Below are 54,865 nucleotides of genomic sequence, written 5' to 3' on the forward strand. Positions count from 1 at the left end.
CCGAGGAGCCGCTCCTGGAGGGCGCGGACCTCCGGCCCGCGATCTCCCGGCCGCAGGGTCCCGGAGGCGCCGTTCCCGGGCGTCACGGCCGGCGGCCGGCTCGGCGACGACGTGGCGGTGGGCGCCCCCTCCCGGCCCGGTGAGGAGGACGGCTTCTCGGCTCCCCGGCCGGCCGCCTCCGACGCCGAGGCGGACGCCGACCGCAGGCCGGGGCTCGCGGGCAGGGGCGCGGACGGTGCGGGCCCGGCTCCGTCCGTCCCGGCGTCCGGGCTGCGGGCCGGAAGCACCGGTACGGACAGCCCGGAGGGTGGGGCGACCCGCGGGGGCTCGGGGTCGGGCCCGGCCGTCAGGTACACCACGCCACCCGCCGCGGCGAGCCCGAGCAGCACCAGGACCACCAGCGGCACCCGGCTCGCCCGCTCCCGCCCGAGGGGTGCCGGCGGGGGTGTCGGTACGACGTGGGCCGACGGCTCGGGGGCGTGCGGACCGGCCGCGGGCGGGTCCTGCCCGTGCCACGCGGTCCGCCGGCCCGAGGCCGACTCGTTGCCGGGCCAGGCGTCGGCGGTGGGGTCCGTGCGCGGTCGGCCGGGACCCGTCGAAGGGGACGGACGCCGCGCCGCGGCGACGTACGGGCGTACCAGCAGGCGGTCGTCGGACACGGAGCCGCTCTCATCGGTGGGGTGGGACACGGTGTTCTCCCGGCGGGTGCGGAGGTCGACTCGGTGGTGCGGCGCCGACCCCTCCTCGGCCGGTCAGGCCCCGCGCCGCCGGACGACCGGGCCCGCGCCCGCGTCGACGCCGGGGACGGCGGAGGCCGTGCGGGCGCGCGGTGGGGCGCCGAGCACGTCGGGGGCGGGCGAACCGGCGGAGACGGCCGAGTCGAGCGGACAGCGGACGGGCATGGGGACGGACGTGGGAACGGACGTGGGAACGGACGTGGACATGTGTGGCATCTCCGAAGTACGGCTCAGACCGTGGTTCTTGATCGGGCGCACTCTTCCCCGCGGGATCCCCACGGTCAAGCCGGTTGTCCGATCCGTCCGATCCGTCCCCGGAGGAGGGGCCGTTGGTCCCGGCCCGGGTTCCACCCGGGCCGGGGCCCTCACATCGGCGGACCGCCCCCGGAGCGTCCCCGCCCCGGCGGCCGACGCTCCGCGGACGGGGAGCACTCCGGGCCCTCCCGGGCCAACCGGCCCGAGTCCCCCGCCCCGTGGCCCGCCGACCCGTGGTCCGGGATCAGGACGTCGGGGCGCGGCGCCCGGCGGGTCGAGGCCGCCCACGCGATGCCGGCGGCCGCCGCCATCAGGACGGCTCCGGTCAGCGGGGCGGCGGGCGCCGAGATCCCGTCCACCGCCGGCCCCCCGACGAGGGCGCCGGCCGCGATCGCGAAGTTGAACGTGGCCACCATCAGCGATGAGGCCGCCTCGGCCGCCACCGGCGCCGCCTTGATCATCCAACGCTGCAGGCTGACGGACACCCCGCCGTACGCGAGACCCCACACCAGCGGCAGCGCGGTCCCCGCCGCCGCGCCCGGCAGGACGGCGATCAGCGCCGGCACCGCGGCGAGGGTGGTGCTGACCACGAGGAGCGTGCGGTGGGCGTCGCGTGCCCCGGCGAGGAAGTTCCCCATCACCCCGGCCACCCCGTACCCGAGGAGCAGGGTGCTGACGAAGCCGGCGTCGATCCCCGAGACGTCCCGCAGGATCGGCCGCACGAAGGTGTAGGCGGCGAACTGCCCCGTCACCACGAGGAAGGTCACGATCAACCCGGCCCGAACCGCGCGGTTGTGGCGCAGCAGGGCGGGGAGTTCGGGAAGGGCGACGCGGCGGGTCGCCGGAAGGGCGGGCAGCAGCAGGAGCAGCGCGGCGAGCGTGAGCAGGCCGAGCGCGCCGACCGCCGCGAAGGCGGCGCGCCGGCCGCCGAGTTCACCGAGCAGGGTTCCGGCGGGCACGCCGAGCACGGAGGCCGTGGGGACGCCGCCGAAGACCACGGCCGTGGCCCGCCCGACGTGGCGTTCGGGGACGAGGCGCACGGCGAGTCCGCCCGCGACGCCCAGAAGGCGCCGACGCTGACGCCGACGAGGAGCCGGGACGCGAGGAGCGCGCCGAAGCCGGGGGCGAGCGCGGCGGCGAGGTTGGCGACGGCCATGAGGGCGATGAGCAGGCAGAGCACGATCCGTCGATCGAGCCGGGCGGCGCCGACGGTCACCAGGGGCGCGCAGAGGCCGGCGATCAGCCCGGGGACCGTGACCATCAGGCCGGCAGCGCCGTCGGACACGCCGAGGGCGGCGCCGACGGGGGCGAGCAGGCCGACGGGCAGCAGCTCGGGGATCCGGGGGGCGCGCCTCCCCCGTCGTCCGTACCGCGGGCCCATTGTGCGACCGGGTGGGGCGTTCCGGGCCTCCCTGTGGCGAATCGATTCGGCAACGGGCCCGTCCACCGCCGCCCGCCCCGCCGCGCGTCCCTCGCCCGCCCCGCCCCGCGCCCCGCTCCGCAGACACGCCGTCACCCGGACGCGTGAGCGGCGGAATGCGGCGCTCCCGGGGTACGGCATGGTGGACGCATGCAGTTACGCCGGGCCGCCCTGCCCCTCTCCCTCCTCGCGCTCCTCGCGACCGCCGGCTGTGTCTCCGTCGGCCCGGACTCCGCTCCCACGGGCCCGGGGCGGGGCTCCGCGCCGCCCGTCGACGCACCGGACGCCGCGGCCGACCGGGGCGCGTCCGACACCCCGCCGGCCCTGTCGCTCTCCCGTGCCCTGCCGCTCGGCCCGTTGCCGGACCGTACGGACGAACCGGCCCCGGACACGGACACGGGCGCGGCTCCGGACGCCGGCGAGGCGCTGCCGGCGCGCGCGGCCCGCCCACCCGCCGCGCCGCCCGCGCGACCCGCCATGCCCCGGCGCGCACGGACGCCCAAGGCCGCCTCGCCGCACGTCCCGCGCCGGTCCGCGCCCCGGACTCCGCGCGCCGACGAACTGTGCGCGGCCGCGGAGGGCGCCGTGCCGCCGTCCGTCGTGGACCTCTGCGTGCGCCAGTACGGCCGCTGACCGGCCCGGACTCCCCTTCACCGGCCCCGACCGCCCTCGCCGCGCCGGGGGCGGACCCGGTCGTGCTTGACTCTCCCCCCGTGTCAGGGCGTGCACTGGGAGGCGTCATGTTCACCATCGGAGACTTCGCCGAACACGGCCGGGTGTCGGTCCGCATGCTGCGTCACTACGACGCGCTCGGACTGCCGCGCCCCGCCCCGCGCGGGTCGACCCCACGATCGGCTACCGCTTCCACGAGGCCGAGCAACTCGCCCGCCTCGACCGTGTCATCGCGCTCAAGGACCTCGGCTTCAGCCGGGAACAGGTCGGGGCGATCCTCAACGAGCGGTGGGGCGCGGACGAGCTGCGCGGCATGCTGCGGTTGCGGCGGGCGGACCGGAGAGCGCCATGGCCGCCGCGGCGGCCCGGCTGCACCAGGTCGAGACGAGGCTCCGGACCATCGGGAGCGAGGGAACCATGCCCACCGACGAGATCGTCGTGAAGAGCCTCCCGCCCGTCCGGCTCGCCGAACTGACCGGCGTCGCGGCGAGCTACGCCCCGCAGGACATCGGGCCGGTCATCGGGCCGCTGTACGACGACCTGTGCCGGCGGATCGAGGCCGCCGGAGTGGCCCGACCGGCCCCGGCCTCGCCCGCTACGAGGCCGCTCCGGACGGCGGCCCCGGATCGGTCCTGGTGCACGCGGGACTACCCGTCGCGGCCGCCGTGCGCGCCGAGGACCTCGGGGGCGCCGTACGGATCGTCGAGCTGCCCGGTGTGGAACGCGCGGCGACCGTCGTGCACCGGGGCGCCGTGGACGACGTGTTGCCGACGGCGCAGGCGTTGGCGCGCTGGATCGACGCGCACGGTCACCGCTCGGCCGGGTACGCGCGCGAGCTGAACCTGGACTGCCCCGAGGACCGCGAGCAGTGGGTCACGGAACTCCAGGAGCCCTTGGCCGACTGACCCCGGCCCCGGCCCCCGGCCCCCGGCCCGCGCCCACTCGCCCCCCGCCCCCTCGCCCGCCGGCCTCTGGTCCACCGGCCCCTGGCTCACCGAGCGCGGACGGCTTACGCTCCGCTGGTGCAGCGCGTACTCGTCGTCGGCATCAGCGGAGCCGGCAAGTCCACCCTGGCCCGGGCGTTGGGCCGGCGGCTCGGGCTGCCGTACCACGAGGTGGACGCGCTCCACTTCGGCGGCCCGGGGTGGGCGGTCAGCGAGACGTACGTCGCCGACATGGAACGGATCGCCGCGACCGGGCTCTGGGTACTCGACTCGTCCGGTCCGCCGGCGGTCCGCGACCTGCTGTGGGCGCGGGCCGACACGGTGGTCTGGCTGGATCACCGGCGGTCCGTGGTCATGCGGAGGGTGGTGCTGCGGTCGTTGCGCCGGAGCCTGTCGCGCGAGCGGCTGTTCAACGGGAACCGGGAGGCCTGGCGGGAGTGGTTGCGGGCCGACCATCCCGTGTGGTGGGCCTGGTCCCGGTACGCCGGCCGGCGGGCCGAGATCGGTGGCCGGGCCGCCGACCCCCGGTTCGCCCCGTTGCGCGTGGTCCGCCTGCGCAAGCCCGCGGAAGCCGACGCCTGGCTCCGGACGCGGCGGACGCGGCGGGCGGACTAGGTTCTGCCCGGTTGCCCGCGGTGGCGGTCGGTCGCGCCCGGTCAGCCGCGGTCGGGCAGCCGTCGTCCGCAGGCCTGTGCGCAGCGCCGGGCCGTGTGGGCCGTGCCGCGGCGGGCGGAGCGCAGCCGGGTCATCGCGTCGTGCCCGCGGCGGCCCCACTCGGCGCGGGGCAGACCCGCGCGCCGGCCGCCACCCGCGATCAGGGCGTTGACCGGGGTGGAGGGGTCGACTGCCATCGCCTTTGCGAGCAGTACGCCGACCACGAGCGGTACGAGCGCCACGGCCAGCGCCGAACCGGCGGTGGTCACGTGCCGCATGCGCGGGTGGTGCGCGCTCTGCGCGGCCTCTGAAGTCATGTCCCCATTCGACCACCGGGAGCACGGCGGGGAATCGGGGCGGATACTCAGGCCGTTGGGCACGAGGTACTCAGACGAGGGGGTGTGCGGTGACGGAAGGACCGGGCGATCGGGGCTTCGAGCCCGCGACCGGCGACGAGGTGGCGGCGGCATCGGCGGCGGTGTCCGAGACCGCGTCGGCATCCGCGTCGGGGGCAGGCGGGGCAGGCGGGGGCGCGGGACCCGCCGCCGCCCGGGCCGCGGAGCTGCGCACGGCGTACGAGGGGATGTTGCAGATCCGCCGACTGGTGAACGGGACGGGCGACGCCTCGGTTCCCGCCCCTTGGGAGCTGCGCCGCATGTCGCGCGCGGTGGCCCTGGCCCTGGAGGCGGCGGGCATCGCGGCGTCGGCGGTGGACGAGCGGGGCCGCCGGACCCGCACGGGATACCGGGTGGCCGCCGGCGCCGAAGTGGGGCGGGTGGAGGTGACCTGGCCGGGCCCTGCCGGCGGCGGGGCCGCGGAGGAGGAGCAGGAGCGGCTGACGGCCTGCTCGGCAGTGCTGGAGGCGCTGGGATGGGTGTGCCTGCTCTACCGGGGGCCGCGCCGGCGCCGCTTCCTGGAGGTGGAGCCGCCGCGCCGGACCTGACGGACCTGACGGAGCGGACGGGAGCCGCGGGCCGCCGGTCGGCGCGCCGGCGCGGTTCACCCGTACAGGTCCGCCAGCGCGGTCGCCGCCTCGGCGAGGGCGCGGCGCAGTTCGGGCGGACCGAGCACCTCGATCTCGGCCCCGAGGCCCAGCAGGTCGCCGACCGCGACGGAGGTCGTCTCGACGGTCAGTTCGACCCGTGCCCAGCCGTCCGCCTCGACGCCCTCCCCCGTCGCGTCGGCGGCGGCGAGGGCCCGCGTCCCCGCCGCCCCGAACCGCATGGGCAGCAGGCTCCGGCCGCGCGGCGAGACGCGCAGCCGGGCGGTCCGCGCGTTCAGCGCGGCCCGCAGCCGGCCGGAGGACTCGGCCCAGTGGGCGGCGAGCACGAAGTCGTCGGGCCGCTCGAAGGTGTCGGCGAGGACGTCCACGGCGAGGAACCGACCCACGCGGTAGGTCCGCAGCGCCTCGCCGGCCCGTGCGACGAGGTACCAGATGCCGCCCTTGAGGACGAGGCCGAGCGGATGCAGTTCGCGCCGGACCGGGCCGGCGGGTCGGTCGTAGTGGGCGTTCAGGACGTTCTGGTCCCACACCGCGCGGGCGATCCGCCCGAGGTGCGGGACGGGGTCCGCGTCACGGAACCAGGCCGGGGCGTCGAGGTGGAAACGGGCCCGGATCCGCTCGGCGCGGACGGCGAGTTCGGCGGGCAGCGCCGCCCGCAGCTTGAGCTGCGCGGCGGCCAGGTCGGCGCCGAGTCCCAGTTCCGCGGCGGGTCCCGGGGCGCCGGCGAGGAAGAGCGAACCGGCCTGGGCGTCGGTGAGTCCGGTCAGCCGGGTGCGGTAGCCGTCCATCAGCCGGTATCCCCCGGCGGGCCCCCGGTCGGCCAGCACGGGCACCCCGGAGGCGCCGAGGGCCTCGACGTCCCGGTAGACCGTGCGGATCGAGACCTCCAGTTCCGCGGCGAGCTCGGGCGCGGTCATCCGGCCGCGGTTCTGGAGCAGGAGCAGCAGGGAGAGGAGGCGGTCGGCGCGCATGGCGCCATTGTCGCGGCATACCTGACGCGAGGTGTCAGGTATGCCGTCGATGCTGCTCACACGTCGGGCGGAGGTCCTGCCCGACGGCAGAGAGTCGGGAGCATTCGCATGCCCACGTCCACGACCGGCACCTTCTCCTTCTCCGACTGGAAGGAACTCCCGATCGGCTCGGCCGACGCGACCCCGCGCCTGGCCCACGCCACCGTCACCAACGCCTTCTCCGGTGGCGTGGAGGCCGCCGCGACGACCTGCGACTACACGGTGGCGTACACGTCGCCGACCACGGGAGGCTTCGCCGGGATGGAGTTGGTGGCGGGCCGGGTGGACGGGCGCCCGGGCACGTTCGTGCTGGAGGAGCGCGGCACCTTCGAGGCCGACGGCACCACGCGCTGCGCGTTCTCGGTGGTCCCGGGCAGCGCCACGGGAGAGTTGGCGGGGCTCTCGGGTTCGGGTTCCTTCACCGCCCGCCACGGCGAGGGGTCCGTCGCGTACGCGTTCACGTACGACCTGGGCTAGCGACGGGCCCGGGACGGCTCTCGGCGCCGCCGTGCGGAAGGGCGCGGACCGGGTCGGTCCGCGCCCCCCACCGGGTCCCGCTATCGGATCACGGGGCGCCGAAGGTCAGCGTCAGTCGCGGCGTGCCCTCGTTGGCGGCGGCCTCCGAGGACCACAGCCACAGCGCGTCGGTGCCCGCGCCGGTCAGGGCCAGGCCGTAGGAACCGCCGAGCTCTCCCGCGATGGTGGCCGTGTTCAACGCGGTGCTGTGCACCGCCGAACCGTCGGGGACGCCCGCGAAGCTGCCGAGCGCCGGGGATCCGAGGGTCGGGCGGTTGGCGTGGGTGGTCCCGGCCTCCGTCCACGCGCCGGTGATCGGGACCACCGAAACGGTGTCGGTGGTGCCGGCTCCGCTCATCGTGCTCGTCTTGATGCCGAGCGTGGCCGACTTGAGCACCGTGCCCGCGGGTGCGGCGGGCAGGGTGAAGCGCAGGTAACTCGCGTACAGGGAGGTGCCGCGTACGGCGAGGGAGCCCGAGGTGCCGTAGTTGGTGCCCGGGGCGCCGGCGTTGGCGTAGGTGTCCTCGGCCGCCGTGACCTCGACGACCGAGTCGGCGGGCGCGGAGGCGAGGGTGTGGTGGTTCTGCACCTGCGCCGCGCTGAGCACGGTCGGGTACACGGCGCTCTCGTCGAGTTGGCCCGCCCAGAAGTCGCTCGTCGGGCGGTCGGGCCAGCCGTTCAGGTTGTCCGCGCCGGCGTGCCAGAAGCCGGTGTAGTTCTCGTGGGTGGTGACGTTGAGGGTTCCCCGCTGGACGCCGTCCACGTACAGGGTCATGCCGCCGGGGCCCTGGGTGGCGACGACGTGGTGCCACTGGTTGTCGTTGTAGCCGCCCGGGGTCGTGATGGTGCGGGTGGCGCCGGTGTAGACGCCGTAGACGAGCCGACCGTCATTGGTCATGTAGATGTGCTTGTCGTACTGACTGCTGTTGCGGTCCTGGTTGTTCCCGAACCCGAAGAGCTTGCCGCCGCGGGTGGTGTTGGTCCTGAACCAGGTCTCGATCGAGTAGTTGGCGCCGACGCTCTGCCGCTTGTCCCCGTGGACCTGGTTGTCGGTCCCGTTGAATCCGATGGCCGTACTCGCGCCGGTGACCGCGCCGGGCGTCTGGCGCAGGGCGGGGCCGTTGAGGTGGATGCCGCTCTGGTTCCCTCCGTCGGAGGAGTCCGCGACGAACGGCGCGGCCGATTCGTCGTAGCGCCAGTACTGCTGGGCGCCGTCGGTGCGCACCGCGTTCGGGTACGCGTCCACGGACGTCGGCACCGTCACGGTCGAGGCCCCGGACGGGGCGCCGACGTTGCCGGCGGCGTCCGTTGCCGTCACCCGGTACGTGTACGACTGGCCGGGCGAGACCGTGGTGTCCGTCCAGGACGCCTGCGGCCGCCGGAAGAACAGCGAATCGGCGGTGACCGTGCCGATGGGACTGGCCGCCCCGTTGCGGTAGATCTTGTAGGTCAGCGCGCTGTCGTCGAGGTCGAGGCTGGTGCGCCAGCGCACCTGGACCTCGCCCGGCCGGAAACTGACGGCGCTCGCCACCGGGACGGTGGGCGCCCCGGTGTCCCCGGTGGAGGAGAACCGCGTCAGGCTCTGCTGCGCGGCCTCGTTGACGGTCGTGAACTCACCGCCCACCCACAGGTACTGGGACCCGCCCTTCGAGCCGACCGTCATCACCCGCGGGCCGATGCCCTCGCCGATGCCGTCGTTGGTGTCGGGGGCCCAGCCCAGCTTGCCCACGCCCGCCGTCGGCTGGGCGAGGAGGTGGTGGCGCCGGCCGTCGGGGAACTCCCCGACGCTGGAGCAGTCGTGCGCGTGCGAGGCGCTGTACAGGACGCTCTGGTAGGGCAGTACGGCCTGGGTGGCGCCGAGGCAGGTGTCGCGCCACCGCTGGTTCAGGTCGCCGAGGTCGACGGCGATCCGGCCGTCGAAGACACCGCCGCCCGTGCCCTCGTTGGCGGTGTAGAAGCCGGTGGCGTCGGTGGCGATGTCCTTGACCACCGAGTTGGTTTCGATGAAGCCCGGATACGCCTTGGTGAGCGCGCCGCTCGTGGCGTCGACCACCGCGAGGGCGTGGCTGTTCGCGCCGTTGACGGTGAAGAAGTCCCCGCCGAGCAGGACGTTCTGCCCGTCGGGGGTCACCTCGACGGCGCGGCCCGGATCGTCCGCGTTGGCGGTGAAGGGGCGCAGCGCGCCGTCGGCCGTGGCCACGGCGGCGAACCGTTGGCGCGGTTGGCCGGCGACGGTGAGGAAGTCGCCGCCCGCGTAGACGGTGTCGCCGGTGACGGCGAGGGCGCGCACGGTGGCGGCGAAGGCCGGCCGGAAGGAGGTCTTCACCGAGCAGGTCGCCACGTCGATGGCGGCGAGGCTGGAGACCGGTGTGCCGTTGACGGCGCCGAAGTAGCCGCCCGCGTACAGGGTCTTCTTGTCCGGGGAGAGGGTGAGCGCGCGGACGGTCGCGGTGCCGCCGCCGACGGTGAAGTCCAGCTCGCAGGAGGTCGGGGCGCCGGTCGCGGCGTCGAGCGCCACGAAGTTCACGGCGGACTGCTCGCTGCCGCCGCCGCCCGAGGGGGGACGTACGGCCGAGAAGGTGCCGCCGACGAAGACCTGGCTGCCGGTCTCGGCGAGGGCCCAGACGACGCCGTTGGGCTGCCAGGTGGCCAGCGCGTCGGCGGTGAAGGCCACGGGCGGGGTGACGGCCGCCGCCTGTGGGACGAGGCCGAGGCCGATGGCCGTGCCGGTGCCGGCCAGGGACAGGGCGAGAGCGATCGCCGTCCCTCTGGATCTACGCATGAACCCCCCAGTTCGGTGTGCGATATGCGAAGTGGCCGAAAACAGCTGTCGAGCCGGCCTCGGCCGTGCGTACTGGCGCACCCTAGGGCGATTCTCCGGGCCGGTCATCACACTTGACGTATCGGATGCCGAACCGGACCGGGGCCATCGGCCCGCAGCCGCGGGCAGTGGGCGGCTCCGCCACGCCCGGCGTGCGGGGTCACCGAGCGAACCGCGCGACCGTTCTCGCAGGTCAGCGGCCTGATCCCGGCGGCCCCGCGAGCCGTCTCCGCCATGCCCACGGACCGGGGCGCGCGCCCTGCTGGCAGCCGAGGGCGTGTAGCACCATGGGGGCATGAACAGACGTACGAGCAAGCGCCTTTCCAGGCAGCTGGTCGAGGCCGCCGGGTACGGCTCGGCGGCACGGGTGGTGGAGCTGATCCGCGCGGGGGCGGACCCCGGAGGCCGAAACGCGGACGGGACCACCGCCCTGTACGCGGCCTCGGTCCAGGGAAACCCGGACGGCGTCCGGGCGCTGCTCGGTCACGGCGCCGATCCGAACGCGCACAGCGGCGGCCCCACGGACGGAACGCCGCTGTGCGCGGCGGCGTGCTGGGGCCACGTGGAGACGGTGCGCGCGCTGCTCGCGGGCGGCGCCGATCCGGGTCTGCGCGAGGACGACGGGCAGGGGCCCTCGCCACTGGAGTGGGCGGTCCGCGAGGAGCACGAGGACGTCGCCCGCCTGCTGCGGGAGGCGTTGTCGACGACGGCGGTGGGCGGCGCGTGATCGACGGGGGCGGCTCGTCGCCGGAGCGCCGGGACGGAGCCGCGGCCGAGGCGCGGATGACGGGGCCCCGGTCGCTCACCTTCTCGGCGTGGCGCCCCGGTCCGCCGCCGACCTACGTCTCGGCGGCGGAGATGCTGGTGCGGCTCGGGAGCTTCGGACTGGAGTTGACCTGGCGGGTCCGGATCCACGAGCGCGGCGTCCACCCGGAGCTGGAGGCGCTGATCGAGGGGCCCCGGGTCGAGACCCTGCCGTTGCTGGCCCTGTTGGCGCCGCGCCGGCAACTGATCGACGCCGACTTCGACGGGTACGCCGCGGACGGCGCGCTCGTGGTGGAGTTGCAGGAGTTCGACAGCTCCGCCTGGGACGTCCGCACCCGCGATCCGTGGCTGCTGGACGCCCTGCCCCGATGGTTCCCGGACGCCGCGCCGAGCCCGCCGTCCGCCTGGGGCGCCGGCGCCGGCGAGTCCTGGCCACGCTGAACCCATCCGGCCGGGGGCGGCAGAGCAGGGCCGCGGGGCCCTGACGGGCGGCGGCGCGGGTGGGGAAGGCGATGCCCGCCGCGCACTCGGTCGGCAGGCACCGGCCCTTGAGGTGACCCTGACGTAGTCCGCCGCCCGGTTCGCCGGAGGCCGGGCGGCGTGCGCCGGTCGAACCGACCTCCCGGTCGGCCCCGGCCGGGAGGGCCTCACGGGCGGGCGCGCACAGGCCGGCCGGTGGAGGTACGGGCCGGGCGGCGTGCGCCGGTGGGACAGGGGCCGGGCGGGGAGGCCGGCGGAAGGCAGTACGTACGGTCGTCGGTTCGTTTCGTTCGGTCATGTCCGGTTCCTGTCAACCGGCGGCGCCCCGCGCCACTCGTTTACGCACGCCCACCCCCGCGAAACCGCCCCGCGCCGGGCCGCGCGCCTCTACCGTGCCCTGAGGGGTTGGGCACGACACCGGAGGGTGGGGCGCGGATGGACGACGAAGAAGACATGCGGCTGGCGAGGATGACCCCGGAGATCTCCCGCCGCACCCTCGCGATGCTGCGCGGGCTCGCGGGCCTGGAGCCGCCGGAACAGGTACCGGAGGACGCCATGCTCGTCGCGGACGCGATCCTCGCCGAACACGGCACGGACGGCCTGCGGGTGCTGGTGATGACCCTGGCCGCCTGGGCGACGGCGCAGATCGAGAACGTGGCGGAACTGAGCGAGCGCAGTCACGAGGCGGTACTGGACGCGATGGAGCTGGCCTGCCTGGAAGCCAATGCCGAGGAGTGAGCCCCGCGCCGCGGCGTGGGACCGGAACCGCCGGAATGGTTTCTTCCGCCGTCGATCGGTCAACGCTGCCAACAGTGCGCCGACGCCGCCGGCCCTGACGAAAGGGGACAGAACGGTCACCCTCGGTGATCGCCGTGCGACAGATCGCCCCAGCCGCGGGCCCCTCGGCGGGTCCGCCGGGCCCTGATGCGCCGCGCGCGACGGTCACACCCTGGATCGGCGGAAGTCGGCGACACTGGGGGGAACAGGAGCGTAGTGGGGGGTCGTGATCGGAGGCCGTCGTGAGCACACCTTCCCCCATCCGGATCGCCGCAGTCCTGTCCACCGAGCACCGTGGACGGCTGATGTCGCACGCCCGCGAGGTCAATTTCCCCGAGAACGCGCGGATCTTCGACGAAGGCACCCGGGCGGACTCGTTCTGGATCGTGCGCTCCGGCACGGTGACGCTGGAGATCCCCGTCCCCGGCCGCAGGCCCACGCCCGTGCAGAGCCTCGGTCCCGGTGAGTTGGTCGGTTGGTCCTGGCTGTTCCCCCCGTACACCTGGCAGCTCAGCGCCGAGGCGATGACCCCGGTGCGGGCGTACGAGTTCGACGCGACGACCGTACGCATGCTGATGGACGTCGATCCCGCGTTCGGATCCGCGGTCGGGCACTGGGTCGGTCGGGTCCTCGCGGTCCGCTTGCAACAGACCCGCACCCGGCTCATCGACCTGTACGCCCCGCGCACGGGCGCCACGCGCTGAGGGTCGGGCCCGCAGCCGGGGGACGGGCCCGACCCCGTCCTCGCCGCGCAACCCGGGATCTGGCGCGTCGTTCCGGCGGTAGCCGCTGTGGCGAGCGACGGCAACTGCTGCGAGGCGGACACGTACCCGGATCCCGCCCGCACCCGGGCGGTGGCCCTGTCGCCCGCCGCGGCGACGTCACCGGGCCGCGAACGAACCCTGGCCCGCGCCGAGGTGTGGTGCGCGGACCGGACCGGTTGCCCGCCACGGCCCGGCGGCCAGACGAGCTGCTGGGCTCGGCGAGCTGCACGGCTCGGCGCTGGGGGTGGAGGACCGCCGGGCCGTCGCACGCGGCGGCCGGCACCGGGTCGACGCCTGCCGAACCGGCCTCGGCGCGTGTGTTTCGGGAGTGTTTCAGGGGTGTCTTCGGCCGATTCGGCGGCTCGCTCCCCCACAGGTCAACACCCCGACACCGCTGCGGACTGCACTCATGCGATCACGATCAGTGACGTGAAACTGCGGTACGAACGGGCGTTCCCGTCCCTCATGGGCAAGACTCACGTCCGCTATCCGAAGCAACCACCCGAGGAGTGTTCGAAATGCGGTCCATCACCAGGAATCTGGGACTGGCCACCGGCGCCATGGCGCTCACCGCCCTCACCGCACTGGTCGGCTCGGGAGCCGCCGACGCGGCCCCCGCCGGCACGGAGAGCATGTACGCGCCCTCCGCGCTCGTGGTCACCGTCACCGCCGGCGAGGACGCCGACGCGGGTACGGCGCTGCGCGCGGTGACGCTGGTGTGCGCCCCGCGGCCGAGCGGTACGCACCCGGACCCGGTCGCCGCCTGCGCCGAGTTACGGGCGAACGGGCGCGCGCTGGACGCACTCGCCGAACCGCGCGCGGACGCCGCGTGCACCAGGGAGTGGAACCCGATGACGGTCACCGCCGACGGGGTCTGGGAGGGGCGCCGGCTCAGCTACACGTACACGTTCGGCAACCCGTGCGGTCTGCGGAACAGCACCGGCGTCCTGTTCGGCATCTGAGCCCCGGTGCCGGGTCCGGGCGGCGTCGTGCGACCGCCGCCCGGCTCACAGGGGGCTCGTGCCGTCCATGTTGAAGGCGTGCCCGGCACGGAACATCCGCTTCGCGAAGAAGTGACCGTGCTCGGCGGCCATCCGGAACCACGGTTCGGCCTCCGGGAGTCCGTCCCGGAGGTCGACGAGCCGCCCCATGTCCCACATGGCCTCCACGTCGCCCAGGACGATCGCCGCGCGGAGCAGCCGCTCCGCCTCGGCGTAGTCCTCGCCCAGCTTGTGGATCGAGGCGAGGGCGCGCATCGCCCGGGGGTCTCCCGCCTCGGCGGCGGCCCGCGCGTGCTCCACGGACGCGAACTTCCGGCGGTTGCGGCGCCATCGCAGGATGAGCAGGAGGATGCCGATCGCCCAGACCACCCAACCCGCCGTGCTCAGAGCGTCGTTGTCGTTGATCCAGCCGAGGATGCTCAGCACGGCGGCGACGAGCAGGAGCAGAAACGACACGGTGTCTCCCTCGGACTGCGCTCTGCGGACCCGCGCAGACTAGGCGAACTCCCCTTCGCTGTCAGCCCAGTTCGAGACTCGCGACGCCGTACAGTCCCGGCAGGTCGACCGTGGGCGCCGGCCCCGTGTACATCCGGGCGGCCTCGAAGGTCGGGACCAGCCCCAGTTCGGCCATCAGGGCGGTGGCCGTCGGGTTCGCGTCGGGCACGTCCACGGCGATCTCCCCGCCGGGGGCGTGTTCCGCGAGCCGCCGCACCAGGGTCGCGGCCACCTCGGGCGTGGCCGCGTACAGAGGGCCTACGCGGGAGGGTCCGCTGCACGGCCGGACCACGCCGAGTCCCTCGATCCGGCCGTCCCGGACGGCGGCGAGGGCCGTACGGCCCGGCAACCCCGTCCACGCGGAGAGGAACGCGTCGCGTGGCGCGGGAAAGAACCTCCGGTCGTAGGCGGCGAGTTGGGCGAAGGGCAGGGTGCCGGCGTCCACGACACGCATCACACCGTCGTCCACGACACGCGTCGCACCGGCGTCCCCGCCTCGCGGGGCGCCCTCGTGGCGGACGTTGTTCCAGGCCGGACGAAACCCGGATCTGCGGTAGTTGTCCTGCTGCTCGACCACTCCGTCCAATCCCACGAGACGGCCGTCGAGTCGACTCATCGCGGCCTTCCACAGCCGGATGCCGTATCCCTGCCCGCGCCACCGGGGGCGGGCGATGTAGAACCCGATGAAGCCGAAGCCCGTGCCGTAGCGGACGGCGGAGACGCAGGCCACCGGTTCTCCGTGGAGCCGGCCGACGAGGAAGCCGTCGGGATCGGCGACCGCGAAGGCGAAGCGGTCGGTGTCACCCGGATTCCAGCCCTCCTCGTCGGCCCATGCGCGGATCATTTCCATGTCGGCGGCGCTCGCGCCGCCGATCTCGAATCCCGTCATGCCCGGTGTTGTACCAGACGCGCGCGTGCGGGTGTCAGCCCGCGCAGATCACGTCGTCGAGGTGGATCGGCTGGGAGTCGAGCCGTACGTACGCGGTGAAGGTGTCGGTGTGTTCGGTGCCCCAGCCGGTGGTGACGGTGGCCCAGCCGACCCCCGCGGACGCCGCGACCGTGACCGGTCCGACGGCGATGCTGTGGGGTTGCCCCTGCGCGCAGAGCAGCACGTCGCTCTGCGGGTTGTCCCGCTGCTTGTCCTTCAGCACCTGCGAGACGCGACGCTCCCGGCCGTACCGGGAGGGGCCGTGCTTGCCGTAGAAGACGGTGAGGAAGCGGCTGATCTCGGCGGCCGAGTGCCGGTGCGGGCCCGCGGCGACGGCGGGGCCGGGGGCCGGAGCCGGCGCGGGCGCGGCGAGGGCCGGGGCCGGCAGCGCGAGCAGGGAGAGCAGGAGGGCGCCGGTGAGGCGGGGGGTGAGCGTCATGTCCGGTTTGTAGCCGCCCGTCCGTGCCGACGCGGAGGGGCGCGGCCGGGCCTCACCCCAGTGGGGGCCGGATTCGGCCGAGAACCGCCCCTTTCGGCGCAGGCCGGACCCCTGCGGCCCGCCGCCTCGCCGGCCGGGACGGCCGCGGAGGCGGGGGCCCGCCCGATCACCGTGAACACCCGGGGGGACCCCTTACGGCTCCCTCGCCGACGAGGTGATCCGCGAACCGATCGGGACCGCCCTGCCGGCGCTCCTGACTCGGATCGCGGTCTGGGGTCCGTCGCCGCGCACCGCTTCTACACCGCGTCGGCCGCCCGCCGCATCTCCGCGACGTCGAGCTTCTTCATCCGGAGCATGGCGGCACTGGCCCGGGCGGCCCGGCCCGGGTCGGGGTCGCTGATCAAGGCGATGGCCTCGGTGGGGGTGACCTGCCAGGACAGGCCGAACTTGTCCTTGACCCACCCGCAGGCGGACTCCTGGCCGCCGTCCCTCGTCAGGGCCTCGTAGTAGTAGTCCGCCTCCGCCTCGTCGGCGCAGGGGATCTGGAAGGAGACGGCCTCCGTGAAGGGGAACTGCGGGCCGCCGTTGAGGCCGATGAACCGCTGGCCGTTGATCTCGAACTCGATCACCATCACCTCGCCCACCGGCCCGGGTCCGGCGTCGGTGTAACGGCCGATCCGGCCGATCCGGCCGTCCTTGAAGACGGACAGGTAGAAGTCGGCGGCCTCCTCGGCCCGGCCGTCGAACCACAGGCACGTGGTGAAGGGATTGCTGGTCATGACTGCCTCCGGAGTCGTGCGGTGAGGGATCGCGGTGAGGGAAACGCTCCCGCACGTACAGACCGGCCCCGCGCCCGAAACTCATCGGTGGGCGCAGGACGGGTTCCCGTCGCTCCGGATCCCAGCCCCGTGGGTCACGTCTCGCCGGGGCGGACGGCAACACGTCGCACCGTCCGCCACCGCGGCGTTCCCGGGACGAAGGCCGTCAGATCTCCAGGTCGGCTTCGATCTTCTTCAGTTGGTGCCGGGCCATGGCGAGGTTCGCCCGACCGCGATCGAGCGCGAGGTAGAGGAAGAACCCGCTGGACCCCCGCGCCTTCATGAGTCGGATCAGGTGGTACTGACCTCCGAGGGTGATGAGGATGTCCTCGATCTCGTCCTGGAGTCCGAGCATCTCCATCGTGCGCACCTTGGCACGCACCACGTCGGTGTTGCCCGCCGCGGCGACGGCCAGGTCGAGGTCCTTGCCCCCGCCGATGGTGCCGAGCGCCATGCCGCTGCCGTAGTCGACCAGTGCCGCTCCGAGCGCGCCGTCGATGACGGTGGTGGCTTCCTTGAGGGCGGTTTCCACAGTGGCCATGAGAGGTTCCTCTTTCTTCGGTGACTGTCCGGGGTTCTGCCGGGTTCTGTTCGTCTTGTCAGTGGTCGGTGGGGTGTGCGGCTCGGGTCGGCGGAGCCTGGGTGGGCATCGGAGGCGCCACCGGGCCTCGCCGACCGAGGCTGTGCTCGATGAGCTCGGTGATGCGCAGGCTGGATCGGCGGGCCTCCAGGTGGAGCCGGCCGACATTGACGCGCGGCTCGGCGATCAGCGTGAGGACGGCCGCCTCGCCCGCCGCGTAGGTCGCGATGTAGCCGGATTCGCCGCGCACCAGCAGCTCGCGGAAGCCGCCTTGGCCGGTGCTGTCGCTCAGTCGCCGGGCGACACCGAGGGCGGCCGCGGTCAGGGCCGCGACGGACTCGGCCTCGGTGGCGGCGCTGTCGTGGGCGAGCACCAGGCCGTCCACGCTCGCCGCGAGGGCACCGGTGAGCTGGGGAAGGCGGGCCCTCAGCCGCCGGAGTTCGGCGAGTATCTCGGCCTCGGCCTCGGCGTTCACCATCGCCGTGCTCATGTCGGCCTTTCTCCTTTCGGGCTGCCTCCGCTCGGAGCGGTCGGTGCGCAGAACCGGTCGCAGCGGGAGCCTCACAGGCTTGCCTCCAGTGCGTCGCGTAACCGGCGGAGCAGGGCCACGTCCGGGGATTGGGCCTGGGTCATCCAGTCGGGCAGGGGTGTCTCGGCCATGGGTATCGGGGCCGGTGCGTGCGGGGTCTCGACGAGACCGGCCGCCGCGAGTCTGCGCACGTCGAGCAACGTGTGGAAGGCCGGCCGGCCGAGCACCCACGCGAGGTCGGCGGGGGTTCGTCTGCCGTCCGCCTGGTGGAGCAGGAGGCGTTGCCTGGCGGTGATCGTCTGCCCGGGCGCGGCCTGCCGGGGCACCACGGGGGCGGTGTCCAGCAGCGGATAGGGCCAGACGGCGTCCAACAACTCCCGCCGGCGGCGCGTCTCCCGCTCGACGGCGGCCGCGGGAACCGATCGCACGGAACCGATCCAGTGGGTGGCGCCGCGGCGGAACCGGGAGGGGCCGCTGCCCGGCGACAGCGCGAAGAACGCGGCGTCGAAGATCGCGGCGAGATGGCATATCTCCAGCTCGCCGCCCGCCAGGCCGCCGCTGTCCACGAGGTAGCGGGCGACCTGGCGGCGGGCGCCGGCCTGGTTCACGGCGTCGTTCCAGCGCTCGGGGGCGAGTCCGCCGCCGGTGGTGAGCAGGACGTCGAGACCGGGGGTGGAGGGGCTCTCGGCATGCACGACGCGGCCGTCCTCCAGGAACAGGGTGCCGCGGTCGCGCAGCAGGGCGCCGGTGGCGCGTTCGGCGGCGAGGCGGGTCAACAGCGGTGACACTTCGACGGGGTTGGCGGGGAGGGTCGGGACGGTCATCTGAGCACCAGCCCTTCGGCCAGTGCGCGGAGTCTGTGGCGGGCGAGGGCGAGATTGCCGTCGGCGCGGTCGAGCCAGAGGTGCAGGAACACGCTGCTGTCGAAGCTCGTCTCGACGAAGCGCAGTACGTGGTAGCCGCTGCGGGTGGTGACGATCAGGTCCTCGACCGGCGGCCCGGCGGAGTCCGTGGGGCCGGTTTCCCCGGCCTCGGGTGCGAAGGATTCGTACTCGGCGGCCGCCCGGGCCAGTTCGGCGGTCTCGGCGGCGGTGGTCTCGTGGTCTCCGACCGGCGAATCCCCTGCGGTGCCGAGGGCCAGTCCACTGCTCCAGTCCACGAGGGAGGCCCCCCGTGCACCGGGCAGGGCCATGGCTTCGAGCAGACATTCGTCGATCCCGGGCACGCGGGCTCCCCTCCCGGCCAGACGTGCTGGGTGCACGGTCGTACGGCGCGACAGGAGGGAACTTACTCAAGTTCCACACTGTGAAAGGGGGTTCTGGCATTTTCCGCTGGAACATGCGCGATAGCACGTGACAGCGTGGCCGGAACGCGTCGCATTCTGATCAAGAAGCGAACAGAAGAACGTCAACGAGTCGCAGGAAGCCATCCTCGCACCATGCGCGGGCCGATCTCAGTCCGCCGGCCGCCGCGGGAGCAGACGCTCCACCATCGTCTCCAGGAGCCCCTCGACCGGGTACGGGTCCAACAGGCTCGGCACGGTCAGGTCGTCGACGATCAGGCCCAGCATCGCGAAGTACATCAGCACCACGCCCTGCCGGTCCCCCGGGAGGCCCGACTCCAGGTGCCAGGCGACGCTCGCCTCCAGCTCCGCGCCCTGGAACCCGGCCATCTCCACCTGGAGTTCCGGCCGTCGGGTGGCCTCCAGGCGCAGCTCCAGCGCCGCGATGTGCACACTGCGTTCGCGCCTCATCCGGTCGAGCAGTTGCCCCAGCAGCACCTTGGTGTCGAGCGGGCCGACCAGGTCCGCCGGGTCCGGGGTGAGCCGCTCCCGGGACCGGTGCAGGATCTGGACCAGGAGCTGACCCCGGTTCGAGAAGTAGTTCGAGGCGGTCCCGGTGGGAACTCCCGCCTCGGCGTCCACGGCCCGCAGGGTCAACCCGCGCGAGCCCTCGCGCGCCAGGACTTCGATGGCGGCGTCGAGGAGCGCGACGCGACGTTCCGGATTCTGGCGCATGGGGGGATTCCTGGGGCTGGGTACGGGACGGACTTCCTGAGCACTTCAGGTGCAGTGCTCAGGACACGCTAGCGGACGCGGCGGGCTCCGGGCCCTCCCCACCGCCCCCTCCCCCGTGTCACCCTGCCGGTCATGGAGCGGATCATCGAGGAGATACGCGGGGACCTGGACCGCCGCATCGCCGTGGCGGCGGACCGGCTCGCGGACCGCACGCTGACCGAGGACCCCGCGTACGCGGCCCTGCTGGGGCGGACCGAATTACGCGAACGGATCCACCGCCACCTCCGGCAGGCGGTCGACGGCCTGGTCCGCGGGTCCCGGGGCCTGTCGGTGGACCTCTCCGAGTCCCGGGCCACCGGCGCCCTGCGGGCCGAACAGGGACTGCCGCTCGCCTCCTTGCTCCGAGTCCAACGGCACGGCGGCCGACTGTTGTGGCAGACCCTCACCGAGGCGGTGGTCGCGCACGACCGGGCGGCGCTGCCCCGGCTGCTGCCGGGCGCGGTCGTGCTGTGGGACGTACTGGACCAGATGACCGACGCCGCCTCGGACGCGTACCGCCGGGCCGAGTCCCCGCGCGCCGAGCGGGACCGGGAGCTCAGGGCGTCCCTGCTGGACGCGCTGCTCGACGGCACCGGGGCGGCCGACGAGGCCGCCGCCCGGTTGGGGCTGCCCGCGCGGGGCCGGTTCGCCGTGATCGCGCTGGGGCCGTCCGGTCTCCCGGAGGCCGGCCCCGAGCCCGTCTCGCCGCGCGTGCTGTGGCGGACCCGCGCCGACGGGGAGACCGGCCTCGTGGAACTGGGCCACCATCCACTGGAGTCCGTACGGGAGCTGCTCGCCCCGTCGGGGGCGCGGGCCGGGGTCAGCCCCGTCGTGGAGGGGGCCGCCGACCTGGCCCGGGCCCGCCGACTGGCGGTCCTCGCGCTGCGCACCGCCCCCGCCTCGGGCGGCCCGCTCACCGTGCTGCTGGACGAACGGCTCCCGGCGGCGCTGGTGGCGGGGCAGTCCGAACTCGCGGGCCGGCTGCGTCAGGTGGTGCTGGGTCCGGTACTGGCCCTGCCCCCGGAGGACCGCCGGGTGCTGCTGACCACCTTGGGCACGTGGCTGACCTGCCAGGGCTCGACCACCTACGCCGCCCAGCGGTTGTACTGCCACCGCAACACGGTCTCCAACCGGCTGCGCCGTCTGGAGCAGCTGACCGGCCGCTCGCTCTCCGATCCGGCCCAGGTGGTGGAACTGGCCCTGGCACACGCGGCGGTGATCCAGCACGCCTCGGCGGAACCGGGGCCGTCGCGCGCCGCCCGGCCGCGGGCCCGGCATGATCCACAAGACACCCCCTAGTAGTGCTTTGTTAGCCGGTCTTGTCACGTCGGGTGTGTGGTAGTTCGCTGGCTGTATGAGGGCTGGGGAGCTTGCGGCGGTGCGGGTGCGGTTGGAGGAGTTCGCTTCGGAGGTGTTCGCGCCGTTGGTGCGGTCGGACTGGTTGGAGAAGGGCCAGTTGTATCTGCGGGGGCTGTTGCTGGATGGCCGCAGGAAGTCGATGCAGCCGATGGCGGAGCGTCTTGGGGTCGATCATCAGCGGTTGCAGCAGTTCATGACGTCCTCGACCTGGCCGGTCGCCGACGTGCGGGCCCGGCTTGCGTGGCGGGCGGTGCGGGCGGTCCGCCCGCAGGTGTGGGTGGTGGACGACACTGGCTTTCCCAAGGACGGGAAAGCCTCTCCGGGGGTGGCCCGGCAGTACTCCGGCACGTTGGGCAAGGTCGCCAACTGCCAGATCGGGGTGAGTGTCCACGCGGCCTCCGATAGTGCGTCGTGCCCGCTGGCCTGGCGTTTGTTCCTGCCCGTCTCCTGGGATTTACCCGATATGGCCGGCCGCCGGGAAGCCTGCCGGATCCCCGAAGACGAGCATCACCAGCCGAAATGGCGGCTCGCGCTGGACATGCTCGATGAACTCGCCAGGATCGGGCTGCGGCCCGCCGCTCTGATCGCGGACGCGGGTTACGGGGCGAACGCGGACTTCCGTCACGGCCTGGAGGACCGCGGCCTTGCCTACGTGCTCCAGGTGAAAGGCGAGATGACCGCCCACCGCGAGGATGCCGTCCCGCACCAGCCGGCCTATGGCGGACTCGGGCCCCGCCCGCTGCCCCGCTACCGCACCCGTCCGGTCGCCCTGCGCGAGCATGTTCTGGAAGCCGGCCGGGAACAGGGACAGGCCGTGGTCTGGCGCAAGGGCTCCAAAGCCGCCTTGAGCTCGCATTTCGTGCTGTTGCGGGTCCGCCTCGCGGGCCGGCGGCCGAAACCCGCCGCCGACGGCACGATCCCCCTCGTCTGGCTGATCGCCCAGTGGCCCGAGGGCCAGGACGAGCCGGTCAAGTACTGGATCTCCAACCTGCCCGCCGGCATTCCCGCGAAAGACCTGGTCAGGCTCGCGAAGTCACGCTGGCGGATCGAGCACGACTACCGCGAACTGAAAACAGCACTGGGTCTGGACCACTTCGAAGGGCGTTCGTTCACCGGCTGGCACCGCCATGTCACCCTCGTCACCGCCGCCCACCTCTTCCTCACCGAACAGCGGACCTGCCCAAAAGTCCCTGCCAGGACCTGACCCTCTACCAGGCCCTGGACCTCCTCCAACACCTCCTCGCCACCTGGAACGGCCACTGCCCCACCTGCCGACAACCCACCCCACGGCAGCCCTACGACACCAGCTAACAAAGCACTACTAGGCGGGGCCGGTCGGCTTCGCCGACTCCAGGAGGTAGGGGACGTCGATGACCGCGACGCCCGGGGTGAACAGCAACCGGGCCTTCAGCCGGAGCGCGTTCTGGTTGTGCAGGGGCTGCTCCCACCAGTGCCCCACCACGTACTCCGGGATGACCACCGAGAGCATGTCCGTCCCCTCCGCGGCCGCCAGCTCCTGTACGTACTCCAGGACCGGCCCGATCACTTCGCGGTACGGCGAGTGCAGCACCTTCAGCGCGATCCCCGGGTCGTGCCCGGCCCAGGCCTCGCGCAGCCGGTGCGCGTCCTGCGCGTCCGCCGCGACGGTGACGGCCGTGAGGCTGTCGGGCCGCAGGGCCTGCGCGTAGCCGAGCGCCTTCAGCGTCGGGGCGTGCACCGAGGAGACCAGCACCACGACGTGGTGGCGAGCGGGCTTGCGCGGCTTGACGCCGGGGGCGACGGCCACCTGGTCGGCGACGGTGTCGTAGTGGCGCCGGACCCCCTTCATGCCGAGGAAGAGCAGCGGCATCGCGATGACGACCAGCCAGGCGCCGTGCGTGAACTTGGTGATGAGGACGATGACCAGCACCAGGGCGGTCATGGCCGCGCCGACCGCGTTGATGGCGAGCCGGCGGTGGATGTGCACCCGCTCCCCCCTGGCCGTGTCGGGCGAGTCGAGGGCGCGCCTCCAGTGCCGGACCATGCCCGACTGGGACAGGGTGAAGGAGACGAACACGCCGATGATGTAGAGCTGGATGAGGCGCGTCAGTTCGGCGTCGAAGGCGACGATCAGGGCGATGGCGGCCAGCGCGAGCAGCACGACGCCGTTGGAGTACACGAGGCGGTCGCCGCGGTTGAAGAGCTGGCGCGGGGCGTAGCGGTCCTTGGCGAGGATCGAGGCGAGCATCGGGAACCCGTTGAAGGCGGTGTTCGCGGCGAGGATCAGCACCCCGGCGGTGACGGCCTGCAGCAGGTAGAACAGGAAGTGCCAGCTGCCGAAGGTGGCCCGGCCGATCTGCGCGAGCGCGGTGGAGGTCGGCGTCCCGGGGGCGAGGCCGAGTTCCGTCGGGTCGGCCGCGACGTGCACCCGGTACGACATGGCGAGGAAGGTGATCCCGAGGAACATGGTCACGGACAGGACGCCCATGACGGCCAGCGTGTTCGCGGCGTTGCGACTCTTGGGCTTGCGGAAGGCGGGGACGCCGTTGCTGATGGCCTCGACGCCGGTCAGCGCCGTACAGCCCGAGGCGAAGGCGCGCATCACGAGCAGTACCAGGGCCAGGCCCGTGAACGTCTCGGTCTCGATGATCGGCAGGGAGGCGGACTCGGCGCGGATGGTGGCGCCGGTCGCGATCCGTACGGCGGCGACCGCGAACATGACGTAGATGACGAGCACGAAGCCGTAGGTGGGAAGGGCGAAGATCCGGCCCGATTCGCGTACGCCGCGCAGGTTCATCAGGGTCAGCAGCACCACGAAGCCGACCGACAGCACGACTTGGTGGTCGCTGAGCGAGGGGATGGCCGAGGTGATGGCGGCGACGCCGGAGACCACCGAGACGGCGACGGTCAGCACGTAGTCGACGAGGAGGGCGCTGGCGGCGGTCAGCGCCGCCGTCGGGCCGAGGTTCTCGGAGCTGACGATGTAGGCGCCCCCGCCGCCGGGGTAGGCGTGGCAGGTCTGCCGGTAGGAGGCGACGACGACGATCATCAGGAAGACGATGGCGGCGGCCGCGTACCAGGTGAGGTGGAGCAGCGTCACGCCGCCGAGGGCGAGGATCAGCAGGATCTCCTCGGTGGCGTACGCCACCGAGGAGAGCGGGTCGCTGCAGAAGATGGGCAGCGCGAGCCGCTTGGGAAGCAGGGTCTCGCCCAGCCGCGCGGTGTCGAGCGGTTCACCGACCAGCACGCGTTTCGCATTGATACGCCTCATTCAGGCATGATCGGTCAATGTTTGTCCGGTTCGGCCGCTCTGGGGGTTGTGTCGTCCGCCGGTACTGACATCTTCGCGGCCGCGCTGCGGATGGCCTCGCGGATGCGGAAGTAGGTTCCGCAGCGGCAGATGTTGGCGATGGTGTCGATGTCCTCGTCCGTGGGCTCGGCGGTCCGCCGCAGGAGCGCCACCGCGGCCATGATCTGGCCCGGCTGGCAGAAACCGCACTGGGCGACATCCTGTTCGAGCCAGGCCTCCTGCACGGGGTGCAGCTCGTCACCGTTCGCCAGGCCCTCGATGGTGGTCACCGCCTTGCCGGCGCAGGCGGACACCGGCACCACGCAGGGGCGGACGTCCGCGCCGTCGAGGTGGCTGGTGCAGGCCTTGCAGACGTCCACGCCACAGCCGTACTTGGGGCCGCGTACGCCCAGCATGTCGCGGAGCACCCACAGCAGGGGCAGATCGTCCGGAGCGTCGACGGTGACGCTCCGCCCGTTGACGGTGAAGGTGTGCGAGGGCACGGCGCGGCGCTCCTGGGCTGGTGGCGAGAAGGGTGGCGGGCAAACGGGTCGGGCGGCGGGAGAACGGGACGGGCGGCGGGGATCAGGGGCAGACGGGCGGACGAGAGGAGACGGGCTGGCGGGGGTAGGGGGTGAAGTCCACGTCGAAGTCGAGCGGGAAGCTCCGCGGCTTCTTCCCGGTGGCCCGGGCCCAGGCGTTGGCGATCGCCCCCACGGCGGCGGGTACGCCGAGTTCGCCGGCGCCGCCGGGCTCGGCGCCGGTCGCCGGGAGCACGAAGACACGTACGTCCTTCGGGGTGTCGCGTTGCCTCGCCCAGTGGAACTGGCTGTAACTGCCCTCCAGCGGCAGCCCGTTGTCCAGGTGCAGTCCGGCGCGCAGGGTGGTGGAGAGGGCGTCGGTGAGAGCGCCGATCATCTGGGCCTCCAGCCCGCGCGGGTTGACCGGCAGGCCGACGTCCACCGCGATGACGGCCTTGGTGACGCGCACGTGCTCCGGGTCGCGGGTGTCGATCTCGACCAGGCAGGCGGTGCGGGACTTGTACTCCTCGTGGAAGGCGATGCCCTGGGCGCACCCCGCCGGCATCGGTCGCCCCCACTCGCCCTCCCGCGCGGCCTTGTCGAGGACCGCACGCTGGGCGTCGGTCTTCAGGAAGGTGCGCCGGAAGCGGTACGGGTCCTTCCCGATGCGCGCGGCCAGCTCGTCGACGACGATCTCCTCGGCTCCCCGGGTGTTGGCGGAGTACACCGAGCGCCATGAGCCGGTGGGGACCCCCGTGGGCACCTCGGTGAGCGCCTGGGTGGTGAGCCCGAAGTGGTACGGGGACTTGATCGTGGTGAGGAACAGGGTCTGGGCGAGGGTGGCGTTGCCGATGCCGAGCGGCAGGTTCGCCGCGGTGGCGGTGATGATCTCGCCGAGCCCGTGCCGGAAGTCGGTCTCGGCGGCCGCCACCCGGTGTTCGAAGGTGAGCACCTCGCCCAGGGCGTGGGTGGCGCGGATCTTGTGGTGGGTGGCCGGACGCATCCGACCGTGGCGGGTGTCGTCGACCCGGGTCCACATCAGGCGCACCGGGCGGCGGCAGGCCTTGGAGACCCGGGCCGCCTCCAGGGCGGCGTCGAAGAAGAGGCGCCGCCCGAAGGATCCGCCGGCCTGGACCACGTGCACGGTGACCTTGTCGAGCGGCAGTCCGAGTTCGGCGGCGATGGTCTGGCGGGCCACGATCGGGGACTTGAGCCCGGACCAGATCTCGGCCCGCCCGTCCCGTACGTCGGCCACCGCCGAGTTGGTCTCCATCGGGGCGTGGCTGACGAAGGCGAAGTCGAACTCGGCGTCCACGTACGGGGTGAGCAGCGGCGGCACCAGCAGCGGCGGGGTGGCGGCGCGCAGCTTCGTCCGCACCTGCGCGTCCGAGAGCCGGTCGGCGGGGCCGGGGCCCCAGTCGACCCGGAGGGCGGCCTTGGCGTCGAGCGCCTGCCCGAAGGTCTCGGCGACGACGGCGACCCCGGTGGGGATGGTCACCACGTGCAGTACGCCGGGCATGGCCTGGACGGCGGCGAGGTTGGCGACGCTCCGGACGTCGCCGCCGAGGGTGGGCGGGCGGCGCACCACACAGGGCTTGGCGCCGGGCACGTCGAGGTCGAGGGTGTAGCGCAGGGCTCCGGTGACCATGGCCCGGGCGTCGATGCGGCTGGTCGGCTGTCCGACGAGGGTGTGCCGGGCCGGGGGTTTCGGGGTGGCCCCGAGGACGACCAGGCCGGGCGCCGCGGCGGCCGCGGCGAGAGCGCCGTAGTCCGCGGTGCGCCCGTCGGGGGCCCGGACGAGGCCGTTCGCGGTGGTCAGGGTGGAGGCGGAGAGGTTCCAGCGGGCGGCGGCAGCGGCGACGAGCCGGGCCCGGGCGGTGGCGGCGCTCTGGCGGACGGGTCCGTAGAGGGAGCGGATGGCGTTGGAGGATCCGGTGAGCTGGTTGAACAGCAGCTCGGGCCGGGCGTCGTCGAGTTCCACCCGGACGTCGGCCAGCGGGGCGTCCAGTTCCTCCGCGACGAGCATGGCCACGGCGGTGGTGAGGCCTTGGCCGACCTCCTCCCGGGGCAGCCGGAAGCGGATGGTGCCGTCCGCCTCGACGGCGAGGGCCAGCAGGGCGGACGTGGGCGCCCCGGCCAGGATGAACAGGTCGCCGAGATCCACCAGGTCGGCGATCGCGGGCGGGGTCGGGATCACCGCGTGGGCGGCCTGGGGGGCGAGGGAGTCGGACCCGACGCGCGTGACGAGGGCGAGGGTCGGCGCGGCGACGAGGTGGGTGAGGAACGAGCGTCGGCTCCGCCCGGGGTCGCGACGTTGCCCGATGTCGCCGCTCTGACCGCTCATGTCCCCGTGGCCCCGTGTCCCGCGCGGCCCGCGGAACGGACCTCCCCCGATCATTACCGACACGTAGCGTAGCGATCACCGGGTGCGGGGGGAAGCCGTCGGCCGGCGTGACGGGGGTAGCCCGTTCGGGGGTACCTCGCTCGTCCTGGGGACATGAGGTCCGCGCGGGCCCGGCGGCTTCGTGCGCTCGCACACTTCGGGCGCACGCTCGACCCGGCCCTTCCCGGGGGCCGCTTTCCGGCCGGGGGCGGGTAGGGGGCACGGCCCCTCGAATGCGCGGCTCGCGCAGGGGCGCCGGAAGGGTTGACCGGATTCGTTCGCACACCGCCGGCGCCTCCGGGAGGCCCCGAGCATATGCCCGGGGCAAGGCTCTTACGGATGTTGCCAAACCGCTTACGACCCTCGGCCGGCTGTGCCACAGTCGATGCCGGTCCTTCTTTCAGACCTGGCCGTGCCGCGCCTGTATCGGAGTCCTCATGCCGTCCCATCTCTACGCGGACCGTCCCGCGCAGCCCCCCGAGTCGGGACCGGTGGACGCCCTGATCTCACAGACCCGGCGCCTGCGGGGCGAGGTGAACGCGGTGCGCCGCGACGCGGTCGCGGACGACGACGAAGCGCAGGGGCGCTGGCAACGGGCGCTGTGCGACCTCGCGGTGCACCACCTCGACGACCTCGGCCGGCACCTCGGCCAGCTCAAGGAAGGACTGCCGGCCGCCCCCGAGGAGCTCTCCGAACTCCCGTACGGCGCGCCACACTCCCTGCCCGGCGAACCACCGAGCCGGGTCGGGAGCGCCGAGTGGAACCTGCTCACCGACGCGGTGACCTGGTCCGAGGAACTCTTCCGGATCTTCGGCCGGTCCCCCGAGGCGGGCCCGCTGCCCCTCGACGAACTGGGCTCGACCCTGTTCTCCGAGGACCAGCCGGCGCTCACCGCGATGGTCACCGACTGTCTGGTGGACGGGAAGCCGATCGACGGCGAGTTCCGCATCGTCCGGCCCGACGGCCGCGTCCGGACGTTGCACATGAGGGGCGAGCCGGTACTCGACTCCGACGGTTGCACGGCCTCCATGTGGGCCGTGCTGCGGGACGTGAGTGAACTGCGCCGGAGCCAGCGCGCGGTGCGCGAGTCACACGACTCGTTGCAACGCCGCCGGGAGATCGCGCGGACCGAGCACCGGCTGGCGGTCGAGCTGCAGGAAGCCGTGCTCCCCCCGTGGCGCGGCTCCCTGCGGTTCCCGCACCACAGCACCGGCGCGCTGGACGTCGCCGCGCACCACCTGCCCTCCGCGACCGGCTCGCCGATCGGCGGCGACTGGTACGACGCGCTCGAACTGTCAGACGGCCGTTCGCTGTTGACGGTGGGCGACCTCACGGGGCACGGGGTCACCGCCACCTCCGGGATGGCGATGCTCCTCGGCGCCCTGCGCGGGATGGCCATGGCCGGGATCGAGCCGGGACCGCTGATGGGCTGGCTCAACCAGCTCCTGGACACCTCCGTGCAGCCGGCGCTCGGCTCGGCCGTCTGCTGCCGCTACGATCCCGCCCGCCGGCTGCTGTCCTGGGCCCAGGCCGGGCACCCCGCCCCCCTGCTGTTCCGTCGCGGCCGCGGTCGTTCCCTGCGACCGCCGGAGGGCGTGCTGCTGGGGGCGACCTCGGGTGCCGTGTACGGACAGGCCGAGGAGCGACTGGAGGCCGGCGACGTACTGGTCCTGGGCACGGGCGGGCTGACCCCGCGCGGCTTCGGGCTCGACGAAACGGACCGCACCGAGCGGCTGTTGGCGCTCGCGCCGGAGCTCGCCGCAGCCCGGTCGGCGCAGGAGTGCGTACGGCTGGTCACCGAGGAGTTCGGCGAGGACGAACGCGAGGACGACGCCTGCGTACTGGTCGCCCGGGTCGGATCGTAGGGGCGGCCGGAGAGGGCCGGAGAGGGCCTCCTCCTCTTCCTTCGGGATGGTTCTTCCTTCAGGGCCGCGCCCCGGGGCGCGGCCCTTCGTCGCGTGCCCGCGGATGCGCGGGGGGTCTCGTGCGCCGGCCCGACGCCGGCGGCGCGGACCTCACACCGGCCTTGGCGCCACGGGGCTGTTGGGCAGGGCCGACTCGATCTCCTGGCGCAGGTCCTCGATGCGCGCGTATCCGGCGTACTGACCGGTGAGGCGGTACATCTCGCGCAGCCGGTCCCACGTCCGGTGCGAGGAGGTCTCGTTCATCGAGACCAGGGCCAGGCGGGCGTAGCGGTCGGCCTGTTCCGGATCGTCGGCGATGAAGCAGGCCGAGGCCATGGAGATGTAGTCGAAGATCTGGGAGCGCTGGTGCCCCTGCGCGCGCAGTCGCAGCGCCTCGTGGGCGTGCCGCTGGGCGATCGGCGCGACCGAAGGGTCGTGGTCGGCGAGCGTACGGAAGGCCAGGGCCTGCATGCCGTGCAGATCGGCCTCGTCGAAGTGCTGCATCCACGACGGCGGTGGCACGTCGCCCTTGTCGGAGACGAACAGGTCCTCGGCCTCGCCCAGGGTGCGGCGCATGGCCTGTCCCTTGCCCATGGCGGCCTGGGCCCAGGCCTCGATGGTGTGGAGCATGGCGCGCGTGCGCGGCAGGGTCTGCTCCCCGGAGCCGGACTGGGCCAGCTTCATCAGGTCGAGGGCCTCGTTCGGCTTCCCGAGGTGGACCATCTGACGGGCGGCCCGGGACAGGGCCTCGCCGGCGCGCGGCCGGTCGCCGCCCTCGCGCGCCGCGTGGGCGGCGATCACGAAGTACTTCTGCGCGGTGGGTTCGAGACCGACGTCGTGCGACATCCAGCCCGCCAGGACCGCCAGGTTGGCCGCCACCCCCCACAGCCTGCGCTGGAGGTGGTCGGGGTGGCGGTACGCGAGCATGCCGCCCACCTCGTTGAGCTGGCCCACGACGGCCTTGCGCTGGAGTCCGCCACCCCTGGAGGCGTCCCAGGCGCGGAACACCTCGACGGAACGCTCCAGAGCCTCGATCTCCTGGGAGCCGATGGGGGCGGCCTCGTAGCGGTCGTATCCCGCCTGGTCGGCCTGGTAGGCGTTGTCTCCGAAACGCTGCGCGTCCTTGGCGGCGGCGGGGTCGGTGTGCAGCCAGTCGTACATGGCGTTGCTGAGGGCTGAGCCTGCGGTGAGCGCGACTCCCGCGCCCATCAGGCCGCGACGGTTGAGCATGAGGTCCATTCCCGTGAATTCGGTGAGGACCGCGGCTGTGCGTTCGGGCGCCCAGGGCACTCCGTCGGGGTTGTCCTGCGCCCCGTCGGGTTGCCGTTTGGAGGTGCGCCGCTGCCGTACGAACCCGAGGTCCTCAATGGTCACGACACGACCGAGCCGCTCGGTGAACAGTGCTGCCAGTACCGTGGGCACCGGTTCGCGCGGGGTTTCCCCCATGTCGATCCAGCGCCGCACCCGCGAGGTGTCGGTGGCCAGTTGGTGGTGACCCATGGCGGCCGCCTGCCGGTTGACCATCCTCGCCAGTTCGCCCTTCGACCAGCCGGCCAGGCCGAACAGGTCGTTCAGACGGGTGTTTGGACCTTTGCTCACGTCAAGCCCCCAGGTTCTCGGCTGAGTTGACAGTAGCCCCCCGTCAGATGCCCAGCGACTATTCGCCAGGCTTCGCCAGGGCACGCAAGATGGTCCGCCACCCACCGTCGGGTGTCAGGTAGGAATGCGCCTCCCCGACCCGGTCACCGACGGAACTCCCCAGGGTGAAGCACGGGATCCGGCGGGGCGGCGTACGCAACTCGTCGGCGCACGAAGGGAACTGTAAACGCCATGTACGCAGCAACGACCTCCGTGTCCGCACCGGTCCGGCCGCACCGTACGCTCCCGGCCGGTGGCGGCCCCTACCTCGAACCCGGCCGCCCGGTGACCCTGCCCCAGGGCGCCCTCCGGACGCGGCGGATGCCGGGGACCGGAACACAGCCGCCGAGCGGAAGAATCGACCTTTCGGGGCCGCAGGGAGCGCAGTTGCGCACAGCCCTCGCCTCGGTGCAGCGGATCTGTCCGGAGTTCGCACCCGTGCAGGTGCTGCGGCGCAGCGGCCGATCGGTCCTCCTCGTGGGCACGACCGGGCGGATGACGGCCGTCGCGAAGGTGTTACTGGACCATTCGCCGGAATGGCGCGAGCGGTACCGGCACGAAATAGCTGCGTACCGGACCTTCGTCCGCAACCGTCCGCCGGTCCGGGTGCCCCGCCTGATCGCCGCCGACCCGGAGAACTGCGTACTCGTCGTGGAGCGGATGGCGGGCCGGGTCGCCGCGCTCCAGCGGCACCCGGTGGAGGCCCCGCCGCGGGCCGACGTCCGGGCGGCCCTCGGGGCGGTGTGCCGGGTCAACCAGTGGCGTCCGGCGCCCGAGCTGTTCGGGCACCCGATGGACTACGCCCGGCGGCTCACCCGTGACCACGACCTGGGCCTGCTGACCGACCGGGACTACGGCGACCTGCAGAAGCTGTTGCACGGTCTGAAGCTCGCCGGCGCCCCGTGGCAGTTCAACCACGGTGACGCCCTGCTCTCCAACCTGCTGCTGTCCCCGGCCGGCCCGGTGCTCCTGGACTGGGAGCACGCGGGCTGGTACCTGCCCGGCTACGACCTGGCGACGCTGTGGACCGTGCTGGGCGACGCCCCGGCCGCCCGCGGTCAGATCAGTCGGCTGGCGCAGCAGCAGGGTCCGGCGGCGCGGGACGCCTTCCTGGTGAACCTGATGCTGGTGCTGACCCGGGAGATCCGGATGGCCGAGACGGCCGTGCAGCGTTCGATGGCCGCGGCCGCACCCGCCCCGTCGACGCCCGGGGGTCCCCTGTCCTCGGGGGAGGAACAGCGCCTGCTGCTGCGCCGGTTGCACGACGACTGCGGGATGGCCCGCAGGGCGGTGCGCGCGGCGGTCGGCACGCGCTGACCCGGTCGGGTCCGTACGGAGGTCCCCCGGCGGTCACCGCCGGGGGACCTCCACGCGTCCGGGGCCGGTGGCGGGCCGTACCGGGAGGGGTGGCGGCTCTTGCCGGGGTCGGTGGCGGGCCGTGACGGGGCGGGTGGCGGGTCCTGCGGGAAGCGGCGGCGCCGGATGCCTTGACTTCACATGATCCCCCGAAGACCTTTTCTGACTCGGCATCAGACATGCCGGACACGCCCGCTTCCCCGACCCGCTGGAGCCTGCCATGTCCGCGAGCCCCCGTCCCGCACGCCCCGCCCCGCCCTCCCGCCGGACCGTCCTCGCGGGGACCGGAGCCGGCGTACTCGCCGCCAGCGTGCTGCCGGGGGCCGTCGCACGGGCCGCCGACGGCGCCCCGCTCGGCGAGTACGACGTCGTCGTGGTCGGCTCCGGCGCGTCCGGGATGACCGCCGCGCTCACCGCCGCCCGGCGGGGACTGAGCGTGCTGGTGGTCGAGAAGGCCCCCACCTTCGGCGGGTCGGCCGCCCGGTCGGGCGCCGGCATCTGGTTGCCGAACAACTCGGTGATCCTGGGCGTCGGAGTGCCGGACACCCCGGCGAAGGCCGCCACGTACCTGTCGGCGGTGGTGGGGCCCGGGGTGCCGGCGGACCGGCAACAGGCCTTCCTCGCCAACGGCCCCCGGATGCTGGACTTCGTCATGGCGAACAGCCCGCTGAGGTTCCGCTTCATGGACGGCTACAGCGACTACTACCCCGACCTGCCCGGTGGTCTGCCGAACGGCCGCTCCATCGAGCCCGACCAGATCGACGGCAACGTCCTCGGCGCCGAACTGGCCCGCCTGAACCCGGCGTACATGCCGGTGCCGGCCGGGATGGTCGTCTTCAGCCAGGACTACAAGTGGCTGAACCTCGCGGCCGTCAGCGCCAAGGGCCTGGCGGTGTCGGCGGAGTGCCTGGCGCGCGGCGCGGCGGCCGCGCTGCGCGGGGAGAAGCCGCTGACCATGGGGCAGGCCCTCGCCGCGGGGCTGCGGGCCGGCCTCCAGCGGGCCGGGGTGCCGGTCTGGCTGAACAGCCCGCTGGTGGACCTGGTCCAGGAGGGCGGGGCCGTCACCGGTGTGGTGGTGGAGAAGGAGGGCGTACGGGGGACGGTGCGGGCGCGCAAGGGCGTGATCATCGGTTCGGGCGGCTTCGAGCACAACGCGCAGATGCGGGCCCAGTACCAGCAACAGCCCATCGGCACCCGGTGGTCGGTCGGCGCGAAGGAGAACACCGGCGACGGGATCCGCGCGGGGCAGCGCGCCGGCGCTGCGTTGGGGCTGATGGAGGACGCCTGGTGGGGGCCGTCGATCCCGCTGCCCGGTGAGCCGTACTTCTGTCTGGCCGAACGGACCCTGCCGGGCGGGCTGATCGTCAACGGGAACGGCACGCGGTTCGTCAACGAGGCGGCGCCCTACGGCGACGTGGTGCACGTGATGTACGAGAAGGACCGGGGGGCGGTCGGCTCGCACATACCGGCCTGGCTGATCGTGGACCAGAACTACCGCAACAAGTACCTGTTCAAGGACATCCTGCCGACCTTCGCCTTCCCGGACTCCTGGTACGAGTCGGGCGCGGCGAAGAAGGCGTGGACCTGGGACGCGCTGGCCCACCAGATCGGGGTGCCGGCGGGTGCGCTGCGCTCGACCCTCAACCGCTTCAACGCGCAGGCGTGGAGCGGGAACGACGCCGACTTCCATCGGGGGGACACGGCGTACGACCACTACTACACGGACCCGAACGTCCACCCGAACTCGTGTCTCGCGCCGATCTGGGCGCCGCCGTTCCACGCCTTCAAGATCGTGCCGGGGGACCTGGGGACGAAGGGCGGCATCGTCACCGACGCCAGGGCGCGGGCCCTGCGGGCCGACGGTTCGGTGATCCGGGGGCTGTGGGCGGCGGGCAACGCGAGTGCGGCGGTGATGGGCCACAGCTACGCGGGGGCCGGATCGACGATCGGTCCCGCGATGACGTTCGGGTACGTGGCGGCCAACGACATCGCGGACGCCTGAGGGCGGCCCGGCGCCGCCCGCCCGTTTCCGGCCGCTCCCCCGCCGCGCCGCTCGCGGGGCGGGCGGCACGGCCGGCCCGGCGTGGTCAGCCCTGCTGGAAGAGCTCGGCCGGGAGCGGCTTCAGGAGGGCGTAGAGGTCATCGGTGATCGGGCGGTCCCAGCTGGCGATGGTGACCAGCACGTTGTCGCTGCGGTCGAACTGGACGCAGGAGATGCGGGACTCCGAGAGTTTGACCTTCCGGACGATGAGGAGGTTGTCGCCCTGCATGACGGGGCAGTCCTCGACCGCGGTGACCTCGACGTCCTCTTCGTTCTCCAGGGCGTCGAGGAGTTGGGCCACCTCGAAGGGGACCTGCTTGTCGGCGAGGTCGCGGGCGGGCGAACCCTCGGGGAGATTGCCGATGATCATCGCGGGGCCGCGACCGCCGAACAGGTCGTAGCGCAGGAAGACGCCCTGGCAGCTGCCGTCGGGGGCGGGGAGCAGCCCGGCCCCGAGGTTGCCCGGCCAGTCCCCCGGGTCCATGGCCAGGACGTCGAAGTCCGGGCCGGCGGGTGTGGCGGCGCGGTGGCGGCGGAGGAAGGACATGCCGCCATGGTACGTGGCCGGGACCCTTTTCCGGCCCCGGGCCCCTCATCCGAGCCGGCCCCGCGCCCGGCCCCGCACCCGCCGCCGAGAGCGTCCCGGGGCTCCGTCCCGGCCGGCGCCCGCCCCGTCCCTCCCGGTTTCCCCGCGTCGGACCGGTCGGTCCCTTGATCGACCGGTCCGACGTGCGGGGTCCGGCGCGCGTCCGCCGGTGGCGTTCGAACCGACATCGCGGGTTGACCGGTATGGATCTTGCGTTTTCAACGACTTACGCTTGTCCGCGACGCGCACATCGACGATCGGCCGCTGGTCCGAGGAAGGGCAGGCAGATGGCCGAGTCCGTTCCGTCTCCCGCCGTGACGCCCGCTCAGACGCGTGCGAGCACCGGATGCCGGCCGCCGGGTCGGTGTCACGGACCGGTATCCATCCGTCCTCGGGGGGAGGCCCCCGCCCCGAGCCGGGGGACACTGCACGTCAAAGCCGCCACCGCGTCGTCGTCCGCGGTGTGCGAGGTGTCCACAGGGGAGGGGGGAGTATGAGCGTGGCCCGGGCCATGCGCAAGCTCTGCAACGCGCTGACCGCCCCGCTCGACCTGGAGTCGACCGCGGAGCCGCACACCCTCTTCCGTGCGCTGTGCGACGCGATGAGCGCGCTGCGCGGCGGGCGCCCCATCCTGCTGCGCTTCGAACGGTTCCCGCCGGAGCTCACCACGTCGGGACTCTGGCTGAACATGGAGGAGTACGACATCGTCGTCGTGGAGAAGCACACGACGCCGGACCACCAGCTCGTCATCCTCGGACACGAGCTGTGGCACATGCGGGCCGGGCACGGCAGCGTGCACGGTCTCGGTCCCGCGGCGGCCGCCCGGTCCCTGCCGGGCAGCCCCGACCTGACGTACGCCACCGTCGCGGCGCGTTCCCACTACGAGGACGCGGACGAGATGGAGGCGGAGACGTTCGGGCTGCTGCTCGGGGACCGCTGCCGGGGTTGGCTGACCTCCTCGGACACGACCGCCGGCGCCGCCCGCCGTGACGACGTCGCCGGACGGATCGGCAACGCCCTCGGCGGCCGCGGACCGATCGGGTTCCGGTGACCTCGGACGCCTTCTACATCCCGTACCTGATTCCGGCGGCGATCCTCACCCTCGCCTTCGCGATCCGACTGCCGGTCATGATCCGTTTCTGGCGGATCGACCCCAACGTGCGCAACGTCGGCGGTCTGCTCGTGCTGGGTTCCGCGGTGTTCTACTTCGGCCGGCCGCAGACCCTGGCGACGATGAACCGCCTCTCGGGGATCAGCAACGTCGCGGCCCCGGTGGTCTACACGGTGCTCACGCTGTTCTGCGCCTCGTGCCTGGTCATGGTGATCCACTGGCGGGGCGGCGATCCGCTCCGGGTGCGGCGGACCACGCGCGTCATCGGCCTCGTCTACTGCGCGGCGGTCGCCGGGTTGTGGGGCACCTTCGCGCTCGCCGACGTGCCGGTCGAGCGGCTGCGGGACCTGGACACCTACTACGCCACCACGCCGTGGATGCGCGAGCACATCCTTCTCTACCTGCTGGCCCACACCGTCGCGGGCGTGATCACGGCCTCGGTCACCTGGACCTGGCTGCGGCAGGTCTCGGGCTGGCTGCGCGCGGGGCTGGTGCTCCTGGTCGTCGGGTTCCTGCTGAACGTCGGCTACGACACGTTGAAGCTGACGGCGGTGGTCGCCCGCTGGACGGGCCACGACCTGGACTGGCTCAGTACCTACGTGGCTCCGCCGGTCGCGTCGGTGTGCGCGCTGTTCGTCGCGGTCGGCTTCGTCCTGCCGCACGCGGGCGAGGCGCTCCAGCGGCTCTGGCAGGACTTCCGGCAGTACCGGTCCCTGGGCGCGTTCGCGGCCGAACTGGCCGTCATCGACGGGAGCGGTCTCAGGCTTCCCCGGCGCTCCTCGCTGAGCCGGCGGCTGGTCCAACGGCGGACCCGGATCAACGACGGACTGCTCAAGCTCCAGCCGTACCTGGATCCCGAGGTGCGGCGCAGGGCCTTCCAGGAGGCCGTCGCCCGGAGCGAGAGTCCGGCGCGGGCCGCCGCGACGGCCGAGGCCGTGGCCGTGGTCGCCGCGATCCGCAGTCTGTCGCGCTCGGGCGCGGGGCGGGCCGCCGGTACGGCGGCGCCGGCGGCTCCCGAGGGCGACGTCACCCCGGTCCCGAACCTGGTGGCGGTGTCCAGGGCGCTGCACCGCTCGCCCGCCGTCGCGGCCTTCCGCGCCCGCGGGTCGGCGTACGAACAGCCGGCGCGGGCGGAACGGGCCGGCGGCCGCACGTAACGCGGCGGGGGGCGGGCCGGGGGGCGGGCCGTCCCGGCCGGCCGCTCGCTCCGCGGCCGTCCGGGCCCGGTGCGGTGAGCCGCTTCAAATCCTCGTCCACGGCGGCGAGTTCCGCTTCGCGTTCGAACATCGTGCGCCGCGTACGGGCCCGGCGGTTCTCCGACCCTCCGGGAGGGTCTGTTCAGTGCGCCGAGCGGACCGCCAGTCCTTCCAGTACGGCGACGGCCTCGGCGGCCCGCTCGGCGGCCACGAAGAGGTGGTCGTGGCGGTACCCGGCGATGACGTTGCAGCTGAGGCCGTGCGCGGCGAGTTCGGCTGCGAAGGCTCCGGTGAGGCCGACCGCGTCGAGTGCGGAGTGCACGCGCAGGGTGATCCATCCGGCGGTGTAGTCGTAGGCGAGTCCGGCCCCGTCGGCGTCCTCGCGGCGCAGGACGACGGTGAGTCCCTCGGGTTCCAGGACGGTCGCGACGGGGGCGAGCCCGTCGGGTGCGGTGGGGCCCGCGACGGCGCAGAAGACGTAGGTGCCCTCGTTGAGTTCCGGTCGCATGCCGCCCAGCAGTTTCCGCAGGTCGCTCTCTCCGCTCATGGAGCAACCCTACCTATCATCCCCATATGACCGATTCGGCACCCCCGGCGGAGAACGAGCAGAGCGAGCGTCACGCCTCCTGGCTGGAACTGTTCTTCGACCTCACGGCGGTGGCCGGGGTGGCCCAGCTGGCCCATCTGCTGCACGGCGGCCCCGCGTGGACCGACCTGGGGCTGTACGCGGTGATGTTCCTGGCGTTCTGGACGGGCTGGATGCTGTTCACGGTGTACGGCAACGTCACCCGCGGTCAGGTCCGGGTGTGGAGGGTGCTGGCCGGCATGTTCGGGCTGGCCGTGATGGCGGCCGCGGTGCACGGTGTGCGGGAGGGGGAACAGGCCGCGGCGTTCGCGCTCGCCTACATCCTCGTGCGGACGCTGGCCGGGAAGGCCTGGGAGCGGCGCCGGGAGTACGTGGCGGACCTGCCGATCACCCGCCTGGGGTTGGGGCTGACGCCGTGGGTGGTGTCGATGTGGTTCGACGGGACGGCCCGGTACGCGCTGTGGGCGCTCGGGTTGGCCATCGACCTGGTGGTGATGTTCGCGGTCTCCTCGAAGTCCCCGGCGGGCCGGGCGGGGGACGGGGACGAGGACGCCGCGGTGCGGACGGGGCACCGGCCGCACCGGAAGCTGCGCGCCGCCTACACCGACGCTCCGCACCTCGGTGAACGGCTGGGCCTGTTCGTGCTGATCGTCTTGGGCGAGGGGATCGCGCAGACGGTGTCCGAGGCCTCGGAGGCGGAGTGGGACTCCGCGCTGTACGTGGTGGGGACCGGCGCGTTCCTGCTGCTGATCCTGGTGTGGTCGCTGTCGCTGCGGCACGGTTCGGACGGGGTGCCGCTGCTGGCTCCGGGCGCCCTGCCCGTACGACTCACGCTGCCGCCGCACTGCTTCGTGGCGGGGTCGGTGGCGGCGCTGGCGGCGGCCCTGGGCGACTCGGTCGCGTACACCGACACGGCCGTGCCGGATCGGGTGCGCTGGTTGATGTGCGGCAGTCTCGCCCTGTACCTCGTCATCGCGGGGGCGGCGGCGGCCCGTTCGGGACGGAGCGTGCCGTGGGCGCTGTTGTTGGCCGGTCCGCCCGTGGTCCTGGTCCTGGCGGTGGGCCTGACGGCCCGGGAGGCCCGGGCCGGGCACCTGGTGTGGCTCCTGGTGCTCGCCCTGTGGTGGCCCCTGGTGTGGCGGCGTCGGCCCGCCGCGAACCCGGCCCCGGTCGCGCCGTAGGGCCGCGGGGGCGGCGGTCGCGCCCCCGACGGCCGCGCCTACGTCAGGTCGAACTCGCCGCCCCGCGCGTCCAGGACGAACCTGCGCCACTCGTCCGGCGCGAAGATCAACGACGGGCTGTCGGGACGCCCGCTGTTGCGCATCGCGATGAACCCCTCCACGAAGGCGATCTGGACGTCACCCGCTCCCCCGCTGCTCGACCGCCAGTCCGCCCCGCTCAGATCGAGGTCCGGCTTGTCCCAGCCTGCGAGGGGCTGCGAAGTCATGCTCTCGGCCACGTGCGTGCTCCTCCCGGTACGTCGTCCGAGGGCAAGATTAACCACGCCGGCGGGTGCCGCACAGGCCGCGACGGGACACCGGTGGCCGGCCCGGCGCCCCGCCCGGACATCGAATGGCGTTCAGCCGGTGGGCTCTTCGGCTCCCACCAGCCACATCGCGAAGAACTGCGCGCCGCCGCCGTAGGCGTGCCCCATGGCCCGTCGGGCGTCCGCGACCTGGTGTTCGCCGGCCTGGCCGCGGACCTGGAGCGCCGCCTCCGCGAAGCGGATCATGCCGGAGGCGCCGATCGGATTGGTGGACAGGACACCGCCCGACGGGTTGACGGGCAGGTCGCCGTCGAGTTCGGTGACCCCGGCCTCGGTGAGCTTCCAGCCCTCGCCCTCGGCCGCGAAGCCCAGGTTCTCCAGCCACATCGGCTCGTACCAGGAGAACGGCACGTACATCTCCACCGCGTCGATCTCGCGGCGGGGATCGCTGATGCCTGCCTGCCGGTAGACGTCGGCCGCGCAGTCCTTGCCCGCCTGCGGGGACACGAAGTCCTTGCCGGCGAAGAGTGTCGGCTCGCTGCGCATCGCCCCGCCGTGCACCCAGGCCGGCGGCCTCGGCGAGCGTGCGGCCCCCTCGCGGTCGGTGAGGATCATCGCGCAGGCCCCGTCCGAGGAGGGGCAGGTCTCGGAGTACCGGATCGGGTCCCACAGCATGGGCGAGGCCTGGACCTTCTCCAGGGTGATGTCGTTCTCGTGCAGGTGGGCGTACGGGTTCTTCAGGGCGTTGCGCCGGTCCTTGTAGGCGACGAGCGAGCCGACCGTGTCGGGGGCCCCGGTGCGCCGCATGTAGGCGCGCACGTGCGGCGCGAAGAATCCGCCGGCTCCCGCCAGCAGCGGCTGCTGGAAGGGCACCGGAAGCGAGAGGCCCCACATGGCGTTGGACTCGGACTGCTTCTCGAACGCCAGGGTCAGGACGGTCCGGTGGACGCGCGCCGCCACCAGGTTCATGGCGACGAGGGCGGTGGATCCGCCCACCGAACCGGCCGTGTGGACGCGGAGCATGGGTTTGCCGACCGCGCCAAGGGCGTCCGCCAGGTACAGCTCCGGCATCATCACGCCCTCGAAGAAGTCGGGGGCCTTGCCGATGACGACCGCGTCGATGTCCGCCCAGGTCAACTCGGCGTCCGCCAGGGCGCGTACGGCCGCCTCGCGCACGAGTCCGGCGATGGACACGTCGTGTCGGGCGGCGACGTGCTTGGTCTGGCCGATGCCGACGACGGCCACGGGCTCCTTGCTCATGTGCGGTCCCCTTCCAGGACGGCGACCAGGTTCTGTTGGAGGCAGGGACCGGAGGTGGCGTGGGCGACGGCCCGGTCGGACTCGCCGCGGTGGATGCGGGCGGCGGCCTCGCCGATGCGGATCAGACCCGCGGCCATGACCGGGTTGGCGGCGAGCGCCCCGCCGGACGGGTTGACGTTCACGTCGTCGCCGAGTCCGAGCGCCTTGCGGAGCACCACCTCCTGGGAGGAGAAGGGCGCGTGGAGTTCGGCCGTGTCCACGGGGCCCTCGAAGACCCCGGCCTGCTCGGCGGCGATCCGGGTGGACACGGAGTCGGTGAGGTCGCGCAGCCCGAGACCGTGCGCCTCGATGCGGTGGTCGATGCCGGTGATCCAGGCGGGCCGCTCGCACAGCCGCCGGGCGACGTCCCCCGCGGCCAGGACGATGGCGGCGGCGCCGTCGCCGATGGGCGGGCAGTCGCCGGTGCGCAGCGGAGCCACCTGGTAGTCGCCCTGGGGCACGGTTCCCCTGAGTTGGGCGTGCGGGTTGGTCTCGGCGGAGGTCCGGCTGCGGGCTCCGATGGCGGCCAGGGCGCGCTCGTCGGTCTCGCCCGAGTCGATCAGCGCCCGTGCCTGGAGGGCGGCCAGGGCCACCGAGTCGGGCCAGAGCGGGGCGAGGTAGTACGGGTCGAGCTGCCGGGTCATGACGTCGCGCACCGATCCCGGCGAGGACTTCCCGTACGCGTAGACGAGCGCGGTGTCGACCTCGCCCGTCTGGATCTTGACCCAGGCCTCGTACAGGGCCCAGGCGCCGTCCATCTCCACGTGCGACTCGGAGATCGGCGGCCATGCGCCGACCCCGTCGAGGGTCATGGTGAAGGAGAAGGCCCTGCCCGCCAGGTAGTCGCTGGAGCCGGAGCAGGTGAAGCCGATCTCGCCGGTCTTCAGCCCGGTACCGGCCAGCACCCGGTGCAGGACCGGCATGACCATCTCGACTTCGCTGAGGTCGTCGGTGTCGCGCCGGTGGTCGCTCTGCGCGAAGGCGACGACGGCCACGTCGCGCGCGTGCCTGCTCGTCCTGGCCATCAGATGAGCTCCTTGTACACGTCGTAGTCGGCGTCCGGTTCGCCGGTGGGGCGATAGTGGTCGGGGTGGCGCCCGCCCTCGGTCCACACGGGTTCGACGCGCAGGCCCATGCGGACCTGGTCGTAGGGGATGCCGCCGATGCGGCCGTGGAGGGCCAGGTCCGCGCCGTCGAGCGCGATGTGGGCGTAGACGTAGGGGACTTCGATGTCGAGGTTGCGCGCCTTGATGTTGACGATGCAGTACGTGGTGACCGTTCCGGCGGGGCCGACCTCGACCCGGTCGGTGGTGGCCACCCCGCAGGTCGGGCAGGCGCCGCGCGGGGGCACGTAGACCTTGTGGCAGGAGGGGCAGCGCTCGCCGACGGTCCGCCGCTCGGAGAGGGCGTTGATGTAGGCGGTCTGGGCGCGGCCGGGACTGTACGTGTAGTCCAGGCGGGCCTCGGCGACGATGCCGGTGACCGGGTCCGCGAAGGCCCCGTCGTGCGGGGAGGCGTGCGGGGAGGCGGCGGGGCCGGCCGGGGTGTCGTCCGGTTCGAAGCAGGCGATGTCGGTGATGGCCCCGACGCGGTCCGCCGCCCAGCGGATCCGGACCCGCATGCCGGTGGCCACCGACGCCGGGTCGGGCGCGTCGAGGGCGTGCAGGATCGCGGTGTCGGCGCCGTCGAGTCGCACGAGGACCCAGGCGAAGGGGGTGGTCAGGGGCTGCTGCGGGCGTGGCTCGTCGTTCCAGGCCCAGGTGGTGACGGTCCCGGTCGCGGACACCTCGACCAGGTCGCGGATCTCCTCGGCGGTGACGGGGTCGTACTCGACGGGCGGGACCATCACCTTGCCGTCGGACGTGGTGACGCCGAGGACGACCCGTTCGCGCAGGCCGGTGAGGAAGGCGCTCTGCACGGGGCCGAGGGAGCGGGTGAAGGGGAACTCGACGACGAGGGGTGCGCGCAGCACCTCGGGTGGGGACGCGGCTGCTGTCATGGAGGGGACTCCGTTTTCTCCGGGGGGTGGGGGACGGTGGACGTGTCGGTGTCCGGCGCGTGTGGGGTCAGCCGCGCTTGTAGACCGGAGGTCGTTTCTCCGCGAAGGCCCGGGCTCCTTCCTTCGCGTCGGCCGTGTCGAAGATCGGCCATCCCCGGGTGAGTTCGGCAGCCAGCCCCTCCGTCTCGGTGAGTTCGGCGCTCTCGTAGACGGAGGCCTTGACGGCCTCGACGGCCAGCGGCCCGCAGGCGTTGACCCGCTCGGCGATCTCCAGGGCCGCGTCCAGCGCCGTGCCGTCCGGCACCACCCGTCCGATGAGCCCGATCCGGGCGGCCTCCTCGGCCGCGTACGGGCGTCCGGTGAGCAGCATCTCCAGCGCGTGCGTGCGCGGGATCTGCCGGGGCAGCCGCACCGTCGAGCCGCCGATCGGGAAGAGGCCCCGTTTGACCTCGAACAGCCCGAAGGTGGCACCGGCGCCGGCGACCCGGATGTCGGTGCCCTGGAGGATCTCGGTGCCACCGGCCACGCAGTAGCCCTCGACGGCCGCGATCACCGGTTTGCGCGGTCGGTGGTGGCGGAGCATGGCCTTCCAGTGCAGGTCGGGGTCGGCCTTGAGGCGTTCCCGGTACTGATCGCCCGCCATGCCCTTCCCGGCCAGCGCCTTCAGGTCCATGCCCGCGCAGAAGTCGCCGCCCGCGCCCGTCAGGACCACGGAGCGGATCGCGTCGTCGGCGTCGGCCTCCAGCCAGCCGTCGTACAGGCCCACCAGCAGCGGAAGCGAGAGCGCGTTCTTCGCTTCCGGCCTGTTCATGGTGAGCACCAGCGTGGCTCCGCGGCGTTCCACGGTCAGGTGTTCGGTCCCACCCATTGCCGTCCTCCCGTCTCAAGACCTAGAACAGGTTGCAGGAGGGGCGAGTGCAGTTCAATAGTTTTCTGACACACAGTCAGTTTTCTTGTCCTGCGCCCTTCCCAGTTGGCATGAGCGGCGCTCTAATGACCGCCGAGCAGCCCACCCATGGGGTTTTTCGGGTCAGGAGGAACGGTGGAGTACAACCTTGCCGACCTGTTCGAGTCGGTCGTGGACGTGGTCCCGGACCGCGAGGCCCTGGTGTACGTGGACCATCCCGGGACCGGCGCCGAGCACCGCCTGACGTACGCGGAACTGGACGCGGCGGCGAACCGCGTCGCGCACCACCTGCTCGACAGCGGACTGAAGGCCGGCGAACACCTGGGGCTGCATCTCTACAACGGGGTCGAGTACCTCCAGACCGTGCTGGCCTGCCTCAAGGCCCGGCTGGTGCCGGTGAACGTCAACTACCGGTACGTGGAGGAGGAACTGGTCTACCTCTACAACGACGCCGACCTCGCCGCGCTCGTCTTCGAGGGCGAGTTCACCGAGCGGGTGGCGGCCGCGCTGCCACAGACGACGGGACTGCGGCACCTGATCCGGGTCGGCGCGGCCCCCGAGGGGGCGCCGGAGCCCTCGATCGCACCCGTCCCGTACGCGGACGCGGCGGCGGCCGGTTCCCCCGAACGCGGCTTCCCGCCGCGCTCCCCCGACGACCTGTTCATCATCTACACCGGCGGTACGACCGGGATGCCCAAGGGCGTCATGTGGCGGGCCGAGGACCTCTTCTTCGCGGGGCTGTTCGGCGGGGAGCCCTCCGGGGAGCCGGTGAAGCGGCCGGAGGAACTCGCCGAGCGGGTGGCCGCGCGCGGCGCCGGGCTCACCTTCTTCCCCGCTCCTCCGCTGATGCACGGCACCTCCACGCTGACCTCGTTCATCGCCTTCAACTACGGGCAACGGGTGGTCATCCACCGCAAGTACGCGCCCGAGGAGGTGCTGCGGACGATCGAGAAGGAGAAGGTCTCCAGCGTGTCCCTGGTGGGCGACGCGATGTTGCGGCCGCTCATCGACGCCCTGAACGGGCCGCTGCGGGGCACCGACCTGTCGTCCCTGTTCAGCGTCTCCTCGTCGGGCGCGATCATGTCGGAGACCGTGCGCGCCGAGTTCCAGCGGCTCGTGCCGCACGTGATGCTGCTGAACAACTTCGGCTCGTCCGAGTCCGGGTCGAACGGGAAGGCCACGAACGACTCCGGTCCGGAGAACGGCTTCCGCCTGGAGGTCAACGACCGTACGCAGGTGGTGGATCCGGTGACGCACGAGCCGGTGCCGGTCGGCGAGCCGGGCCGGCTGGCGCAGCGGGGACACGTGCCGCTCGGCTACTACAACGACCCGGCCAAGACCGCGGAGACCTTCTTCCGGAAGGGCGAGGAGCGGTGGGTGCTGCTCGGTGACATGGCCACGGTGGACGCGCGGGGCATCGTCACCGTCCTCGGCCGCGGCTCGCAGTGCATCAACACCGGCGGGGAGAAGGTGTATCCGGAGGAGGTCGAGCAGGCGCTGAAGTCCCACCCGGACGTGTACGACGCCCTGGTCGCCGGCGTGGCGGACCCGAGGTGGGGCAGTCACGTGGCGGCGGTGGTCCAGATCCGGGACGGGGCGGGCGAACCGACGCTGGACGAGATACAGGCCCACTGTCGCACCAGGCTGGCGGGGTACAAGATCCCGCGCCAGTTGGTCATCGCCCCCGCGATCCAGCGCTCGCCCAGCGGCAAGGCGGACTACCGCTGGGCGAAGTCGGTGGCCACGGAGGCGGACACCGGCCCCTGACGCCCGCCGGTCGGGACGGCGCACCCCGGCCGGCGAGCCGGTGGGCCGCCGGTCAGGCCACCGGGTGGCCGTCGGCGTCGGTGCGGTCGGCCTGCGTGGAGAACTTCGACAGGAACACGTCGTACTGCCCGTCGTCGCGGCGGGTCATCGTCGCACCGTCCTGCCAGGTCCCGTTGTCCGCCCACCACTGGCTGCCGTACGGGTCGCCCTGGTTCTGGTGGACGTTGTGCACGCCGAGACCGCCGTGGGAGAAGGGCTCCCCGAAGACGAGGATCGGCCTGCCCGGCACGAGGATCGGCTCCAGGGCGCGCGAGGCCTCCAGATGGGAACCGGCGACCCAGGGGCGCGGCGGGCTCAGCCGGTCCAGGAGCGTCCGGAGCCGGCCGATCCCGCACCCGGTCCGCGGGCGCAGCGCGGGGTGGCGCAGGTAGTCGACGGCGCCCGAGCCCGAGGTGCGGGCGAGTTCGTGGAAGCCGGGCGGCAGTGCGGACGCGGGATCGACCACCGAGGCGGCGAGGGTGATGACCTTCCATCGCACCCCGGTGGCGGATTCCTTGCTGTCCACGTCGATCGCGCACCGGTGGCGACCCGCGGGGGTGTCGACCTCCAGATTGACGTGGAACCAGCGCCCCTGGGTGTCGGGCTCGTCGCGGAAATGGCGGTGGAGGGTCCCGGACAACACTCCGTAGTCTTCGAGCGGCATGCCGCCAGTGAACCACCCGGTCCGCCGGGCGGTCGGCCCCGGACGTCGTTCGGGCGGTTACAGCTGGGCGCGAAGTTCGGCGGCCAGTCCGCGGGCCCAGACCGCCAGCTCGGCTCGGGCCGTGCCCTGGCCGATCACGGCGGTCTGTTCGTCGGTGAGGCGGGGCGGGCCCGGTTGCTCCAGCAGCTGGGCGACCTCGGCGAGCAGCCCGACCAGACGGCGGGCGCCGGGGGCGCCGAGCCGTACCGATACCGCGGGGTCGATGACGGCCATGCCGTCGCCTCCCTTCGGGCCTCCGCGACCGGGACGCCCGGTCCTCGGGCGGGGGCTCCTGCTTCGACCGTACGCCGCAGGTCGGCCCGCCGCCCGCCGCGCGCGGCGGCCCGTTCAACCGGACGCGACCCGGCCCGCGTCCGCTTCGCGGTGCATGCCCGTGCACAGGGCCCAGATGACGACGAGGTTGACGGCGATCAGCACAAGCGCCCACAAGGGGTAGAACGGGAGCCACAGGAAGTTGGCCACCACTCCCAGACTGGCGACGGCGACACCGAAGAAGCGCGCCCACAGGGCGCCGCCGAGCACGGCGCAGCCGGCGACGACGAGGGCGACGCCCACGATGAGGTGGACCCAGCCCCAGCCGGTCGCGCTGAACTCGTAGACGTAGTGGCGGGTGACGACGAACAGGTCGTCGTTGACGAGGGCCGCGATCCCTTCGAGGATCGCCATCGCCCCGGCGATGATCATCAGGGTCGCTGCCAGGACGGTGGTACCGGAGGCGGTCGCGTGCGTGGGGTGCGTGTGCACGTGGCCCGCCCGCTGTCCTACGGGGTCACTGGCCATCTCGGTCTCCTAGGTCGCGGCGCCGGCCCGACGTGCCGGACCGGCGAGAACCCCCGTTTCAGCGTGGCACGGCGACTCCCCGTCGGCACGCCGGGCCGCCCTCCCCGGGCCGCCCGGGGGGCCGCATGTTCCGGGAAACAAGGCGACCACTCGTTCGAGTCATTGCTTTGACCACCGAGGGCCTGGCACTCTACCGAATGATCGGTCGGTTGGCAGGCGATGAGGTGACGGCATGACGGCGCACGCGGACATCCATGACAAGAGCGAGCGGTTGAGCGGCGATGAGCTGGCCGCCCTCCAGCTGAGGCGGCTGCGCGCGACCCTGCACCGCGCCTACGACCACGTGCCCCACTACCGGCAGGCGTTCGAGAAGGCCGGTCTGCATCCCGACGACTGCCGGTCCCTGGCCGACCTCGCCCACTTCCCGTTCACCACCAAGTCCGATCTGCGCGACCAGTACCCCTTCGGGATGTTCGCCGTGCCGCGCTCCGAGGTGCGGCGCATCCACGCCTCCAGCGGGACCACCGGACGGCCCACGGTCGTCGGCTACACCGACGGGGACCTGTCCACCTGGGCCGACGTGGTGGCCCGGTCCATCCGCGCGGCGGGCGGCCGTCCCGGCCAGATCGTGCACGTCGCCTACGGCTACGGCCTCTTCACCGGCGGCCTCGGCGCGCACTACGGCGCGGAGCGGCTCGGCTGTACGGTCGTGCCGGCCTCGGGGGGCATGACCGACCGCCAGGTCCGGCTGATCCAGGACTTCCGACCGGAGGTCATCATGGTGACCCCGTCCTACATGCTCACCCTGCTGGACGAGATGGAACGCCAGGGCATCGATCCCCGCTCCACCTCGCTGCGCACGGGGATCTTCGGTGCGGAGCCGTGGACGGAGGGGATGCGGCGGGAGATCGAGGAGCGGCTGGACATGGACGCCGTGGACATCTACGGCCTGTCCGAGGTGATGGGCCCCGGCGTGGCCCAGGAGTTCGCGTCGACCAAGGACGGCCTGCACATCTGGGAGGACCACTTCTTCCCCGAGGTGGTCGACCCGTTGACCGGGGCGGTGCTGCCGGACGGAGAGCCGGGAGAGCTGGTGTTCACCTCCCTCACCAAGGAGGCCATGCCGATCATCCGGTACCGGACCCGGGACCTGACGCGCCTGTTGCCCGGTACGGCCCGGCCCGCCTTCCGCCGGATGGAGAAGATCACCGGCCGCAGCGACGACATGATCATCCTGCGGGGGGTGAACCTCTATCCCACCGCGGTGGAGGAGATCCTGCTGCGTGTCCCCGGCCTGGCCCCGCACTTCCAGCTGCGGCTGACCACCGAGGGCCGGCTGGACACCCTGACCGTACGGGTGGAGGCCCGGCGGGACACCGATCGCGACCGCCGCGAGCAGGCGGCCGCGGAGGTGGTCCGAGCGGTGAAGGAGGGCGTCGGGGTGTCCGTCCGCGTCGAGGTGGTGGATCCGGAGACCCTGGAGCGCTCGGTGGGCAAGATCAAGCGGGTGCGGGACCTCCGCGCCAGACCGTAGACACCGCGCCGGACCGCGGGCACCGCGGACCGCGGGCACCCCGCCGGCACCGTGGGCACCCCGCCGGCACCGTGGGCACCGCCGGAACCGCGGGCACCGCCCGGCCGCGGGCACCGCGCCGGCCCCTCAGCCGCGTGGATGCCGGAAACCACCCCTTCGGGCCCACTTGGGGGCGTGCGCGGGAGGGCCCCGGGCCCTCCCGGGTAGGCCAGTGTGCGTGACCCCGAAGCCCCGGCCGTTGCACGACCGGCTCCAGGCCTCCCTCGCCGGGCTGGCCTGGAGCCGGGGTCGTCAGATGGAGCTGATGCACCGGGCGATGGGCTTCGCCGCCCTCGGGTTCCTCACCCTGGTGCCGCTGCTGGTGGTCGTCGCGGCCGCCGCCCCCGGCAGTGGCTACGGCTTCGGCCGGTGGCTGGGCCAGGCCCTGGGCGTGACGGCGTCCTCGCGGGCCCGGGTCGAGGTGTTGTTCGGATCCGCGGATCTGGCGCTGGAGCGGACGACGGCCTTCGGGCTCGCCGCGGTCGCCGTGTTCGGCCTGACCTTCGGCTCGGCCGTGCAGACGGGGTACGAGAAGGTGTGGGACCTGCCCACGGCCCGCTGGCACACCATGTGGCGACACGTGGTGTGGCTGGCCCTGCTGGTCTGCTACCTCGCGATGCTCGTGGGGATCCCCTCCCCGCCGCTCGACGTGATCGGCCGCGTGGTCGGCACCATCATCGACCTGGTGGGCACCGTCCTGTTCTTCTGGTCCTCCCAGCGGCTCCTGCTGGGCGGGCGCGTCCGCTGGCGCGCCCTGCTCCCGGGAGCCGTGGCCACCAGTGTCGGTCTGCTCGGGCTGCGGGTCTTCTCACAGCTGGTGTTCTCCCCGCTGATCGCCTCGAACGCGGTGACGTACGGCCCGTTCGGCACCCTGCTGGTCGTGCAGTCCTGGCTGGTCGGAATCGGCTTCGTGGTCTACGGCGGCGCCCTCGTCGGCCGCCTGCTCCACGAACGCCTCACCCTGCGCCGCCTCCACCGCTCGGGCCTTCCGCCGGAGTAGGGCGGGCGCCCTCGGGGCCCTCTCCCCCGTCGCCCGCCGGCGCGGACCCGGCGTCGCGGCGTCCCGGTCGGCGCCCGTTCGCCGCGCTCCGGCCCGCCGCCTGCCACCCCTCAGACGTCCTGTCCGCCGAGGCGGTCCCGGAGTTCCCGCTTGAGGATCTTGCCGCTGGCGTTGCGGGGCAGCGCGTCCACGAAGAGCACCCGCTTGGGGGCCTTGAAGTGGGCGAGCTTCTCGCGGGCGTACTCCATCAGCTCCGCCTCCGTGACTTCCCCGCGCGGCACCACCACGGCCGTGACCGCCTCGATCCACCGCGCGTCGGGCAGGCCGACCACGGCGGCCTCCATCACGCCGGGGTGGGTGTACAGGACGTCCTCCACCTGGCGTGAGGCGACCAGCACCCCGCCCGAGTTGATGACGTCCTTCACCCGGTCGACGACGGTGAAGTAGCCCTCCGCGTCCCGTACCGCCAGGTCCCCGGAGCGGAACCAGCCGTCCCGGAAGGCCTTTTTCGTCGCCTCGGGATCGTTCCAGTAGCCGAGGCACAACTGCGGCGACCGGTAGACCACCTCGCCCGCGACCCCGTCCGCGACGTCGGCTCCGTCCTCGTCGACGACCTTCGCCTCGACGTGGCGCACCGGTCGGCCGCACGAGTCCATCCGGCCCTCGTGTTCCGCGGGTCCCAGCACCGTGGCCAGGGGGCCGATCTCGCTCTGCCCGAAGCAGTTGTAGAACGCGAGGGCGGGCAGCCGGGCCCGCAGCCGTTCCAGGACGGGCACCGGCATGATCGAGCGCCGACCTCGGCGCGGGCCTGCCGCTGCCCTGGACGAGGTCCACCGCGTACGCGCTGAACGACCCCAACTCCCGGAACCTGCGCGGCTCCGACACCACGCTCGCCCTGGGCAGGGCCCGTTCGGTCGGTGGGATCCAGGACGCCCTGAAGCGCACCCAGGGGCTGCCCTGGGTCAACACGATCGCCGCGGACTCGGCGGGCGGCACCCTCTTCACGCAGGGCCAGGTGCTGCCGCGGATCACCGACGAGCTCGCCGCGCGCTGTTCCACCCCGCTCGGTCAGGCCACGTACCCCTCCTCGGGGCTGGCCGTGCTGGACGGTTCGCGCGGCGAGTGCGCGCTCGGCTCCGACCCGGACGCGGTCCAACCGGGGATCTTCGGCCCGGCCCGGGCACCGACGCTGCGTGACGCCCCGTACGCCGAGAACTCGAACGACAGCGCGTGGCTCGCCAACGCGGACCGGCCGCTGACCGGGTACGAGCGGATCTGGGGCACGGCCGCCGGCCCGCGCTCGCTGCGTACGCGCGGCGCGCTGGAGGACGTGTCGGCGATGGTCGCGAGGGGCCGGCTGACGGTGGCCGATCTGGAGCGGCAGCAGTACGCGAACCGGGTCCCGGCCGGTGACCTGGCGGCGGCCGACGCGGCGAAGGCGTGCGCGGCCCTGCCCGGGGGCACGGCGACCGGAAGCGACGGTGCGGCGGTGGACGTCTCGGCGGCCTGCGGGGTGCTGGCGGGCTGGGACCGTACGGCGAACGTCTCCAGTCGCGGCGCGCTGCTCTTCGACCGGTTCTGGCGCAGGCTCACGGCGAGCACCCCGGCCAGGGACCTGTGGTCGGTGCCGTTCTCGGCGGCCGATCCGGTGCGCACGCCGCGCACGTTGAACCGGGCGGCGCCCGGTATCGGCAGGGCTCTCGCGGACACGGTCGCGGAGTTGAGGACGGCCGGGTTCGCCCTGGACGCGCCGCTGGGCGAGCACCAGTTCGTGGTGCGCGACGGCCGCAGGCTGCCGGTGGGCGGTGGCACCGAGGCACTGGGCGTCTGGAACAAGATCGAGGCGCCGTGGAACGCGTCGGCCGGCGGCTACCCGGAGGTCGCGCACGGTTCCAGTCACATGCAGGCGGTCGGTTGGGACGGCGGTGGCTGCCCGGTGGCGCGCACGCTGCTGACGTACGGCCAGTCGGCGAACCCGAACTCCCCGTTCCACGCGGACCAGACCGCGCTGTTCTCGCGGGAGCGTTGGGTGAAGGCCCGGTACTGCGAGCGGGACATCCTCACCTCGCCGGCGCTGCGGGTGGTGTGGCCGCGCGAGCGGCGCTGACGCCCGGAGGTCGGCGCGGCCCCCGGGACGGTGTGTCCGTCCCGGGGGCCGCGTCGCGTGCGGACGGGTCAGGGGCTGACCGCGAGGAAGAGGTACGCGGCGAGCAGTACGAGGTGGACTCCGCCCTGGAGCAGGGTGGCCCGGCCGGGCACGATGGTCAGGGCGCTCACCACCACGGTGAGGGCGAGCAGCACCATGTGGATCGGGCCGAGGCCGAGCAGCAGCGGACCGGAGAGCCAGATCGTGGCCAGGGCGATGGCGGGGATGGTGAGGCCGATGCTGGCGATCGCGGAGCCGTAGGCGAGGTTGAGGCTGGTCTGGACGCGGTCGCGGCGGGCGGCGCGGACGGCGGCCAGGGTCTCGGGGGCCAGCACCAGCAGGGCGATGATCACACCGACGACGGCGTTGGGCAGTCCGGCGTTGGCGACGCCGCGCTCGATGGTCGGGGAGACCGCCTTGGCGTCGCCGACCACGGCGACGAGGGCGACGAGGAGCAGACCGAGGCTGATCAGGGCGGCGCGGGAGGTGGGCGGGGCCGCGTGCTCGTCCTCCTCGCCCGCGGCGGCGGCCGCCGCGGCCTCGGCCGCCTCCGCCCGGCGGCGCTTGGTGTCCACGGGCAGGAAGTAGTCGCGGTGCCGGACCGTCTGGACGGCGACGAACAGGCCGTAGAGGGCGAGTGAGGCGCAGGCCGCGAAGGTCAGTTGGGCGGTGGAGAACTCCGGCCCCGGCTTCGAGGTGGTGAAGGTCGGCAGGACGAGGCTGAGGGTGGCGAGGGTGGCGACGGTGGCGAGGGCGGCCCCGGATCCCTCGGCGTTGAAGACGGCGACGCGGTTGCGCAGGGCTCCGACGAGCAGGGACAGACCGACGATGCCGTTGCAGGTGATCATGACGGCCGCGAAGACGGTGTCCCGGGCCAGGGAGGCGGTCTTGGGGCCGCCGTCGGCCATCAGCGTCACGATCAGAGCCACTTCGATGACGGTGACGGCGACAGCGAGGACCAGGGAGCCGAACGGTTCCCCCACCCGGTGGGCGACGACCTCGGCGTGGTGGACCGCCGCGAGCACGGCGCCGCCGAGGCAGAGGGAGACGAGTACCACCGCGAGTCCGGGCAGATCGCGTCCCCAACTGAAGACGAGGGCGATCAAGGCCACCACGGGGACCACGACGGTCCAGTCGGTCAGGGGCGATCTGTGCGTTGCCGTACTCATATCGGCCAAGTTGCCAGAACTGTCCGTCCAGTGCGGCCCAACCGCCGCCCTCAGGGCCTTGACGTGGCCTTTCTCACGGAATCCCGGGCGTGGCGAGCAGCCGGGCGGCCGTCCTCGGGGCCCCGGCGCGCTGGCGGACGTCCCCACGGGCGCGCGTGTCACAGGGCGCGCGCGTGGCCCTCCCAGTACGGATCGCGCAGCCGGCGCTTGTACAGCTTGCCGTTGGGGTCGCGCGGCATGGTCTCGATGAAGTCCACCGTCTTGGGGCGCTTGTAGCCGGCCAGTTGCCGCTCGCAGTGGTGGAGGATCTCGGCGGCCAGCGCGTCACCCGCCTCGAAGCCCTCGGCGGGTTCGATGACGGCCTTGACCTCCTCGCCCCAGTCCGCGTTCGGGATGCCGAAGGCGGCGGCGTCCGCGACGGCGGGGTGCGTGAGCAGGGCGGACTCGATCTCGGCCGGATAGATGTTGACGCCGCCCGAGATGATCATGTCGATCTTGCGGTCGCGGAGGAAGAGGAAGCCCTCCTCGTCCATCAGGCCGAGGTCTCCGACCGTGAAGAAGTCGCCGATGCGGTTCTTGCGCGTCTTGCCCTCGTCCTTGTGGTAGCTGAACCCGCCGGTGTTCATCTTGATGTAGACGGTCCCGAGTTCGCCGGGCGCCAGGCGCCGCGCGTCGTCGTCGAAGATGGCGAGTTCGCTGATCGGCCAGGCCTTGCCGACGGTTCCCGGCTTCTTCAGCCAGTCCTCGGCCGTCGCGAAGGCGCCGCCGCCCTCGCTGGCGGCGTAGTACTCCTCCACGCACCGGCCCCACCAGTCGATCATCGCCCGCTTGACGTGGTCGGGGCAGGGGGCGGCGCCGTGGATGGCGTGCCGCATCGAGGACACGTCGTACGCGTCCTTCACCTCCTGGGGCAGCGCGAGGAGGCGGTGGAACTGGGTGGGGACCATGTGCGTGTGGGTGCAGGCGTGGTGGTCGATGAGCCGCAGCATCTCCCGCGGGGTCCACTTGTCCATCAGGACGAGCGGGTGCCCGATGTGCAGGGAGGCTCCGGCGAACTGCAGGACCGCCGTGTGGTAGAGCGGCGAGCAGACGAGGTGGACGTTGTCGTCGAAGGGACGGATGCCGAAGATGCCGAGGAAGCCGCCGAGGTGGGTCTCCTCCGGTAGCTTTCCGGGCAGCGGCCGGCGGATGCCCCGCGGGCGACCGGTGGTGCCTGAGGTGTAGTTCATCACCCAACCGAGGGTGCGGTCCGACGGGGGCGTTCCGGGCTGCCCGTCGAGGAGGTGCGCGTAGGGCCGGAAGCCCGGGACGGTACCGACGGCGTAGCGCCCGCCCGCGGGCAGGCCGGCCTCGTCGGCCGCGGCGGTGGCGGCGTCCGCGAAGCGCTCGTGGGCGATCAGGACCTTGGCCCCGGAGTCGGAGACGATCCAGGCGATCTCGGGGCCGACGAGGTGGTGGTTGACCGGGACGAGGTAGAAACCGGCCTGGGAGGCCGCGAGGTAGGCGGTGAAGAACTCGACGCCGTTGGGGAGGACCACGGCGAAGGCGTCGCCCTTCTCCAGACCGGCGGCGCGCAGGCCGTGGACGAGCCGGTTGACGTCGGCGTGCAGGCGGGCCGCCGTCCACTCCTCGCCCTCCGGGGTGATCAGGACCGTGCGGTCGGGGTCGGCGGCCGCCTGGGCCCAGAAGCCGTTGGGGGGTTGTCCGTCGCTCATGCTGCTGCTCGCTCCTCTCGGGTGCCGCGCGCCTCAGGCCCGGCCGGCGATGCGGTTGATGCGGTCGATGGCGCGTTCGAAGCCGCTGGTGAGGTCGTCGAAGACGGCCCGGACACTGCGTTCGGAGTTCATCCGGCCCACGATCTGGCCCACGGGCGTGCCCAGCAGCGGCTGGACCTCGTACTTCTGGATGCGGGACACGGCCTCGGCGACGAGCAGACCCTGGAGGGGCATGGGGAGCGCTCCGGGGCCGTCGGGGTCGTCCCATGCGTCGGTCCACTCGGTGCGCAGTTGGCGGGCGGGCTTGCCCGTGAGGGCGCGGGAGCGGACGGTGTCGCCGGACCCGGCGGCCAACAACTTCTCGGTGAGGGCGCGGGAGTGCAGGTCGGCCTCGGTCGTGGTGAGCCAGAGCGAGCCCAGCCAGGCGCCCTGGGCGCCGAGGGCGAGGCCGGCGGCTATCTGTTCTCCGCTGCCGATGCCTCCGGCGGCGAGGACGGGGAGCGGCGCGACGGCGTCGACGATGTCGGGGACGAGGACCATGGTGGCGATGTCGCCGGTGTGGCCGCCGGCCTCGTAGCCCTGCGCGACGACGACGTCGATGCCCGCCTCGGCGTGCCGGCGCGCGTGTTTGGCGCTGCCGGCGAGGGC

General features: G+C 73.1%; 51 protein-coding genes and 5 pseudogenes (2 of these 56 running past the window's edge). 23 read left to right on the top strand and 33 right to left on the bottom strand.

Annotation, left to right across the window (positions count from 1 at the left end):
* The 3 genes and pseudogenes from ACIRO3_RS07090 to ACIRO3_RS07100 all read right to left on the bottom strand — a co-directional run.
* A protein-coding gene (locus ACIRO3_RS07090; RefSeq protein ID WP_404133412.1) for a peptidoglycan-binding protein crosses the window boundary here: on the bottom strand, positions 1–689 show its 5' portion. 142 nt of this gene lie to the left of the window's left edge; only the first 689 of its 831 coding nucleotides appear in the window; its start codon is at positions 687–689; its stop codon lies off the left edge, out of view.
* Positions 690–752: 63 nt separating this feature from the next.
* Complete coding sequence (locus ACIRO3_RS07095; RefSeq protein ID WP_404133415.1) at positions 753–944, bottom strand: hypothetical protein; 192 nt, start codon at positions 942–944, stop codon at positions 753–755.
* A 158-nt stretch (positions 945–1,102) separates the two neighbouring features.
* Positions 1,103–2,553 (bottom strand): annotated as a pseudogene (locus ACIRO3_RS07100) (MFS transporter).
* 9 nt (positions 2,554–2,562) lie between these two features.
* Here ACIRO3_RS07100 and ACIRO3_RS07105 point away from each other — a divergent pair.
* From ACIRO3_RS07105 to ACIRO3_RS07115, 3 genes and pseudogenes are all read left to right on the top strand, one after another.
* Entirely contained in the window at positions 2,563–3,045 is a 483-nt protein-coding gene (locus ACIRO3_RS07105) for a hypothetical protein (RefSeq protein WP_404133417.1), read from the top strand.
* A gap of 107 nt (positions 3,046–3,152) precedes the next feature.
* Positions 3,153–3,989: pseudogene (locus tag ACIRO3_RS07110) on the top strand (MerR family transcriptional regulator).
* Between the two features lie 117 nt (positions 3,990–4,106).
* The gene (locus tag ACIRO3_RS07115) at positions 4,107–4,643 is read left to right on the top strand and encodes an AAA family ATPase (RefSeq protein ID WP_404133420.1); all 537 of its coding nucleotides are present in this window, start codon (positions 4,107–4,109) and stop codon (positions 4,641–4,643) included.
* Positions 4,644–4,684: 41 nt separating this feature from the next.
* Here ACIRO3_RS07115 and ACIRO3_RS07120 read toward each other — a convergent pair whose 3' ends face one another.
* Complete coding sequence (locus ACIRO3_RS07120) at positions 4,685–4,999, bottom strand: hypothetical protein (RefSeq protein ID WP_404133423.1); 315 nt, start codon at positions 4,997–4,999, stop codon at positions 4,685–4,687.
* Between the two features lie 89 nt (positions 5,000–5,088).
* On the opposite strand from ACIRO3_RS07120, the gene ACIRO3_RS07125 reads away from it, so the two are divergent.
* Entirely contained in the window at positions 5,089–5,625 is a 537-nt protein-coding gene (locus ACIRO3_RS07125; RefSeq protein ID WP_404133425.1) for a hypothetical protein, read from the top strand.
* Positions 5,626–5,681: 56 nt separating this feature from the next.
* Here ACIRO3_RS07125 and ACIRO3_RS07130 read toward each other — a convergent pair whose 3' ends face one another.
* Positions 5,682–6,656, bottom strand: a complete 975-nt coding sequence (locus tag ACIRO3_RS07130; RefSeq protein ID WP_404133427.1) for a helix-turn-helix transcriptional regulator — start codon at positions 6,654–6,656, stop codon at positions 5,682–5,684.
* A 108-nt stretch (positions 6,657–6,764) separates the two neighbouring features.
* Between ACIRO3_RS07130 and ACIRO3_RS07135 the strand changes: the two genes are divergently transcribed.
* Positions 6,765–7,172 carry a DUF3224 domain-containing protein gene (locus ACIRO3_RS07135; RefSeq protein ID WP_404133430.1) on the top strand — a complete coding sequence of 136 codons (408 nt, stop codon included), beginning with the start codon at positions 6,765–6,767 and terminating at the stop codon, positions 7,170–7,172.
* Positions 7,173–7,260: 88 nt separating this feature from the next.
* Here ACIRO3_RS07135 and ACIRO3_RS07140 read toward each other — a convergent pair whose 3' ends face one another.
* Positions 7,261–9,993, bottom strand: coding sequence for a LamG-like jellyroll fold domain-containing protein (locus ACIRO3_RS07140; RefSeq protein ID WP_404133432.1), 2,733 nt, complete (start codon positions 9,991–9,993; stop codon positions 7,261–7,263).
* Positions 9,994–10,327: 334 nt separating this feature from the next.
* Between ACIRO3_RS07140 and ACIRO3_RS07145 the strand changes: the two genes are divergently transcribed.
* The 5 genes from ACIRO3_RS07145 to ACIRO3_RS07165 all read left to right on the top strand — a co-directional run bounded on the left by ACIRO3_RS07145 (position 10,328) and on the right by ACIRO3_RS07165 (position 13,780).
* The gene (locus ACIRO3_RS07145; RefSeq protein WP_404133435.1) at positions 10,328–10,759 is read left to right on the top strand and encodes an ankyrin repeat domain-containing protein; all 432 of its coding nucleotides are present in this window, start codon (positions 10,328–10,330) and stop codon (positions 10,757–10,759) included.
* The gene (locus ACIRO3_RS07150; RefSeq protein ID WP_404133438.1) at positions 10,756–11,238 is read left to right on the top strand and encodes a hypothetical protein; all 483 of its coding nucleotides are present in this window, start codon (positions 10,756–10,758) and stop codon (positions 11,236–11,238) included. Before ACIRO3_RS07145 ends, ACIRO3_RS07150 begins: the two co-directional genes overlap by 4 nt.
* A gap of 474 nt (positions 11,239–11,712) precedes the next feature.
* Positions 11,713–12,015, top strand: coding sequence for a hypothetical protein (locus ACIRO3_RS07155; protein WP_053682076.1), 303 nt, complete (start codon positions 11,713–11,715; stop codon positions 12,013–12,015).
* A gap of 281 nt (positions 12,016–12,296) precedes the next feature.
* Entirely contained in the window at positions 12,297–12,758 is a 462-nt protein-coding gene (locus tag ACIRO3_RS07160) for a cyclic nucleotide-binding domain-containing protein (protein WP_361776978.1), read from the top strand.
* A gap of 578 nt (positions 12,759–13,336) precedes the next feature.
* Complete coding sequence (locus tag ACIRO3_RS07165) at positions 13,337–13,780, top strand: subtilase-type protease inhibitor (protein WP_404133441.1); 444 nt, start codon at positions 13,337–13,339, stop codon at positions 13,778–13,780.
* A 45-nt stretch (positions 13,781–13,825) separates the two neighbouring features.
* On the opposite strand, the gene ACIRO3_RS07170 is transcribed toward ACIRO3_RS07165, so the two are convergent.
* From ACIRO3_RS07170 to ACIRO3_RS07180, 3 genes are all read right to left on the bottom strand, one after another.
* Complete coding sequence (locus tag ACIRO3_RS07170; RefSeq protein ID WP_404133444.1) at positions 13,826–14,275, bottom strand: tetratricopeptide repeat protein; 450 nt, start codon at positions 14,273–14,275, stop codon at positions 13,826–13,828.
* Positions 14,276–14,336: 61 nt separating this feature from the next.
* Positions 14,337–15,203: a GNAT family N-acetyltransferase gene (locus ACIRO3_RS07175; RefSeq protein WP_404133447.1), complete on the bottom strand. Its 867-nt coding sequence runs from the start codon at positions 15,201–15,203 to the stop codon at positions 14,337–14,339.
* Positions 15,204–15,237: 34 nt separating this feature from the next.
* Entirely contained in the window at positions 15,238–15,681 is a 444-nt protein-coding gene (locus tag ACIRO3_RS07180) for a hypothetical protein (protein WP_361776966.1), read from the bottom strand.
* Positions 15,682–15,792: 111 nt separating this feature from the next.
* On the opposite strand from ACIRO3_RS07180, the pseudogene ACIRO3_RS07185 reads away from it, so the two are divergent.
* Positions 15,793–15,949, top strand: a pseudogene (locus ACIRO3_RS07185) (NAD-dependent deacetylase); the annotation flags it as partial.
* Between the two features lie 28 nt (positions 15,950–15,977).
* On the opposite strand, the gene ACIRO3_RS07190 reads toward ACIRO3_RS07185, so the two are convergent.
* The 6 genes from ACIRO3_RS07190 to ACIRO3_RS07215 all read right to left on the bottom strand — a co-directional run bounded on the left by ACIRO3_RS07190 (position 15,978) and on the right by ACIRO3_RS07215 (position 19,625).
* The gene (locus tag ACIRO3_RS07190; protein ID WP_404133450.1) at positions 15,978–16,460 is read right to left on the bottom strand and encodes a VOC family protein; all 483 of its coding nucleotides are present in this window, start codon (positions 16,458–16,460) and stop codon (positions 15,978–15,980) included.
* Between the two features lie 205 nt (positions 16,461–16,665).
* On the bottom strand, positions 16,666–17,040 hold the full coding sequence (locus tag ACIRO3_RS07195; protein WP_053682065.1) for a hypothetical protein: 375 nt from the start codon (positions 17,038–17,040) through the stop codon (positions 16,666–16,668).
* Positions 17,041–17,098: 58 nt separating this feature from the next.
* The gene (locus ACIRO3_RS07200) at positions 17,099–17,569 is read right to left on the bottom strand and encodes a roadblock/LC7 domain-containing protein (protein ID WP_361776959.1); all 471 of its coding nucleotides are present in this window, start codon (positions 17,567–17,569) and stop codon (positions 17,099–17,101) included.
* A gap of 71 nt (positions 17,570–17,640) precedes the next feature.
* Positions 17,641–18,432: a transcriptional regulator gene (locus ACIRO3_RS07205; protein ID WP_361776956.1), complete on the bottom strand. Its 792-nt coding sequence runs from the start codon at positions 18,430–18,432 to the stop codon at positions 17,641–17,643.
* Positions 18,429–18,833, bottom strand: coding sequence for a hypothetical protein (locus ACIRO3_RS07210; protein WP_361776953.1), 405 nt, complete (start codon positions 18,831–18,833; stop codon positions 18,429–18,431). The genes ACIRO3_RS07205 and ACIRO3_RS07210 overlap by 4 nt, the downstream gene beginning before the upstream one ends.
* A 228-nt stretch (positions 18,834–19,061) precedes the next feature.
* A complete protein-coding gene (locus ACIRO3_RS07215) occupies positions 19,062–19,625 on the bottom strand; it encodes a TetR family transcriptional regulator (protein WP_366146847.1) in 564 nt (187 codons plus the stop codon).
* A 132-nt stretch (positions 19,626–19,757) separates the two neighbouring features.
* Here ACIRO3_RS07215 and ACIRO3_RS07220 point away from each other — a divergent pair, with 132 nt between their 5' ends.
* Positions 19,758–20,963 carry a PucR family transcriptional regulator gene (locus ACIRO3_RS07220; RefSeq protein ID WP_404133455.1) on the top strand — a complete coding sequence of 402 codons (1,206 nt, stop codon included), beginning with the start codon at positions 19,758–19,760 and terminating at the stop codon, positions 20,961–20,963.
* Between the two features lie 55 nt (positions 20,964–21,018).
* Positions 21,019–22,227, top strand: coding sequence for an IS701 family transposase (locus tag ACIRO3_RS07225; RefSeq protein ID WP_404133458.1), 1,209 nt, complete (start codon positions 21,019–21,021; stop codon positions 22,225–22,227).
* Positions 22,228–22,344: 117 nt separating this feature from the next.
* On the opposite strand, the gene ACIRO3_RS07230 is transcribed toward ACIRO3_RS07225, so the two are convergent.
* From ACIRO3_RS07230 to ACIRO3_RS07240, 3 genes are all read right to left on the bottom strand, one after another.
* Complete coding sequence (locus tag ACIRO3_RS07230; RefSeq protein WP_366146845.1) at positions 22,345–24,273, bottom strand: APC family permease; 1,929 nt, start codon at positions 24,271–24,273, stop codon at positions 22,345–22,347.
* A 14-nt stretch (positions 24,274–24,287) separates the two neighbouring features.
* Positions 24,288–24,794 (bottom strand): (2Fe-2S)-binding protein, encoded by a 507-nt coding sequence (locus tag ACIRO3_RS07235; RefSeq protein WP_404133461.1) that lies wholly within the window; start codon positions 24,792–24,794, stop codon positions 24,288–24,290.
* An 82-nt stretch (positions 24,795–24,876) separates the two neighbouring features.
* On the bottom strand, positions 24,877–27,156 hold the full coding sequence (locus ACIRO3_RS07240; protein WP_404133464.1) for a molybdopterin cofactor-binding domain-containing protein: 2,280 nt from the start codon (positions 27,154–27,156) through the stop codon (positions 24,877–24,879).
* A 476-nt stretch (positions 27,157–27,632) separates the two neighbouring features.
* On the opposite strand from ACIRO3_RS07240, the gene ACIRO3_RS07245 reads away from it, so the two are divergent.
* Complete coding sequence (locus ACIRO3_RS07245; protein WP_404133466.1) at positions 27,633–29,060, top strand: PP2C family protein-serine/threonine phosphatase; 1,428 nt, start codon at positions 27,633–27,635, stop codon at positions 29,058–29,060.
* A 150-nt stretch (positions 29,061–29,210) separates the two neighbouring features.
* Here the strand turns inward: ACIRO3_RS07245 and ACIRO3_RS07250 are convergent, their stop codons facing one another.
* Positions 29,211–30,698: a hypothetical protein gene (locus tag ACIRO3_RS07250; protein ID WP_361776932.1), complete on the bottom strand. Its 1,488-nt coding sequence runs from the start codon at positions 30,696–30,698 to the stop codon at positions 29,211–29,213.
* 231 nt (positions 30,699–30,929) lie between these two features.
* Here ACIRO3_RS07250 and ACIRO3_RS07255 point away from each other — a divergent pair, with 231 nt between their 5' ends.
* Positions 30,930–32,054, top strand: a complete 1,125-nt coding sequence (locus ACIRO3_RS07255) for an aminoglycoside phosphotransferase family protein (protein WP_404133469.1) — start codon at positions 30,930–30,932, stop codon at positions 32,052–32,054.
* Between the two features lie 259 nt (positions 32,055–32,313).
* Positions 32,314–34,095: a 3-oxosteroid 1-dehydrogenase gene (gene kstD / locus ACIRO3_RS07260; RefSeq protein WP_404133472.1), complete on the top strand. Its 1,782-nt coding sequence runs from the start codon at positions 32,314–32,316 to the stop codon at positions 34,093–34,095.
* 85 nt (positions 34,096–34,180) lie between these two features.
* Here the strand turns inward: kstD and ACIRO3_RS07265 are convergent, their stop codons facing one another.
* Positions 34,181–34,681 carry a hypothetical protein gene (locus ACIRO3_RS07265; protein ID WP_361776923.1) on the bottom strand — a complete coding sequence of 167 codons (501 nt, stop codon included), beginning with the start codon at positions 34,679–34,681 and terminating at the stop codon, positions 34,181–34,183.
* 550 nt (positions 34,682–35,231) lie between these two features.
* On the opposite strand from ACIRO3_RS07265, the gene ACIRO3_RS07270 reads away from it, so the two are divergent.
* Both ACIRO3_RS07270 and ACIRO3_RS07275 read left to right on the top strand, forming a co-directional pair.
* Entirely contained in the window at positions 35,232–35,771 is a 540-nt protein-coding gene (locus ACIRO3_RS07270; RefSeq protein ID WP_404134105.1) for a toxin-antitoxin system, toxin component, read from the top strand.
* Complete coding sequence (locus ACIRO3_RS07275) at positions 35,768–36,988, top strand: DUF6545 domain-containing protein (protein WP_361776917.1); 1,221 nt, start codon at positions 35,768–35,770, stop codon at positions 36,986–36,988. The genes ACIRO3_RS07270 and ACIRO3_RS07275 overlap by 4 nt, the downstream gene beginning before the upstream one ends.
* 181 nt (positions 36,989–37,169) lie before the next feature.
* Here the strand turns inward: ACIRO3_RS07275 and ACIRO3_RS07280 are convergent, their stop codons facing one another.
* The gene (locus ACIRO3_RS07280) at positions 37,170–37,574 is read right to left on the bottom strand and encodes an ACT domain-containing protein (RefSeq protein WP_404133475.1); all 405 of its coding nucleotides are present in this window, start codon (positions 37,572–37,574) and stop codon (positions 37,170–37,172) included.
* Positions 37,575–37,600: 26 nt separating this feature from the next.
* On the opposite strand from ACIRO3_RS07280, the gene ACIRO3_RS07285 reads away from it, so the two are divergent.
* Positions 37,601–38,794 (top strand): low temperature requirement protein A, encoded by a 1,194-nt coding sequence (locus tag ACIRO3_RS07285; protein WP_404133478.1) that lies wholly within the window; start codon positions 37,601–37,603, stop codon positions 38,792–38,794.
* Between the two features lie 38 nt (positions 38,795–38,832).
* Here the strand turns inward: ACIRO3_RS07285 and ACIRO3_RS07290 are convergent, their stop codons facing one another.
* The 5 genes from ACIRO3_RS07290 to ACIRO3_RS07310 all read right to left on the bottom strand — a co-directional run bounded on the left by ACIRO3_RS07290 (position 38,833) and on the right by ACIRO3_RS07310 (position 43,265).
* Positions 38,833–39,060 (bottom strand): DUF397 domain-containing protein, encoded by a 228-nt coding sequence (locus ACIRO3_RS07290; RefSeq protein ID WP_404134107.1) that lies wholly within the window; start codon positions 39,058–39,060, stop codon positions 38,833–38,835.
* A gap of 132 nt (positions 39,061–39,192) precedes the next feature.
* Entirely contained in the window at positions 39,193–40,359 is a 1,167-nt protein-coding gene (locus ACIRO3_RS07295; RefSeq protein WP_404133481.1) for a thiolase domain-containing protein, read from the bottom strand.
* Positions 40,356–41,423, bottom strand: a complete 1,068-nt coding sequence (locus ACIRO3_RS07300) for a thiolase domain-containing protein (protein ID WP_404133483.1) — start codon at positions 41,421–41,423, stop codon at positions 40,356–40,358. Before ACIRO3_RS07300 ends, ACIRO3_RS07295 begins: the two co-directional genes overlap by 4 nt.
* Positions 41,423–42,397, bottom strand: a complete 975-nt coding sequence (locus tag ACIRO3_RS07305) for a Zn-ribbon domain-containing OB-fold protein (RefSeq protein WP_404133486.1) — start codon at positions 42,395–42,397, stop codon at positions 41,423–41,425. Before ACIRO3_RS07305 ends, ACIRO3_RS07300 begins: the two co-directional genes overlap by 1 nt.
* A 67-nt stretch (positions 42,398–42,464) precedes the next feature.
* The gene (locus ACIRO3_RS07310) at positions 42,465–43,265 is read right to left on the bottom strand and encodes a crotonase/enoyl-CoA hydratase family protein (RefSeq protein WP_404133489.1); all 801 of its coding nucleotides are present in this window, start codon (positions 43,263–43,265) and stop codon (positions 42,465–42,467) included.
* A 174-nt stretch (positions 43,266–43,439) separates the two neighbouring features.
* On the opposite strand from ACIRO3_RS07310, the gene ACIRO3_RS07315 reads away from it, so the two are divergent.
* Positions 43,440–45,071, top strand: a complete 1,632-nt coding sequence (locus tag ACIRO3_RS07315; protein ID WP_404133492.1) for an acyl-CoA synthetase — start codon at positions 43,440–43,442, stop codon at positions 45,069–45,071.
* Between the two features lie 52 nt (positions 45,072–45,123).
* Here the strand turns inward: ACIRO3_RS07315 and ACIRO3_RS07320 are convergent, their stop codons facing one another.
* The 3 genes from ACIRO3_RS07320 to ACIRO3_RS07330 form a co-directional block, all read right to left on the bottom strand.
* Positions 45,124–45,774: a DUF2278 family protein gene (locus ACIRO3_RS07320; protein WP_404133495.1), complete on the bottom strand. Its 651-nt coding sequence runs from the start codon at positions 45,772–45,774 to the stop codon at positions 45,124–45,126.
* Positions 45,775–45,831: 57 nt separating this feature from the next.
* Positions 45,832–46,047, bottom strand: coding sequence for a hypothetical protein (locus ACIRO3_RS07325; protein ID WP_361776888.1), 216 nt, complete (start codon positions 46,045–46,047; stop codon positions 45,832–45,834).
* Between the two features lie 114 nt (positions 46,048–46,161).
* Entirely contained in the window at positions 46,162–46,614 is a 453-nt protein-coding gene (locus ACIRO3_RS07330) for a hypothetical protein (protein ID WP_365996679.1), read from the bottom strand.
* Positions 46,615–46,846: 232 nt separating this feature from the next.
* Between ACIRO3_RS07330 and paaK the strand changes: the two genes are divergently transcribed.
* Together paaK and ACIRO3_RS07340 are read left to right on the top strand one after the other, a co-directional pair.
* Positions 46,847–48,148 (top strand): phenylacetate--CoA ligase PaaK, encoded by a 1,302-nt coding sequence (gene paaK, locus ACIRO3_RS07335; RefSeq protein WP_404133498.1) that lies wholly within the window; start codon positions 46,847–46,849, stop codon positions 48,146–48,148.
* 217 nt (positions 48,149–48,365) lie between these two features.
* On the top strand, positions 48,366–49,187 hold the full coding sequence (locus ACIRO3_RS07340) for a YhjD/YihY/BrkB family envelope integrity protein (RefSeq protein WP_404133500.1): 822 nt from the start codon (positions 48,366–48,368) through the stop codon (positions 49,185–49,187).
* 110 nt (positions 49,188–49,297) lie between these two features.
* Here the strand turns inward: ACIRO3_RS07340 and ACIRO3_RS07345 are convergent.
* Positions 49,298–49,975, bottom strand: a pseudogene (locus tag ACIRO3_RS07345) (AMP-binding protein); the annotation flags it as partial.
* 8 nt (positions 49,976–49,983) lie between these two features.
* Here ACIRO3_RS07345 and ACIRO3_RS07350 point away from each other — a divergent pair.
* A pseudogene (locus tag ACIRO3_RS07350) lies at positions 49,984–51,294 on the top strand (penicillin acylase family protein); the annotation flags it as partial.
* A 68-nt stretch (positions 51,295–51,362) separates the two neighbouring features.
* On the opposite strand, the gene ACIRO3_RS07355 reads toward ACIRO3_RS07350, so the two are convergent.
* The 3 genes from ACIRO3_RS07355 to ACIRO3_RS07365 all read right to left on the bottom strand — a co-directional run.
* Positions 51,363–52,502 carry an ionic transporter y4hA gene (locus ACIRO3_RS07355; protein ID WP_361776875.1) on the bottom strand — a complete coding sequence of 380 codons (1,140 nt, stop codon included), beginning with the start codon at positions 52,500–52,502 and terminating at the stop codon, positions 51,363–51,365.
* Positions 52,503–52,660: 158 nt separating this feature from the next.
* A complete protein-coding gene (locus ACIRO3_RS07360) occupies positions 52,661–54,217 on the bottom strand; it encodes an acyl-CoA synthetase (RefSeq protein WP_404133503.1) in 1,557 nt (518 codons plus the stop codon).
* Between the two features lie 33 nt (positions 54,218–54,250).
* Positions 54,251–54,865, bottom strand: partial view of a nitronate monooxygenase family protein gene (locus ACIRO3_RS07365; RefSeq protein ID WP_366146834.1) — the 3' portion only. 492 nt of this gene lie beyond the right edge of the window; 615 of the gene's 1,107 nt are visible here — the last part of the coding sequence; the start codon falls outside the window, past its right edge — the gene reads right to left on this strand; its stop codon occupies positions 54,251–54,253.

Origin of the sequence: Streptomyces sp. NPDC102278, from assembly GCF_044766345.1 — a bacterium.
Lineage (GTDB): Bacteria > Actinomycetota > Actinomycetes > Streptomycetales > Streptomycetaceae > Streptomyces.

Excerpts from the sequence above, each read along its gene's own strand:
- ACIRO3_RS07095 (WP_404133415.1), bottom strand. The coding sequence starts at position 944 with ATGTCCACGTCCGTTCCCACGTCCGTTCCCACGTCCGTCCCCATGCCC.
- ACIRO3_RS07105 (WP_404133417.1), top strand. The coding sequence starts at position 2,563 with ATGCAGTTACGCCGGGCCGCCCTGCCCCTCTCCCTCCTCGCGCTCCTC.
- ACIRO3_RS07120 (WP_404133423.1), bottom strand. The coding sequence starts at position 4,999 with ATGACTTCAGAGGCCGCGCAGAGCGCGCACCACCCGCGCATGCGGCAC.
- ACIRO3_RS07130 (WP_404133427.1), bottom strand. The coding sequence starts at position 6,656 with ATGCGCGCCGACCGCCTCCTCTCCCTGCTGCTCCTGCTCCAGAACCGC.
- ACIRO3_RS07135 (WP_404133430.1), top strand. The coding sequence starts at position 6,765 with ATGCCCACGTCCACGACCGGCACCTTCTCCTTCTCCGACTGGAAGGAA.
- ACIRO3_RS07140 (WP_404133432.1), bottom strand. The coding sequence starts at position 9,993 with ATGCGTAGATCCAGAGGGACGGCGATCGCTCTCGCCCTGTCCCTGGCC.
- ACIRO3_RS07145 (WP_404133435.1), top strand. The coding sequence starts at position 10,328 with ATGAACAGACGTACGAGCAAGCGCCTTTCCAGGCAGCTGGTCGAGGCC.
- ACIRO3_RS07155 (WP_053682076.1), top strand. The coding sequence starts at position 11,713 with ATGGACGACGAAGAAGACATGCGGCTGGCGAGGATGACCCCGGAGATC.
- ACIRO3_RS07165 (WP_404133441.1), top strand. The coding sequence starts at position 13,337 with ATGCGGTCCATCACCAGGAATCTGGGACTGGCCACCGGCGCCATGGCG.
- ACIRO3_RS07175 (WP_404133447.1), bottom strand. The coding sequence starts at position 15,203 with ATGACGGGATTCGAGATCGGCGGCGCGAGCGCCGCCGACATGGAAATG.
- ACIRO3_RS07180 (WP_361776966.1), bottom strand. The coding sequence starts at position 15,681 with ATGACGCTCACCCCCCGCCTCACCGGCGCCCTCCTGCTCTCCCTGCTC.
- ACIRO3_RS07190 (WP_404133450.1), bottom strand. The coding sequence starts at position 16,460 with ATGACCAGCAATCCCTTCACCACGTGCCTGTGGTTCGACGGCCGGGCC.
- ACIRO3_RS07195 (WP_053682065.1), bottom strand. The coding sequence starts at position 17,040 with ATGGCCACTGTGGAAACCGCCCTCAAGGAAGCCACCACCGTCATCGAC.
- ACIRO3_RS07200 (WP_361776959.1), bottom strand. The coding sequence starts at position 17,569 with ATGAGCACGGCGATGGTGAACGCCGAGGCCGAGGCCGAGATACTCGCC.
- ACIRO3_RS07205 (WP_361776956.1), bottom strand. The coding sequence starts at position 18,432 with ATGACCGTCCCGACCCTCCCCGCCAACCCCGTCGAAGTGTCACCGCTG.
- ACIRO3_RS07215 (WP_366146847.1), bottom strand. The coding sequence starts at position 19,625 with ATGCGCCAGAATCCGGAACGTCGCGTCGCGCTCCTCGACGCCGCCATC.
- ACIRO3_RS07220 (WP_404133455.1), top strand. The coding sequence starts at position 19,758 with ATGGAGCGGATCATCGAGGAGATACGCGGGGACCTGGACCGCCGCATC.
- ACIRO3_RS07225 (WP_404133458.1), top strand. The coding sequence starts at position 21,019 with ATGAGGGCTGGGGAGCTTGCGGCGGTGCGGGTGCGGTTGGAGGAGTTC.
- ACIRO3_RS07230 (WP_366146845.1), bottom strand. The coding sequence starts at position 24,273 with ATGAGGCGTATCAATGCGAAACGCGTGCTGGTCGGTGAACCGCTCGAC.
- ACIRO3_RS07240 (WP_404133464.1), bottom strand. The coding sequence starts at position 27,156 with ATGAGCGGTCAGAGCGGCGACATCGGGCAACGTCGCGACCCCGGGCGG.
- ACIRO3_RS07245 (WP_404133466.1), top strand. The coding sequence starts at position 27,633 with ATGCCGTCCCATCTCTACGCGGACCGTCCCGCGCAGCCCCCCGAGTCG.
- ACIRO3_RS07255 (WP_404133469.1), top strand. The coding sequence starts at position 30,930 with ATGTACGCAGCAACGACCTCCGTGTCCGCACCGGTCCGGCCGCACCGT.
- kstD (WP_404133472.1), top strand. The coding sequence starts at position 32,314 with ATGTCCGCGAGCCCCCGTCCCGCACGCCCCGCCCCGCCCTCCCGCCGG.
- ACIRO3_RS07265 (WP_361776923.1), bottom strand. The coding sequence starts at position 34,681 with ATGTCCTTCCTCCGCCGCCACCGCGCCGCCACACCCGCCGGCCCGGAC.
- ACIRO3_RS07270 (WP_404134105.1), top strand. The coding sequence starts at position 35,232 with ATGCGCAAGCTCTGCAACGCGCTGACCGCCCCGCTCGACCTGGAGTCG.
- ACIRO3_RS07280 (WP_404133475.1), bottom strand. The coding sequence starts at position 37,574 with ATGAGCGGAGAGAGCGACCTGCGGAAACTGCTGGGCGGCATGCGACCG.
- ACIRO3_RS07285 (WP_404133478.1), top strand. The coding sequence starts at position 37,601 with ATGACCGATTCGGCACCCCCGGCGGAGAACGAGCAGAGCGAGCGTCAC.
- ACIRO3_RS07290 (WP_404134107.1), bottom strand. The coding sequence starts at position 39,060 with ATGACTTCGCAGCCCCTCGCAGGCTGGGACAAGCCGGACCTCGATCTG.
- ACIRO3_RS07295 (WP_404133481.1), bottom strand. The coding sequence starts at position 40,359 with ATGAGCAAGGAGCCCGTGGCCGTCGTCGGCATCGGCCAGACCAAGCAC.
- ACIRO3_RS07300 (WP_404133483.1), bottom strand. The coding sequence starts at position 41,423 with ATGGCCAGGACGAGCAGGCACGCGCGCGACGTGGCCGTCGTCGCCTTC.
- ACIRO3_RS07305 (WP_404133486.1), bottom strand. The coding sequence starts at position 42,397 with ATGACAGCAGCCGCGTCCCCACCCGAGGTGCTGCGCGCACCCCTCGTC.
- ACIRO3_RS07310 (WP_404133489.1), bottom strand. The coding sequence starts at position 43,265 with ATGGGTGGGACCGAACACCTGACCGTGGAACGCCGCGGAGCCACGCTG.
- ACIRO3_RS07320 (WP_404133495.1), bottom strand. The coding sequence starts at position 45,774 with ATGCCGCTCGAAGACTACGGAGTGTTGTCCGGGACCCTCCACCGCCAT.
- ACIRO3_RS07325 (WP_361776888.1), bottom strand. The coding sequence starts at position 46,047 with ATGGCCGTCATCGACCCCGCGGTATCGGTACGGCTCGGCGCCCCCGGC.
- ACIRO3_RS07330 (WP_365996679.1), bottom strand. The coding sequence starts at position 46,614 with ATGGCCAGTGACCCCGTAGGACAGCGGGCGGGCCACGTGCACACGCAC.
- paaK (WP_404133498.1), top strand. The coding sequence starts at position 46,847 with ATGACGGCGCACGCGGACATCCATGACAAGAGCGAGCGGTTGAGCGGC.
- ACIRO3_RS07355 (WP_361776875.1), bottom strand. The coding sequence starts at position 52,502 with ATGAGTACGGCAACGCACAGATCGCCCCTGACCGACTGGACCGTCGTG.
- ACIRO3_RS07360 (WP_404133503.1), bottom strand. The coding sequence starts at position 54,217 with ATGAGCGACGGACAACCCCCCAACGGCTTCTGGGCCCAGGCGGCCGCC.